The sequence below is a fragment of the Pseudoflavonifractor phocaeensis genome (genome assembly GCF_021531815.1).
Taxonomy (GTDB): domain Bacteria; phylum Bacillota; class Clostridia; order Oscillospirales; family Oscillospiraceae; genus Lawsonibacter; species Lawsonibacter phocaeensis_A.
The window spans coordinates 1-56,375 of record NZ_JADYUM010000016.1; the positions used below are offsets into that span (position 1 = coordinate 1).

A 56,375-nucleotide genomic window follows, 5' to 3' on the forward strand; every position below is an offset into this window, starting at 1 on the left:
ACCCCGCTGATCCTGAGAATCCCGCTGATCCTGAGAATCCCGCTGATCCTGAGAATCCCGCTGATCCTGAGAATCCCGCTGATTCTGAGAATCCCGCCGATCCTGTGGACCCCGCGGAGCTCCCTGAGCCCCCTGTGGTGGACCCCATTCCCGGCGCGCCCAGCCTGCCCGAGATCATTCCGCCCTGTGAACTCTGTGGAAAGGTCCACACCGGCGAGTGCCCCAATCCTCCCGCCGCGGAATTTGACGCCGAAGCGGCCTACGAATACATGCAGTCCCTGAACGACGAGGGCCGCAGCGACGAGGCCGCCGAATACTTCAACAGCCTGACCGAAGAACAGCAGGCGGCTTTGCAGCAGTATATTCTGGAGAAGCAGTCCGCGCCTTCTGTCCCCAAATGCACCTGCGGCGCCGCCGAGGGCGAGGCCCACGCCGTGGACTGCCCACTGTACGAAAAACCCGCTGTCCCCGTGGTCCCTGCTGTTTTCGATCTGGACGCCTTCTTTGAGCAGGTGATGAGCACCGGGACCACCGATGAGATCAATGATCTGTTTGCCGCCCTGAGCGACGAACAGTTGGAACTGGTAGAGGCCGACGAGCGGTATGAGGCCGTCTGGGTCTATTTTGGGGAGTTGGCCGCCGCCCAGGCCGAGGCCGTGAGCGACTTTATCCCCCCCGTGGACGTCACCGACGCGGCCCCCTTCCGGCCCCCTGTGACCGGGTCCGCCGACACTCCCATGGTGTTCAGTGCCCGCACTTTGATGGCCAGCGCCGCCGCCGCCTCCTACGGCTTCATGCCCCTGGACGTGGGGGATGACGACTCCGGCCTGAAGGACAATCCTGGCATCGTGACCAAGAAAGGAGCTGTCATGAACGACGACGGCACCGAGGCCACCATCACCCTGGAGGCTTTCGTCACCGGCAGCAAAACCACCAGCACGGTCTCCACGGAGGTCCCCACGGACATCGTCCTGGTTCTGGACCAATCGGGGTCCATGTCAAATTGTATTGTATGCGGCGAAGAAATGTACGGCAATAATGACTACCATACCGTATACACATATTCACCAACCTATAACGTCCAAAATAACGGAACATATTACTACCTGAGGGACGGCCAGTATAAGCGGGCTTATTATTGCAATGGAAGTTTCCGTTGTCAAGGTGGATGGTACACGCAAGAGCACGGCTGGGGATCACATGGTGGGAATCGACTCACTCCAAAAACCTCTGCTAAGAGCGAAGGTTACCAGTTTTATACCGCTACTACCACAAGAGAAGCCTGCACCTCCCGCCTTACCGCTTTGACCAACGCGGTGACTGGGTTCGCCAATGCAGTGGAAACAAAGGCCAAGGGTAAAGATGGTATATTAGGGACTGACGATGACATTAATCACCGAATTGCCGTTGTAGGTTACGCAAGCCGGGCAGACTCTAACAATCCATGGATTAATACGGAAGTATTTATTGGTGCTGACCAATATAATTACAATGTCGATGCCAGCGATTATTATGGTTCCGCATTCCAAGACATGGATACCGTAGATGGTCCCCAAACGATTGCCGCTTCAATTAGCGAGTTGAATGCCAATGGTGCTACCTACACAAATTACGGATTAGAGATGGCAAATGGTATTCTTGATGCCTACCCTATTCCCAGCGGCGAAAAGAGAAATCGTGTCATCATTTTGTTCTCAGATGGCTATCCGGGTAGAAATGCGGACGACTTTAACGCCACCGCAGCGAATACCGCTTTGGCGCAGGCTACTACCGCCAAAAATGCTGGCGTATCTGTATATTCTGTCGGTATTTTTTCTGGCGCCGATGCAACCAGTGCCGGTAACCAGAATGGCAGTAACACTGAGGCCGCCAACTGGTTTATGCAGAATGTATCCAGCAACAACGGTACTCCTCAGACCCCAAGTTATTATCTTTCCGCCTCCGATTCCGCTGCTTTAAACAACATTTTCCAGCAAATTTCTGACCAGATCGAATCCGGCAGTTCCAGTGTCACGCTGGATTCCAGCACAGTGGTCACCGACGTGCTGTCCCAGTATTTTGAACTCCCTGACGGCTTTGACGCAAGCAGCGTCACGGTCCAGACCGCGGAGTATAAGGGCGGCGACTATGACGAGGAGTCTTCCTGGGAAAGCGCAGAGGATTTTAATGCCATGGTCACGGTCGATCCCGCTGGCGCTGTCAGCGTAAGCGGCTTCGATTTCTCCGCAAACTATGTGGCCACAGATGACACGACTCACGTATCTCAGGGCAAAAAGCTCATCATTACGTTCACCGCAGTGCCCAAAGAAGCGTTCTGGGGCGGCAACGGCGTTCCCACCAACTCCCAGGCCGTTTCCGGCGTCTTCGACGGCGATGGGAACCTGATGGAAAACTTCGAAGCTCCGGCTGTGGATGTCCCGGTCAAGGAACCCGTGGTAAGCGTTGATAACAAGAACGTGTACATCGGCAACAGCCTCTCTGTCTCGGAACTGAATGCGGACGCGACGGTCACCATTGCCGGGCATACACTGCGCCTTGACCATTGGGAGGAAGACCTGGCAGCTGTCCCTGACTGGGTCAAGGAATTTGTCACCGTTACGCACCCCGATCCCGCCGATCTCACCAGCATCGGCGTTGACACCTCTTATTCCATCACCTGCGTGATCAGCGCTGACGATGATCCGGTCGAAGAACATGCGGAGAGCTGGGAAAACAAGTCTTCGGCCAGCGGTACCGGGCAGGTGAGCGTGTTTGTCCCCGTCGTCTCCGTGAATGACAGCACCATCTATCTGGGCCAAGTCCCCGGTGCGGATTACTCCGAGAATATGCAAAATATTGCCGAATGGACCTGGGTCGACAGGACAACGGGAACGGTTGATTCCACAACGGTCACCATGACCGGCTCCAAGCCCAGCCCGGATACCTTCACCTTCTATTACTCCGTGGATGGTTCGGCCGCCGCCAGCTTCACCGACTGCCAGGAAGACATTCGGTGCTATACCACCGAGGTCAACGGCGTCGCCTACCAGAGCAACGAGGACACCTTCACCGTCCATGTGCTCAAGCCTACTGTGACTTGGAGCGATACCGAGGAGTATTACGGCAATAACATTTCCACCACTGGCTTCGCCCCCACCGGAGCAGTCACGTGGTCGGACACTAAGGCCGCGGACGCGACCCATACTCCTTCCAGCGAGGCGGCTGTCAGCGAGGCAAACAAGGCCGGCAAGCCTGCGTTGACCTTTACCTACGGGATCGGAGGCAACCTGACGGTCATGCCTGACGAGGATGTCAACGTCACTGTGACCGCCACGATCAACGGCACCGACGTCACAAGCTACGTTACCTTCGGCTGGATCAAAAACGGCTCCGTCTGCGGCAGCGGCTGCACAGCCGCTCCTGACGGTGCCCAGTTCCGCATCCACCCCCAATTCTGCACCCTGACCATCACCAAGAGAGGCGCTGCGGACATTGATGAGAACCAGTCCTTTATCTTCACTGTGGCGCGTACTGGCGGAAATCCGGTGACGAAAACCATCGGGACCACCGTGACCATTCAGGGCAACAACAGCGTTACCATTACCGGCCTGCCCGTGGGCAGCTATACCGTAACGGAAGACGACGGATGGTCCTGGCGCTATGAGGCCGCCGACGGCAGCGTGAAGGCGGTAACTTTGCAGCCCTCGACTTCTCCGGAAAGCGTGACGGTGATCAACGAGCGCAAGGAGATCTATTGGTTGGACGGCAATTCCTGGGCCATCAACAATTGGGCGGCTACCGGTGATAACCGGAAGAAACAGTCTCCCAAAACATGAAAGGAGGACTAAGCCATGAAACGCGGAAAACGTGAACTTCCCCGGAAATGGAATCAGAAGGGCTTTACAGCCCTGGCGGCAGTGGCTCTGATCCTCTGCTGCACTGTGGGCGGCACCTTGGCTTGGTTGGCTACCAGTACAGAAGAAGTCAAAAATACCTTTGCACCTGCGTCCGTTACCAGCTTCGTAGACGAGTCCTTTGACGGTACGACCAAGAGCAACGTCAGAATCCAAAATACCGGCGATGTGGACGCCTATATCCGCGCCGCCATTGTGGTAAATTGGGCCGACGCGACTGGCAACGTCTACGGCGTGGCCCCGGTCCCCGGTCAAGATTATCAGTTGAATCTGGACCTCGGAAACGGCTGGAAACAGGACGGGACTTATTACTACTACACCAAACCTGTTTCGCCCAACGGCTACACGGCATATTTGATCAACAGCTGCACACAGCTCAAGAATGCTCCCGCCAGCGGCTACTCCCTCCAGGTCACCATCCTGGCCGACGCCATTCAGGCCGACGGCGTCAAAGGCAGCACCAAGGCTGTGGTGGACGCCTGGGGCGTAGACCCTGAACTGCTGTAAGGAGGTGGACAGAATGAAAAAACGCATGAGAAAGTTCCTGTCCGCCCTGCTGACCCTCACCATGATCTTCTCCCTGGCCAACTTCACCGTGGCCGCCGGGGACGACGACCCCACTGTGGTCTACAATGTCAGCACCCAGCAGTTCTCCTTCCGGAATGTGACGGTCTATGAGCACACCGAGAAGGATGCCCACGCCCATCCCCAGAATGTGGACCTATTCCGGAACATGAAGGACCTCATGCCCGGCGACTCCATCACCCAGCACATCAAGCTGAAGGTGGAAAACCTGGGCAGCGACACCGTCACCATGTACCTCAGGGCTGAGAACCCCAACGCGGACTACACCACCCTCACCGGAGAGTCCATCGCCCCCAAGCCCCCTGAGACGGGCGACAGCTCCTCCGATGAGACGGTAGCCCCGGAACGCAGCGCCGCCGTGCAGGCGGAGGGCGGCGGGTCTGCCGTTGCGACGCCTCTCCAGGCCGCCGCAGTCACCGCCAAGCTGGAGGTCCAGTACGGCGGCAAGGTCTACGGCGGCACCCTGGGCGGCGGCATCCAACTGGCCGAGTTCTCCGGCAATGACGACGAGCGGGAGATCGACGTCACCCTGGTCATCCCCAAGGAGGCTGGAAATGACCTCCAGGGCCTGATCGCCGAGATCGACTGGGTCTTTACCGTCGAGGTCACGCCCGGCGGCGGCGGCGAAACGCCCGGAAGCGGCGGCGAAGAAGGTGGAGGAGGCGACGACGGCACCTACTACACCGTTACCGTCAACTACCTGGACAAAGACACCGGCGAGGAGATCGCCCTCAGCTACGAGGAGCGGCTGCCCGCAGGGTCCCGGTATGATGTCTCTGACAAGGACGCCATCCAAATCCCGGGCTATACCTACGACAGTACCACAGGCGATCCCCTGTCCGGCACACTGGACGGCAACAAGGTCATCCATGTCTACTACACCAAGGACGCGGACCTCCCCGACGTGCCCACCCCCGGCGATCCCGGCCCCGAGGAACCGCCCACCGACATCGACGAGCCCAAGGTACCTCTGGTGCCCAAGACGGGCGACAGCTCCATGCTCTGGCTGATGCTGTCCGCCGCCTCCGGCATCGGACTGGTCCTCCTGTTCCTGACCGCACCCAAGAAGAAAGAAGAATCCTAAAACCCTTTTTCATAGACAAATGAATCAGGAGGCTGCGGCAGCTGCCGCAGCCTCCTGATTTCTTATTGTCCGCCAGCCTCACAGCGCTTCCGCCACTTTCCCGCTCTCCTCCAGGGCGAAGCTGCAAAAAGCCTCGGCCTGGGGCGACAGCACCCGGTTTCTGCTGGTGACCAGATAAAAAGTGCGGAAGGCCTCCCGGTCTTCCAGGGGAAGCAGACGGACGCCGCAGGCGGCCAGCTGTTCATTCTGGGGCAGGACAGAGACGCCGAACCGCTGCCCCACCAGGTTCGCGATGGCGTAGTCCTCGCCCATGCGCAGCACCACATTGAGGGACAGGCCCTTGCCCCGGAACAGGTCCTCTGTAAAATGAGTCTTGTCTGTGGACAGGATCATGGGGTAGCGGCTGACCTCCGCCAACGTTGTGGACGCCTTTTGGGCCAGGGGATGCCCCAGCGGCACCACCGCGCACAGGGGACGGCGCAGGATCGGCTGAAATTGAATATCTGCCTGGTCCTCCAGGTAGGCGCAGAAGCCGATCTCGCTGACGCCGCCGCGCACCTCCTCCAGCACCTGGGGCGTATTGCCCTGGCTGAACTGGAAGAAATAGCGCTCCACGGCGTGGCGGTCCAGGTACCGCCGGGTCAAAGCGGGCAGGTACCCCACCGACAGATAGTAGCTGACCGAGATCATGATGTTCATCCGGGAGGGGTCCGCCAGCTCCCGCACGCACCGCTCCCCGGTCTCCACTTCGCGCATGGCCTGGGTGATATGTCTGGCGAACACGCTGCCGTATTTGGTCAGGACCACGTTCCTGCCCCGGCGCTCAAACAGCGGGACGGACAACTCGTCCTCCAAGGCGCGGATGGTCCGGCTCAGGGAGGGCTGGCTCACGCCCAGTTCCTCCGCGGTCCGCTGGTAATGCAGGGTATGGGAAAGATGCGCAAAGGCGCGCAGTTGGTTCAGATTCATAGCCGCTTTTCCTCTCATAACAGTTTTGGTATCAATAATCTCAGAAAAAGAGATTGTTTCTCTTACCGGTTCCCGCTATGATGAGCATACATCAAGCGGAGCTTTTCCGCAAGTATTGAATCAAAAAACAGGCTACAAACTGGTTTTGTCTCCATTTTTGGTTGAAAAGTATCATTCGGCTATTGTTATGAAAGGAAGCCATCCTTATGTGCAAAACTGTTATGAAACGTCTCTGCCCCAACTGCGGCGCCGAGCTGGAGCTCGCCGTCAAGTCTTACCCCATGGGCAGCGCCCTGCTGAAAGAGCGTTTTCACGCCGACGTCTACTGCTGCCCCAACTGCCAGAAGATCGAGCTGTTCGCCAGTGAACAGAAGGACATGGTCGTCTGCCCGGTGTGCGGCAGTTCCCACCCCGCCCACGAAAAGTGCGTCACCTGCGCCCTCAACTCCGCCTTCGACGGCTCCCACACCAACTAAACAGCCGCCGTCCCACCTCCGCTTCCTTCTACCTTCTTCTATATATGGCGCGGGAAGGCCGCCTCGTTACCGAGGCGGCCTTCCCGCATTTTGATCTATATTCCATCTGCCGGTCCCGTCCGGTCACAGGTCCTTCAGCAGGCCGGTGGCGTCGTTGAAGGCGCAGATCAGCTGGTCCAGCTCCGCAGCCTGGGCGTGGACGGCGTCCCAGGTCCCCTCAGTGTCGTACCAGAGGGCGTCCAGCTCCTGGGCGGTGCGGCCCTGCTGCTCCACCCAGGTGTAGTATTTCAGGTTGTGGACCCGCTTCCGGTCCTGGTAGTTCAGCTCCATCATGTGGTCCGTCTTCAGTCCCAGTAGGTGCACGCCGTGCTCCAGCGCCGCCTGGCAGACGGTGTAGGCTCCCAGGCGCTGGTTGAGCTCGTCGATGCGGGACTGGTACATCACGGCGGAATCGGTGAGGACGGTGGCCACCACGTCCCGCTCCGTCAGCTCGTAATACTTGGCCATCTTGATGCAGCACAGCACGTTAGCGATGCCGCTGATTCCCAGCCAGGTCAGCTTCTCCAGCAGCTCCTCCTTCAGGCCCAGTTCCTCCCGCAGGTACTGCCGGCCCTGGGGGGTGTTGAACAGCCGCAGCAGCCGCTGGGAGTCCTCGTCGTCGATGTCGATGACCATGTCGGTGTTCTTCACGTTGTGGATCCAGGGGATGTGCTTGTCCCCGATGCCCTCGATCCGGTGGCCGCCGAAGCCGTTGTTCAGGATGGTGGGGCACTGGAGGGCCTCCCCCACCCCCAGCTTCAGGCCGGGATAGCGCTCCTTCAGCAAGTCGCCAGCGGACAGGGTCCCGGCGGAGCCGGAGGTGAAGCAGGCGCCGGCAAAGCGGTCGCCCGGGCCCTTGACGGCCTCGAACAGGTCGGCCAGGGCATAGCCGGTGACGTTGTAGTGCCACAGGGGGTTGCCCATCTCCTCGAACTGGTTGAAGATCATGTACCGGGGGTCGGCCTTCAGCTCGTTGGTCTTGTCGAAGATCTCCTTCACGTTGGACTCGCAGCCGGGGGTGGCGATGACCTCCGCGCCGATCTCATGGAGCCAATCAAACCGCTCCCGGCTCATCTCGGCGGGCAGGATGGCCACGCCCTGGGCCCCCAGCAGCCGGGAATTGAAGGCGCCGCCCCGGCAGTAGTTCCCGGTGGAGGGCCAGACCGCCTTGTGCCGGGTCACGTCGAACTGGCCGGTGACCAGCCGGGGGGCCAGACAGCCGAAGGAGGCCCCCACCTTGTGGCAGCCGGTGGGGAACCACTTGCCCGCCATGGCCACGATGCGGCAGGGGACGCCGGTGAGGGCGGTGGGCAGCTCCACATAGTTGGGGACGGCCTGGTAGCCGCCGCCGGACTCCTCGGCCTCGTTCTTCCAGGTGATGCGGAACAGGTTCAGCGGGTCCACATCCCACAGGCCCACCTTTTTCAACCGGTCCTGGATGGACTGGGGAATGGTCTCCGGATGCCGCATCTGTTCGATGGTGGGGATGATAATGCCCAGTTCCCGGGCCTTGGCGATGTTATGGGACAGGCCCTCGGGACAGAGGGTCAGATCGATCTTACCCATGGTATCTCCTCCTGATCTACAGTGTTTCGTCCATCAGCACCAGGGCCGACTGGACCAGAACCGCGGCGCCCCGCCACAGGACGCCCTCGTCCAGGCGGAACTTGGCGTGGTGGTGGGGATAGACCGTCCCGTCCCCGTCCCGCGCCATGCTGGACAGGAACAGGAAGCAGCCCGGAACCCGTTCAAAGTAGTAGGCGGCGTCCTCGCTGCCGCCGTTGGACTCCTTCATCCAGTGCACCTCTCCCGGGAACAGGCGGCTGGCCGCCCGCTCCACCCGCAGGGCGGTGTCCCGGTCGTTGATCATGGCGGGGGCCCCGTCCATCCGAGAGAACTCCGCCTGGCAGCGCATGGAGGCGGCGGTCTGCCGGACCACCTCCTCCGCCCGCCGGACCAGATACTCCCTGGTCTCCGGGTCCACGGTGCGGATGCCCCCCAGCAGCAGGACCTGGTCCGGGATCACATTATAGGTCTCCGCCCCGGCCCGGACATGGGTGATGCTCACCACGGCGGGGGTGTTGGGGGACACCTCCCGGCTGACCAGGGTCTGGAGGGCCTCGATGACCCGGGCGGCGGCCACCACCGGGTCCACGCTCAGATGGGGGGAGGCGGCGTGGCCGCCCCGGCCCCTGATGACGATATGGATGTTGTCGCTGGAGCGGAAGGCCACCCCCTGGGACAGGACGATATGCCCCGCCGGAGCCTCCCCGCCCAGTCCCCCCACGTGGAGGGCCAGGATGCGGTCCACCGCCGGGTCCTCTAGGGCTCCGTTGGCGATCATATGCCGGGCGCCCTGGAGGGTCTCCTCCGCCGTCTGAAACAGCAGCTTGACCCGGCCGGGCAGCGTATCCTCATGGGCCTTGAGCCAGCGGGCCGCTGTGAGCAGAATGGCGGTGTGGGCGTCGTGGCCGCAGGCGTGCATACACCCGTTTTCCGAGGCATAGGGCAGCCCCGTCTCCTCCCGCACCTCCAGGGCGTCCATGTCCGCCCGGATGGCGATGACCGGCCCCGGGCCTTGTCCCACAGCCGCGACGATCCCCGTGGAGCCGGGGAGGACCCGGTGTTCCACGCCCATGGCGGCCAGCTGCCCGCTGACATAGGCCACCGTCCGGGGCAGCTCCAGCTCCAGTTCCGGGTTCCGGTGCAGGTGATGGTACCAGGTCAGCAGTTCGGGCTCCATGCCCCTGATTTCATTACGCAAATCCATGTGCCGTCCCTCGCTTATTCTTCCGGGTCAGAGCAGGGAGATCAGCTGGGTATAGAAGCGGCAGGCCTCCTTGATCTGCTCCACCGCGCAGCGCTCGTCCCGCATGTGGGCCAGCTTGTACTCCCCGGCGCCGAAGCCGATGGTGGGGACTCCCATGGAGACTGGGACCACCGCGTTGGTGCCGAAGTCCCAGAAGTCGTACTTCTCCGGGGCCTTGCCGAAGACCGCCTCATAGGCCTCATTGCACTTGAGGGTCAGAGGATCCTGCTCGCCGATCTTCCAGGGGTCGTGGGCGGGCTCATAGACCAGCTCCGCCCCGTTCCAGCTGGTGTGGTACAGGGTGCCCGGCTCCCAGGTGGCCCGCTTGCCGGCGATGAGCTCCTCCAGTTCCCCCTTCACCTTGTCCACCGTCTCCCCCATCCGAAGGCGGCGGTCCAGGTAGATCTCACACTCGCTGGGCACCGCGTTCAGGGAGGCGGAGACGCAGGAGATATCAGACAGCACGATGGTGCCGCAGCCCGGGGTGGCCTGGAGCCGCTTGTTCAGCTGGTCCACCCGGGTGATGATCTCCGCCATCTCGTAGACGGCGTTGACCCCCTTTTCCGGGGCGGAGCCGTGGGCGGAGACCCCGTGGGTCTTGATTCTGGCCTGGACCTTGCCGGTGTGGCCCAGGGTGATCACATTGTTGGAGGGCTCGCAGATGACGCAGCAGTCGGGGCGGATGCCGGAGTCCCGGTAAAAGTGCTCCAGGCAGACGCCGTCGCAGTACTCCTCACACACCGAGCCGGTGACATAAACCGTCTTTCCCTCCAGCAGGCCGGACTTTTTGGCCAGAGCCGCGGCGTAGACGGAGGCGCCTAGGCTGGACTTCATGTCCACCGACCCCCGGCCGTAGAGCATCCCGTCCACGATCTCGCCGCCGAAGGGCGGGCTGACCCACTGGTCCCCGTCGTTGACCTGAACGGTATCCATATGGGAGTCGAAGTGGATAATCCGGGGGCCGCTGCCCACCCGGCCCACCACGTTGCCCGCCGGGTCGATCCGCACCTCGTCAAATCCCAGTTCCTTCATCTTCGCCTCGATCAGGCGGGCGTAATTGCCCTCCTCGTCGGAGTAGCTGCGGGTCTGGACACTCTTTTGGACAAACGCCACCAGCTCCTCCCCATAGGCCTCATCCCATGTAAACGCCAAGCTCATACCGGCACCTCCATACAAAAATTCAATCGGAATTGGTCAATTATCATTATATTGATTTTTATGCCGAATAATACCATAATAGAGGCGGATAATATAACTGGATTGAGGTGTCTCCACATGCAGGTACTGGACATCCCCATCAATCAAAACCAGATGGAAACCACCAGCCATGGTTCCTTTTCCTTCCCTTTGGCCGTTTATGAGTCTGTTTTGAGCAAAAATGTTCTGGGATTCATCAACTGGCACTGGCACAAGGAAATACAGTTTTGTTTTGTGACCGCGGGCGCCATTCTCTTTTTTGTCAACGGGCAGCAATACCTCCTCCATCCAGGGGAGGGCATTTTTGTCAACAGCGGCTACCTCCACATGGCCCGGCCCGCGGGGGGACCGGACAGCGCCTACCTATGCCTGGATGTCCATCCCAGGCTGCTGTCCTCCTTTCCCGGCAGCGTCTTTGACCGGGTCTATGTCTCCCCCTATTTGAAGGACCCGACCTTGGCCCATCTCCCCCTCAGCCCTGGGGTCCCCTGGCAGAACGACCTTCTCTCCGCCATTCCCCAGGTCTACCGGCTGTACGAGGAGAAAGCCTTCGGATATGAGTGGGAGGCCGCCGCCCTGCTGGGCCGCATGTGGCGCACCCTGCTGGAACACCGCGCCGGCGGCGCCCAGGGCGGCCGGCAGGTCCAGAGCAACGCCGCCGTCCAGGCCATCCTCACCTACCTGCACCAGCACTACGGGGAGCGCATCACCCTGGACCAGATCGCCAGGGCGGTCCTGTTCAGTCCCAGCGAATGCTGCCGCCTGTTCAAAAGGGTGACGGGCGAGACCATTTTTTCCTATCTCCAGTCCTACCGCCTGGCCCAGAGCGCCCACCTGCTGCGTCACAGCGCCCTGTCCGTCAGCCAGATTGCCTACGACACCGGCTTCTGCGGCACCAGCTATTTCATTGAGGTGTTCAAGGCCAAATTCGGCGTGACGCCCCACCGCTTCCGCAAAACGGCGGAGTAGGCCGCAGGGGGCTTGCCTTGTCTTACCCTTGATGGACAACGTCCGGGCAAGAACGGCCTCCCGCCTGTGGGCGGGAGGCCGTTTTCAAACATAATATTCCGTTACCGCTTCTGGGCGGCGATCTCGTTGAGTTTGTCGGCGATGGCGCCGTAACCGCTGTAGAAGCTGCACAGCAGCGGGGTCTTTACGTCCTTCAGGTCGGGGAGCAGGGCACGCATGGATACCTGGGCCATGACGATGGCGTCATAGCCCATCTTGTCCAGCTCCCGGATGCTCTCCATGAGGATGCGGTTGTGCTCCTCGGGATGGCCGGCCTGGAGGGCGTCCCAGGCGGGGTTCTGGAGGTACTGGGTGCACTCCATCTTCTTGCCCTGCTCTGCGCCCACCTTCTCAATGAGCCGCTGGCTGGGGCCCAGGGTGGTCTCCAGGGTGGCGATGAGGGCGATCTTGGTGCCCAGGGAGACGGCCTCCTTGGCCATGGGCAGGTCGATCTTCATCACGGGAATGTTGACTTCCTTGGCGTAGATGTCGGCCACTTCGCCCACGGTGGAGCAGGAGTTGACGATCAGGTCGGCGCCGGAGATCTCAGCGGCCTTGGCATACAGGGTCATCCGGTCGATAACGGCCTGGGTGGGGCCACCGTTGGCACGGACGTCGGAGAGCAGGGTGCTGTCGGTGATAAACTCCACCCGCACACCGGGGACTTTTTCCTTCAAAAAGGCCACGGTGTCCTCGCGCTTGGCGAAGCTGGTCTGCAAAATACATACATGGGGAGCTGCCATTGTGTTTCATCCTTTCAAAATAAAATCTAACGGGGGATAGGGTATGTTTACCGAGAGGCGGAGCGCAAAAAGCGGCAGGTATCCGCCGCCTCCCGCGGAAAGCTCTCCCGGCTCTCCGGGAAGCCCTCCATACTGATCCCGCTGCAGTAGCCGAGGGCTTTCAGCGCGTCAAAATAGGTCTGATAGTAGGGGTCCTCCTCCATAGAGGCGGGGAAGCCCCGCTGGGCAAATCGGGCAAAGTGGGTGTGGACCAGGTAGTCCTTGCCGTACTCCAGCAGGCTGTCCACGGTGTCACTTTCCGCGCGCAGGTGGTAATAGTCCTGGAGGCAGCGGATGTTGGGATGGTCCGCGGCTTTGGCCAGGGCCACCACGTCCGCAAAGGTGTTGATCATATTGGTCTCCCCGCGGTTGTTAGGTTCCAACGCGATCACAACACCCCGCTTGCGGGCCTCGTCCCCGATCTCACAGCACCACTGTGCCAATTGATCGAACGCCCTGTCCCGGGAAAATCCTTCCGGGCAGGATTTGGACCAGGGACTGCCGAACACCACATACCGGGCGCCGAGACAAGCGGCCCGCTCCAGGGCGCGCTGGTAAAAGGCGCGCACCGCCCCGGCGTCCACCTGCTCTCCCACCAGCTTGATGTCCGCGGTAAAGAAGTTGTTGCAGGCGTACACAGGGAGGGACACCTCCTTCAAATAGGAGCGCATCTCCTCAATTCCACATTGCTCTGGCCCGCCACCTGTCCGATGGGCAGTTTCAGGTAATCATAGCCGGCGGCCTTGATCTCCGGGGCATACCAGGCTCCGGCGTCGCTGCTCTCCTTGGGGAGCATGTTGACGCAGCATCCAATCAGCATAACGTTCCTTTTCTCCCTTGACGCCCCTCCTCAGGGGGCCAGCTGTTCGGTCTTGACCGCCTTGCAGCGGATGCGTACATAGTCGGAATACCAGGTCCCGTCCCGGTACAGCCGCTCCCGAAGCCGGGCGACGGCATCCCGTAGGATGGCTTCCTGTTCCCCCGCCTCCAGTCCGGCAAACGGTGTCTGAATAAACATCCGCAGCCAGTCGTACAGGCCCTCCTCCCCTTGCAGAGGAGTGGGCCGGTCGAACAGGGTGGCGTACACCACCCGGAAGCCCGCCCGCTCCAGGCGGGGGGCGTACTGGCCGATGCTGGGGAAGTAGAAGGGCATCCGGTAGACCAGTCCCCGGGCCCGGAAGGCCTCCTCCAGGGCGGCGTGGATCAGGACATTGTTGCCCTGCCCGCCGAACTCAAAGACGAACTGGCCTCCCAGCTTTAAAGCCCGGTTGACGCAGCGGAGCATGTTATCCTGTTTCCCATCCTCGATCCAGTGGAACACGGCGTTGGAGAACACCGCGTCGTAGAGGGTGGGGGCCTGGAAGTCCGTGGCGTCGCCCTGGTAAAAGGTGAGCTCGGGGTAGCTGGCCCGGGCCACGGCCAGCAGCTCCGGAGAGGCGTCCAGGCCGTGGACGGTATAACCCGCCTGGGACAGGCGGTGGGTCAGCGCCCCGTTGCCGCAGCCCAGGTTCAACACGGCGCCCTCCTTGGGGTCCAGCAGGTCCAGCAGGCCGCTGCCGTACTCATGGACAAAGGAGAAGTTGCGGGTGTAGCCCTCCGCGTCCCAGTGGATGTTCATGTAAAAGCCCTCCGGATTATTTCTTGGCGACCAGGGCCTTGGCCTTGGCCACGATGGAGTCCACGTCCATGCCGTGGTCCTTGTAGATGAGCTCGGGGTCGCCGGACTCGCCGAAGCGGTCCTGGATGCCCACGATCTCCATGGGGACGGGGCAGTTCTGGACCACCACCTCGGACACCGCGCTGCCCAGACCGCCGAAGATGGTGTGGTCCTCGATGGTCATGATGGCGCCGGTCTCCTTGGCGGCCTTGAGAACGGCCTCCTTGTCCAGGGGCTTGATGGTGGCCATGTCCAGCACCCGGACATTGATCCCCTGCTCCTTCAGAATGGCGGCGGCGTCCACGGCCTTCTTCAGCAGGATGCCAGAGACGATCATGGTCATATCGGAGCCGTTGTCCACCACGGTGTTGGCCTTGCCCCACTCAAACTTGTAGGTCTCGGGGTCGTACAGGTCGGCCACGGGGTTGCGGTGCAGGCGGACATACAGGGGACCCTTGAAGTCCACGGCGGCGTGGGCCAGAGCTTTGGCCGCCACGGCGTCGGCGGGCTGGACCACCGTCATATTGGGGAAGGAGCGCATGATGGCCACGTCCTCAATGGCGGCGTGGGTGGCGCCGTCGCCGCCCACCTGAAGGCCGGCGTGGGTGCCGATGATGGTGACGTTCAGGTTGGGGTAGCACACGAAGGTGCGCACCTGCTCGCAGGCCCGCATGGAGGCGAACACCGCGAAGGTGGCCAGAAACACCTTGTTGCCGCAGGCGGCCAGACCGGCGGAGGCCCCCACCAGGTTCTGCTCGGCGATGCCGAAGGAGAACTCCCGCTCCGGGAAATACTGGCCGAACTTTTCCAGACCACAGGTCTTGGTGTCGGCGTTGCAGACCACGAAGTTCTCATTGGTCTTCGCGATCTCGATCAGTTCATGGCCGAAGGCCATACGGGTTGCCAACGTCTTAGCCATTATACCACACCGCCTTCCTGAATTTCACTAATTGCTTTCACCATTTCTTCGTCGCTGGGGGCGCTGCCGTGCCACTTGGACTCGTCCTCCATGAAGGAGACGCCCTTGCCCTTGACGGTGCGCATCAGAATGGCAGTGGGGTGGCGCATGGTCTTGGCGGTATGCAGGGCGGTGAGCACGTCCTTCATGTTGTGGCCGTTGCACTCCACCACGTTCCAGCCAAAGGAGCGCCACTTGTCGGCCAGGGGCTCCACGGTCATGATGTCGTTGACCCAGCCGTTGATCTGGACGCCATTGCAGTCCACGATGGCCACCAGGTTCTTCAGGTCGTGGTGGTTGGCGGCCATGGCGGCCTCCCAGACCATGCCCTCCTGGATCTCGCCGTCGCCCAGCATCACGTAGGTCATGTAGTCCTGGTGGTGGAGCTTGGCGGACAGGGCCATGCCCACGCCCACGGACAGGCCGTTGCCCAGGGAGCCGGCGGTCATGTCCACGCCGGGGGTCTTGTTCATGTCGGGGTGGCCCTGGAGAATAGAGTGGTACTGGCGCAGGGTCTTGAGATGCTCGGGATCGAAGTAGCCCCGACGGGCCAGACAGGCGTACATGACGGGGCAGGAGTGGCCCTTGGAGAGGATGAACCGGTCCCGGTCAGGCCACTGGGGGTTCTGGGGGTCGATGTTCATCACGTGGAAATACAGGGCGGTGACCATCTCCACCGCGGAGAGGGAGCCGCCGGGGTGTCCTGCCTTGGCGGCGTGGATCATAGAGATGATGTCCTGGCGGATCTGAATGGCCTGGTTCTCCAGGCGCTTCACATCCTTGTCGGTAAAATAGAAATGATTCACCATGTTCAGTCCTTTCTGATGATCGTGATGGGGACGTTTTGCTGCCGTGCCGGAGGGGGCTCAGGCGTGGGCCAGGATGGCGCCGCCCCGGCCGTTGGGAGGACGGTGGAAGCTGGTCCGCATCGTCTTGGGGAGGTCACAGATGCAGCGGCTCAGCCGGGCCCCCAGCTGGCGGGTCATGCGGCGGCGGCTCTCCAGAGCCAGTGCCTCGATGCGCTCGGTTTCCTCAAATCTGCTGATGCGGCGTGTCATGTCCAATGCGCTTCCTTTCTGATACTTCCGGGGTGTCGGGTTTGGTTTCTTGTTGTGACTATAAGATAACGCCGCCCGGGCCAAAAGTCCAATTCTTGTTTGTGAAGTCGGCTATCAGAAAAAATGATAGCAAACCCAGTGGACTTCTTGACAGGGCGGAGGGAACATGGGATACTGAATATAAGAAATTAGGGGCTTTGCAGCACTGAGTTTTTTAGGAGGGAGAGTATGGACCTTTATACCATGCGCTATGTGCTGGCGGTGGCGGAGCACGAAAACTTTTCCCTGGCCGCCCAGGCCTGCCATGTGGGCCAGCCCGCCCTATCCCAGCAGATCTCCAAGCTGGAGAAGGAGCTGGGTGTGGCCCTCTTTTACCGCAACTCCCGGGGCGCGACCCTGACAGAGGCGGGCCGGGAGTTCGTCCACCGGGCCCAGGAGATCATTCAGCGCTCCGAGGCCCTGGAGAGCGAGATGTCCTTTTACGCCGGACTGCGCCGGGGCACCCTGAACCTGGGCATCATCACCAGTCTACAATGTATCGACTTCGGCGGCCTGCTCTCCGCCTTCTGCGGCAGCTACCCGGACATCTCGGTGAACATCGTCCAGGGAGGGACCCACAACCTGGTTCAGCAGCTGGTGGATCGGAAGATCGACGCGGCCTTTCTGAACCGCCCCCCCTCCGGCCTGCCGGGCAGCGTGGAATTTGCCAAGCTGGGGGAGGACACCTACCATCTGGCGGTCCCCGACAACCACCCCCTGGCCAAGCGGGACCGGGTCAGTCTGGCGGAGCTGAAGGACGAACACTTCATCTTCCACCAGACGGGGCAAGTGGCCTCCGAGCTGTGCCTGCGGGCCTGCCGGGAGGCGGGCTTCGAACCCAACATCGTCTGCCGCTCCGGAAGTCCCACCACCGGACTGTACATGGTCCAGGGCGGGCTGGGCATCGCCCTGTTCCCCGCGGAGGAATTCCAGGCCCGGACCTTGGACGGCGTGGTGGAGCTGCAGCTGGAGGAGACCATCCGGAAGGAAGTGGGCGTGGCCTGGCGGAAGGACGCCGCCTCCTCCCTGGTGGACGCCACAGTGCAGTTCTCCCGGGAATGGTGCGACGGCTGAGAAAACAATCAAAGACGGGCCGCCTGGCAAATGCCAGGCGGCCCGTCTGTTTCTGTATCAGGCGGTACGGCGGTCACTGGGCCAGGAAGTCCCGGGCCACCTCCACGATGTGCCCGGCGGACAGGCCGAACTCCCGCAGCAGCTCCCCGCCGGGGCCGGAGTGTCCGAACACGTCGTTGACGCCAATGCGGCGGATGGGGGTGGGGCACTTCTCCCCCAGCAGGGCGCTGACGGCCTCCCCCAGACCGCCGATGACGGAGTGCTCCTCGCAGGTGATGACCCTGCCGCACTCCCGGGCGGCCTGAATGACCAGTTCCTCGTCCAGAGGCTTGATGGAGGCCATATTGACGATCCGGGCGCTGATGCCCAGCTCCTTCAGGGCGCCCCAGGCCTCCACGGCCTCGGCGGTCATCAGGCCGGTGGCGATGATGGCCACGTCGGTGCCCTCCCGGAGCACCTCGCCCTTGCCGATCTGGAAGGAGTAGCCCTCCTCCTGGTGGATGACGGGGACGGCCAGCCGCCCGAAGCGCAGGTACACCGGGCCCTGGTGCTCATAGGCGGCCTTGACGGCGGCCCGGGCCTCCACGTCGTCGGCGGGGCACAGGACCACCATGCCGGGGATGGTGCGCATGAGGGCGAAGTCCTCGCAGCACTGGTGGGACGCCCCGTCCTCCCCCACGGACAGGCCTCCGTGGGTGGCCCCGATCTTCACGTTCAGGTGGGGGTAGCCGATGGAGTTGCGCACCTGCTCATAGGCCCGGCCGGCGGCGAACATGGCGAAGCTGGAGGCGAAAGGCACCAGCCCCATAGCGGCGGCCCCGGCGGCGGCACACATCATGTCCGCCTCGGCGATGCCGCAGTCGAAGTGGCGGTCCGGGAACTCCTTTTTGAACATGCTGGTCTTGGTGGCGGCGGACAGGTCCGCGTCGAAGACCACCAGGTCCGTGTGCTCCCGGCCCAGCTGGACCAGGGCGGCGCCGTAGCTGTCCCGGGTGGCGATTTTCTTCACTTCTGCCATGTTACATCCCCTCCAATTCCGCCAGACGGGCCTTCAGCTCCGCCATGGCCTGCTCATATTCCTGGTCGTTGGGGGCCTTGCCGTGCCAGCCGGCCAGGTCCTCCATAAAGGAGACTCCCTTGCCCTTGGTGGTGGACATGATGATGGCAAAGGGGACCCCCTTTGTCTCCCGGGCCTGGGCAAAGGCCGCCTCCATTTGGCCGAAGTCGTGGCCGTCGATCTCCGCCACTTCAAATCCAAAGGAGCGCAGCTTCTCCGGGATGGGGTAGGGACTCATGACCTCCTCCACCGGGCCGTCGATCTGCAGATGGTTGTTGTCGATGATGACGCACAGGTTGTCCAGCTTATAGTGGTGGGCGAACATGAAGGCCTCCCAGGGCTGGCCCTCCTGGATCTCGCCGTCCCCCAGCAGGGTATAGACCCGGCAGGGGTTGCCCAGGTGCTTGGCGGCCAGGGCCATGCCGCAGGCGGCGGAGACCCCCTGGCCCAGTGAGCCGGTGGACATGTCCACGCCGGGGGTGGTGTTCATGTTGGGGTGGCCCTGGAGGTGGCTGCCGACGTGCCGCAGGGTGAGCAGGTCCTCCTGGGGGAAGAAGCCCCGGAGGGCCAGGGCGGCGTACAGGCCGGGGGCGGTGTGGCCCTTGGACAGGACGAAGCGGTCCCGGTCCTCCTGTTTGGGATCGGCGGGGTCCACATTCAGCTCTTTAAAATAGAGGTAGGTGAACAGGTCGGCGGCGGACAGGCTCCCGCCGGGGTTGCCGGAGCGGGCGGCGTGGGTGGCCGTCAGGATGCCCATGCGCACCTTGCAGGCGGTGATGGCGAGAGTTTTCTTCTGGGCGTCTGTCATAGGATCTCCTTCTTCCTGAAACTAGATTTGTCTCTACCATATCCCCAAGCGGGCGCAATGTCCAATTCTTTTCTGTGAACCTCGTTATCACAAAAAATGATAGCGCAAGCGGTCGTATCATCATTTTTTCTGATAATAGCCTTCACAAATGAGAATTGGACTTTTGTGTGGCCGGGTAGTATGGTAATGCCATAAGGGACGGACCCCAGGCATCCAGTGCATACGCGGCAGGGGACCGTTACATCCAAAAATGAAAAACGGAGGAAAACGATCATGAGCGAGAAACTTGTTTCCGACCTGCTGGTCGACTACCTGGAGCGCCGCGGCGTCACCAAACTGTTTGGCCTGTGCGGTCACACGGTCATTGGTATGCTGGACGCCCTGTCCCGCAGCAAAAAGATCGAGTACATCGGCACCCGCCACGAGGCCATCGCCTCCACCGCCGCCGACGGCTACGCCCGCATCACCCACAAGGCTGCGGTGGTCATGTGCCACCTGGGCCCCGGTCTGACCAACGTCATCACCGGCGTGGCCAACGCCTCTCTGGACTCCATCCCCATGGTGGTCATCGCCGGCGACGTGCCCAGCTACTACTTCGGCAAGCATCCCCACCAGGAGGTCAATATGCACGGCGACGCCACCCAGTACCGCCTGCTGGAGCCCGTCTGCAAGCGGGTCTGGCGCGTGGATGATGTGGAGGCTCTGCCTGAGATCCTGGACAAGGCCTTCCGTCTGGCCGAGTCCGGCCGCCCCGGTCCCGTGGCCATCGACGTGCCCATGGACATGTTCTCCCGCACCATGGAGGAGGACCTGTGGGCCCGCACCTATAAGGACAGCCCCGTGACCGTCCGGCCCGGCCTGGCCCCCGCCGCCGCCAAGGCCATCGCCGAGAAGCTGGTCAACGCCAAGAATCCGGTTCTCCACGCCGGCGGCGGCATCCTGCTCTCCCAGGCCTCCGCGGAGCTGGCCGCGCTGGCTGAGTTCCTGGACATCCCCGTGTCCCGCACCCTGGCCGGCCAGGGCTGCCTGTCCGACCTGCATCCCCTGATGGTGGGCCAGACCGGTTTCTGGGGCCTGGAGTTCACCCACTCCCTGACCACCAACGCCGACGTGATCCTGGGTCTGGGCACCCGCTTCGGCGAGGCCGACAGCTCCAGCTGGTATCAGGGCGTCACCTTCGATCCCGACAAGACCTCCTTCCTCCAGATCGACATCGATCCCAGCGAGATCGGCCGCAACTACCCCGTTGAGATCGGCGCCGTGGGCGACCTGAAGGTGGGTCTGGCCCAGATTTTGGAGGAGGTCAAGAAGATCTGCCCCAAGGGCAAGAGCAACCCCGAGCTGCGGGCCCAGATCGCCAAGGCCAAGGCCGAGTTCAAGAAGTCCAACGAGGCCATCTCCAACGACAGCCGCTTCCCCATGACCCCCCAGCGCATCCTTAAGGACGTGAAGGAAGTCATCCCCGAGGACGCCATCATCTTCACCGACGTGGGCTGGAACAAGAACGGCGTGGCCCAGGAGTTTGACATCACCATGCCCGGCTCCATCCATCACTCCTCCGGTCTGGCCACCATGGGCTTCGGTCCCGCCGCCGTCCTGGGCGGCAAGATGGCCGCTCCCGACCGCATCGTGCTGAACCTGACCGGCGACGGCGGCTTCGGCATCAACCCCTCCGTCCTGGCCGCCGCCGTGGAGCACGGCATCGCCTGCACCTGGGTGGTCATGAACAACTCCGCCTTCGGCACCATCGCCGGCCTGGAGAACGCCAACTATCAGACCAAATTCGGCACCGTCTTCTATGACTCCAAGGGCAACCGCTACACTCCCCACTGGGCTGAGGTGGCCAAGGCCTACGGCGTGGATTCCATCTGCATCTCCTCCGCCGACGAGTTCAAGCCCGCCCTGGAGAAGGCCATTGAGGCCAACAAGGAAGGCCGCCCCTTCCTGGTGGAGGCCCCAATGGAGAACATCGTGGTGCCCACCCCCGGCTGCTGGAACATCAACGACATCTACAGCCCCAACGAGCTGGTCAAGGAAGGCAAGCTGGTCAAGAAAGAGAACGGCCGCTATGTCGCCCCCAGCCACGCCAAGTCCCACAACGCCTGATAAAACCTTTTTGCTCCTTCCGGCAAAAGGGCTGCCCACTCCACTGGGCAGCCCTTTTGCCAAACCGCGGGAACAGAAACGATTTTACGGAGAGGAGTGCCCACCATGGCAAGGAAGTTTTCGTTGGCCTATCTGACCATTCCCGGGACCGATCCCGTGGAACAGATCCGCATCGCCCGGTCCTGCGGGTATGACAGCGTCAGTCTGCGGACCATCCCCATGCACCTGCCCGGCGAGCCGGAATTCCTGCTGCACCAGGACGCGGACCTGTTCCGCGCGGTACAGGAAGCCCTGGAGGAGTACGGCATGCCGCTGCTGGACATTGAACTGGCCCGGGTACGGCCCGACCTGGATATTGAGGAGTACGAGCCCGCCTTCGAGGCGGCGGCCCGCCTGGGGGCCACCGATGTGCTGGGCAGCGTCTGGACCCGGGACCGCTCCTACTACACCCAGCAGGTGGGGCGGATCGCGGAGATGGCCGGGCAGTACGGCCTGAGCTATAACGTGGAGCCCCTGCCCTGGGCCGGGGTGCGCAATCTTCAGGAAGGGGTCACCCTGGTGGACGCGGTGGGCGCGGACAACCTCTACGTCATGGTGGACACCCTCCACATCGGCCGGGCCGGCGTGACGGCGGAGGAACTGGCCCGCACGGATGGGAAGTATTTCCACTTCATCCACCTGGCCGACGGCCCCGCCGGACCGGACGGCGACCCGGTGCTGGACAACATCCGGGACGAACTGATGGTCCACACCGCCCGGGAGGGCCGCCTCTACCCCGGCGAGGGCGTGATGGACATCGCCGGATTCATCGGGGCCATGCCCCGGGAACTGCCCGTCTCCATCGAGCTGCCCAACCTGAAACGGCTGGAGGAGCTGGGGGCCGAGGGCCACGCCCGCCGCTGCCTGGAGACTGCCAAAGCGTATTTCCAGCGCCACAGCCTCTGAATGTTTCTGTCCGCCGCCGCGCCCCGAACGTTTTCCTGAAAAAGACGTGCCCAGCGGCATGCCCGTCTTCTCTATATCCCCCGCGTCCGTCTTCCTGTGCGCCATAAAAACGGTCTGAAATCTCACGATTTCAGACCGTTTTTCATGCATATTCCATGTTCCGCAGCTTCGCTGCGTCCCCGGTCACACGGAGGCCAGAAACTGCTCCACCAGGGTGATAGCCGCGCCCAGCTTCGCCGATTTGCTCCCCGTCCGGCTGATATGGAAGGCAAAGTCCGGCGTCTCGAAGGCGCACTGCTCCTTCACATATTTGGTCAGCAGCTCAATATCGGCTTCATTCATGAACTGGATCAGAAAGCCGCCGAGAATAAAATCCACATCAGCGATCATACGAATATTATCGACGGCGATGGCCAGATGGCGCAGATAATTGCGCCACAGCTTGTTGCACCGGGGATCTCCCCCGTGGACCCGCTCGAAAAATTCCGGCAGCTCCATATGGGCGGCATTTTTCAGACTGTCGGCGGAACAGTAGGTCTCAATGCACCCCTGTTTGCCGCAGTAGCAGGTGGGGCCGTCGGGAGAGAGGCACATGTGCTCGATGATTCCGCCGCTCAGCTCCCGGCCCCTTAAAATATGGTTGTTCAAGATCAGAACGCCGCCAAAATTCCGATTTAGCGCCAGATACACCGCGTTCTCGATCCCGGAGTTGTACCAGATCTCCGCCAGGGCCGCGGCCTCGGTGTCATGGATCAGATGGCATGGCAGCTCGATGTGCCGCTGGTACGTTTCCCGCTTGGCTCCGGTACAGTGGAGGATCTCGGAAAAGGTGATGGTCTCCCCGTCGGAGGACACAAGACCCTGGATGGTGATACAGACGCCCAAAATGTTTTCCGTGGGGTAGTTCAGGGCATGCGTGAAGGCGTTGATCCAATTTCCCAGCTGCTGGTAGTAGGGCTCTGTGTTGGAAAACCGGAGGGCCAGCTCATCCTCCTTCAACACCGTGCCGTAGAGGTCCAGGGCGGCGATCTGGACGGACTCCTTTAAAATCTCCACGCCGATGGAGATACGCGCCAGCGCGTTGCAGCGAATGATTTGGGGCTTGCGCCCCCCTGTGGATTCATACTCCCCCCGCTTTTCCACCAGACCGGCGTCAATGAAATCCGAAAGATGCTGCGTCACGGTGGGCAGGCTCAGTTCCAGCGCTTTGGAGATGGCCACCTTGGAGGTGAGCTTCGTCTCATAGATATAGTCGTAAACCTTTTTGTGATTGATTTTTTTCAACTCGATGGGCGTCAGCCTGTCACGGCCGGAAAGGATCGTCTCCTGCTTTGTGTCACCTCTCATACCGCACCCCCTATCTTCCGCTTATTTCCAAAAGCGGATCGCTTTCTTTATTATACCAGGGGATTCCAAATGTAAAAATTGGAAATATGCACAAAAAAATAATATATTTTTGACCATAATGGATATTGAAAATCCAATAAAACCGTGATAATATAAAAGCAACTTTTGGAAAGTAACTTTCCCAAAGTTGCTTTATAAAAAATGAAAAGGAGAATGGAATGATGAAAAACGCCAAGAAATTCTTAGCTATGGCACTGGCTCTGTCCATGGTCCTGTCCCTTGCGGCCTGCGGCGGCGGCAGCACCAACAGCGGTACCCCCGCGGCCAGCGCCGCCGGAAGCGTCGCAGCCTCCTCGGGCGACACCAGCTCCGCTTATCCCAACGATACGATTTCCTTCGTGGTCCCCTACGCCGCCGGCGACGGTCTGGACCTGTCCTGCCGCGCCATGCTGGAGAACATCGACCTGCCCGTCAACACCTTGGTGGAAAACATCAGCGGCGGCTCCGGCACCATCGGCCTGCAAGACGCCTTCGGCCGCGAGGCTGACGGCTACACCGTGGCCATCCTCTCCAACGGTCCCACCATCGCCCAGCCCCTGCTGAACGACACCCTTACTTACACCCTGGAGGACTGGGAAGTGCTGACTTTCATCACCGCCCCCGTTCTGGCGGTCCTGGGCTGCAACAAGTCCCTGGGCATCACCAACAGCGATGAGATGCGCCAGTTCCTGGAGTCCGGCAAGACCTTCACCGTGGGCGTCCCCTCCATGAGCGGATTCGGCTATGTGGCCGCCGCAGCCATGTTCGGCCAGATGGGCATTATGGACAACGTCACCTGGGTCTCCTATGACGGCGCGCCAGCCCTGTATCAGGCTTACCTGTCCGGCGAGATCGACTTTGCCACCTTCGACGACAACTTCGCCGCCCAGTACGCCGCCGCCGGCGACGACGTCACCGTCGGCGTGGTCATGAACGACACCCGCAGCCAGTACTTCCCCGACGTGGCCGCCGCCGGCGAGTGGGGCGTGGAAGGTCTGGGCGCCAACATCGGCTTCAAGGCCGCCGCCGTCAAGAAGGGCACCCCCGCCGACGTCTGCGCGTACCTGACCGAGAAGATCAACGAGGCCGTTGTGTCCGAGGGGTATCAGAACTGGTGCCGGGACAACTACTTCGGCGTCCTCAGCGAGAAAGACATCTACACCGGCGAGGAAGCCTTCAACATGCTGGTGGAGCTGCGTGAGACGAACCGTACGGTTCTGACCGCCGCTGGCCTGCTGTGATCAGCCCTCTGACCGTCCAACGTAAACATGACCGCTTCCGCCGCCGCCCAGCGGCGGGAGCGTTTCTTTTCCTGACCCGGAGGTTTTGTTTATGGAAGCTAAAAAAGCCCGCGGCGACATCATTTTGTACGCGGTACTTGCCGTTGCCGGCATCGTTTTTTATAAATGGATCATCCCCACCCAGATCTTTATCTCCAAGACAGCCAGCGCGGAGGCCTTTTCCCCGGACACCTTCCCCAACGCGGTCACGCTCCTGTTCATCGCCGCCTCCCTGGCCGGTCTGCTCCTGGCGGTGTTCCGGTACCGCAAGGCGGTCCAGGCGGAGGGGAAACCCCAGCGGGACACCACGCCGAAAACCAGAAGGGAGATCGTGGGGATCTTTATCCCCTTCATCGTTTTCTCCCTAGTGCTGGCCTACGCCATCATGTTCAAATATGTGGGATTCATCCCCGCCACCGTCGTCATCCCCCCTGTAATCTTGTTCGTGATCGGATGCAGGAAGTGGTACTACTACCCCATCTATTACGCGTTTGCCGCCGCCATGTATCTGTTATTCCGCTACGTTCTACTGGTCCCCATTCGTTAGCTGGAGGTTGTTATGGAAGTTCTGCAAAGTATTTTTACGGTCAATAACCTCCTGATGATGAACGTCGGCGTAGCGGTGGGCATCATCATCGGCGCGATGCCCGGCCTGAGCGTGGCCTTCGCCGTCACCGTCCTGATGACGATGACCTTTCATATGGAATCCCTACCCGCCATGTACCTGCTGCTGGGCGCCTATTGCGGCGGGCTGTACGGCGGCTCCATCACCGCCACGCTGATCAATACCCCGGGCACCGCCAACGCCGTGTGCACCGCCCTGGAGGGGTACCCCCTGGCCCGAAAGGGCCGCGCGGGCGACGCGCTGAAATGCGCCCTGGTGGCCTCCACCATCGGCGGTCTGGTCAGCTGCTTCGGCCTGAGCTTTTTCGCCCCCCAGCTGGCCAAGATCATTCTGAAGATCGCCTCCCCGGAGTATTTCGCCCTGTGCACCTTCGGCATCGCCGCCGCCATCGGTCTGGAGGGGAACAGCCTCAACAACGTGATCAAAGGTGTGCTGTCCGCCGCCTTCGGTCTGATCCTGTCCTGCGTGGGCGCCGACCCCGTATTCGGTACCAACCGCTTCTCCTTCGGCAGCTACTACATGCTGTCCGGCATCCAGGTGGTTAGCTCCATGCTGGGTGCGTACGCTCTGTGTCAGGTGCTGGTCAACTGCCGGGACGTCTATGTCAAGGGCGACGAGTCCCTGAAGGTTCCCCCGGTGACCAAGGCCACTCTCCGCCTGCGGGACATTCTGAAGCACTGGAAGCTGATCCTGAAGTCCTCCCTGATCGGTGCCATCGTGGGCGCTGTCCCCGGCACTGGCGGAGCCGAGTCCGCCATGATCGCCTACAACGAGGCCAAGCGCACCTCCAAGCACCCCGAGGAGTTCGGCAACGGCTCCATTGAGGGCATCCTGGCCGCGGAATCTGCCAACAACGCCACCTCCGGCGGCGCCATGATTCCCATGCTGACCCTCAGCATCCCCGGCGACACCGTCATGGCCATCCTGCTCAGCGCCCTGACCATGCAGGGCATCACCCCCGGCGCCAACCTGTTTTCCAGCGGGAGTTTCTGGGTCTACGCCATTATGGGCGGCCTGTTCGTGGTCAATATCTTCATGTTCCTCCAGGGCAGCCTCTGCATCAACCTCTTTGCCCGGGTGTCCAAGATCCCCCAGTCCATCATGACCCCCTGCATCGTGGTCATGTGCGTGATGGGGTCCTACGCCATCAACAACAATATCTTCGAGTGCTTTGTCATGATTGCCTTCGGCCTGATCGGCTTCTTTATGAAGAAGTTCGGCTTCCCTGTCACCCCCCTGTGCATCTCCCTGGTCTTGGGCAAGATGTTTGAGACCAACCTGCGCCGCTCTCTGATTCTGTCCAAGGGGAATCCCTTCGTCTTCTTTACCCGCCCCATCTCCTGCGGCATCCTGATCCTGGCCGCTTTCATGCTGTTCTTCCCCATCATCAGCAACACGCTGGCCGCCAGCCGGAAAGGCAAAGCCGCCGGCAAACAGAATTGACTCTCTCAGTCAGAAAGGACTTGGTTTTATGATTCTTTCCACGGAAAACGGCGCGCTGCGCGCCCTGGTGGGCGAACGCAGGGCCATTGAGATCCTGGCCCGCGCCGGCTTCGACGCCATCGACTACACCTTTACTCCCTGGATGGAGCGGGGCGAAATGCCCTGGAACGGGAACGAGTACACGGCCTACGCCAAAGAAGTGAACCAGATAGCCAAGGACAACGGCGTTTTCTTCAACCAGGCCCACGCCCCCTTCATTTTCCACACCAGCTACCTGCCCGACTGGAACCGGGAGATCCTGCCGCTGCAGATCCGCTGCATGGAGGCCTGCGCCCTGCTGGGCATCCCCCACATGGTGGTCCATCCCGTCCACCACCTGCCCTACAACCGACAGGGCAAAGCCGGCGAGACCAACGCAGACATCATCTGGAAGCTGAACCAGGAGTATTACCACCTGCTCCAGCCCTACGCCAAGCAGTTCGGAGTGAAGATGTGCCTGGAAAACATGTTTGGCGAGGACCCCCGACGGGGCTGCCTGGTGCCGGACATGTTCTCCGACCCCCATGAGTACGCCCAGTTCTTCGACAGTCTGGAGGACTCCGACAACTTCACCTGCTGCGTGGACACCGGCCACTCCGGCATCGTGGGCCAGGACGCAGGAGACACCATCCGGGTCCTGGGCAGCCGGGTGAAGGCGCTGCACATCAATGACAACGACTACCGCAGCGACGGCCACCTCATCCCCTTCCAGGGCAAGATCGACTGGGACGACGTGATGAAGGCCCTGGCCCAGGTCCATTACAGCGGCGACTTCACCTTTGAAGCCCTGCACCTCTATGAGGGTACGGACGATAGCTTCTACCCCGTGGCCGCCAAATACCTGCACGATGTGGGCCGCTATCTGATCGGCAAGTTTGAAGCATATTCCGCCCGGTTATGACCGCACAGCGCGGCCCGTTCCCCCGCGGCGGCTCATAAGGAGGCGCAGATCGCCATGAAAATTATCGCGGACACCCATACACACACCATCGTGAGCGGCGACGCCCACAGCACCCTGCTGGAGAACCTCCAGGCGGCCAAAGCCCGGGGGCTGCAATTTCTGTGCGTGACAGAGCACGTCAGCTCCATCCCCAGAGCGGCTCCCCCCGCCTATTTCAAAAGCATGTGCTCCATCCCCAGGAGCTACGACGGGGTCCAGATCGCCCGGGGCGTCGAGGCCAACATTCTGGACTATACGGGAAAACTGGACATGCCGGACGACATTCTGGACTGGCTGGACTGGGTCATCGCCTCCCTCCACGACCTGGTGATCGCCCCCGCCACCAAGGCGGAACACACCGCCTGCTGGCTGGCTATCTCGGAAAACCCCCTGGTGGACGTCATCGGCCACTGCGGCGACCCCCGCTACGCCTTCGATCTGGATGAGGTCATGGGGGCCTTCCACAGGCACGGCAAGATCGTGGAGATCAACAGCCACTCCTTCACCGGCCGCGCCGGCTCGCGGGATGGTTGCCGCCAGGTGGCCCTGGCCTGCATGAAGTATGACGTCCCCATCGTGGTCAGCTCGGACGCCCACTTTGTGGACCATGTGGGCTATTTTAAAGAGGCGCTGGACATGCTGGAGGACATCCGCTTCCCGGAGGACCTGATCCTGAACGCGGACGCGCGGCGGTTTGAGGCCTGCCTGCGCGGCAAACGTACCCAGCCATAAAAGGAGAGGACCGCAGTCATGTTTGACGTTGTGACATTAGGTGAACTACTGATCGACTTTACGCCCGCCGGCACGTCGGACCAGGGGGCGGCGCTGTTCGCCCGGAACGCCGGCGGCGCGCCCGCCAATGTGCTGGCGATGCTGTCCATTCTGGGCAAAAAGACCGCCTTCATCGGCAAGGTGGGCCGGGACAGCTTCGGCCGGTTTCTGAAACAGACGGTGGCGGACCGGGGGATCGACGTCTCCCACCTGATCGAGAGCCCCCAGGAGCCTACCACGCTGGCCTTTGTTCAGCTGGACGAGACAGGGGACCGCTCCTTCGAATTTTACCGCCGCCAGAGCGCCGACGTGATGCTGCGGCCGGAGGAGGTGTCCCGGCAGCTGCTGGAGCAATGCCGCCTGTTTCATTTCGGCTCCGTGTCCATGACGGCGGAGCCCGCCCGCTCCGCCACTCTGTTTGCCGCCCGGGAGGCCAGGCGGCTGGGAAAGCTGGTCAGCTACGACCCCAACTTCCGTCCCGCCCTCTGGTCGGCTCCGGAAGACGCCGTTTCCGTCATGGCCTCCGGCATTGATTACGCCGACATCGTGAAGGTATCGGACGACGAGGTGGCCCTTTTGACCGGGGAGACGGACTTTCTCCGGGGTGCCCGCGTCCTGGTACAGCGGGGTGCCAAGCTGGCTCTGGTCACGGCTGGCCCCCAGGGGACCTGGTACGCCTCCGCCTCCGGTTGCGGTGGCCATGTGCCCTCCTTCCACGTCCCGACCATCGACACCACCGGCGCCGGAGACACCTTCCTGGGGACGCTGCTCAGCCAGATTCTGGACCAAGCGTTCCCCCCGGAGGCGCTGTCCGACTCCCAGCTGCGCAGCATCATCCGGTACGCCAACGCGGCGGGCGCGCTCTCCACCACGGGCATGGGTGCCATCGCTTCCATGCCCACCAGACAGCAAATTGAAAAATGCTTAAAAAGTGAGGAACAGGAATGAAGGGAACTTTTTTTCTGGGCAATCAAACCTTTGAGACCCGCGCGCTTCCCGAGCATGATCTCGCCGCGGACGAGGTACTGGTACGGGTGGCGGCCTGTGGCGTCTGCGGCACCGACGTACATATCTACCACGGGGACAAAGGCTCCGCCGACGTGCAGCCTCCTGTCATTCTGGGGCATGAGTTCTCCGGCGTGGTGGAGAAGACCGGGGCCGGGGTGACCAAGGTGGCGGTGGGGGACCACGTCACTGTGGACCCCAACATCTACTGCGGGGAGTGTCACTACTGCCGCATGGGCAAAAAGCAGCTGTGCGCCGCCCTGCGCGCCATCGGCGTCAACCGGAACGGCGGCTTTGCCGAATACTGCTATGTCCCCCAGTCCCAGTGCTACCAGCTGTCAAAGGAGGTCCCCCTGGCCCACGGCGCCATGGCGGAGCCCCTGGCCTGCTGTATCCACGGCATTGACCGCGCCCAGATCCGCCCCGGCAGCACCGTGTGCGTGATCGGCGGCGGCGCCATCGGGCTGCTCATGGTGCAGCTGGCCCGCCTCTCCGGTGCCTCCCGGGTCATCCTCAGCGAGCCCGTCCCCCTGCGCCGGGAAATCGGCCTCCAGGTAGGGGCGGACCACGTCATCGACCCGGTCAACGAGCCGCTGAAAGAGCGGCTGGCCCAACTTCTTGGGGTGGACGGCGCCGACGTGGTGATCGAATGTGTGGGGAACACCGCGGCCACCGCCCAGGCCTTCCAGGTGGCCAAGCGGGGCACGACAGTCCTGCTGTTCAGCGTCCCCAAGGCGGGTACCACCCACCCCCTCAGCCTGGAGGACGTCTACCAGAAGGAGCTGACCATTGTGGGCTCCATGATCAACCCGGACACCCACCTGCGGGCCGTGGAGCTGATCAACAGCGGCCGCATCCAGCTGGCGCCCCTGATCACCCACCACTATCCGGTGGAACAGGTCAAGGAGGCCATCCTGATGCAGATGAGCAGCCAGTCCATCAAGGTCATGGTGGGAAACGGATAAGGAGAGGACACTATGTTACAGCAGGTCATGACCAAACCGGGAGAGGTCACATTCCGGGAGACCGAGACCCCTGTTCCCCAGGCGGGCCAGGTGCTGGTCCGGATGATGCGGCTGGGGATCTGCGGCTCTGATATTCACGTGTATCACGGGACGCATCCCTTCACCGCCTATCCCGTCACCCAGGGGCACGAGGTCTCCGGCATCATTGAAGCGGTGGGTCCGGGCGTACAGGGCCTGTCCGCCGGGCAGAAGGTCACCGTTCAGCCCCAGATCGTCTGTGGCCAATGCTATCCCTGCCGCCACGGGAAATACAACCTGTGCGAGCATCTGAAGGTCATGGGCTTCCAGTCCACCGGCATGGCCTCGGAGTATTTCGCCGTTGACGCGGAAAAGGTTTTGGCGCTGCCGGAGGACATGAGCTTTGATGACGGAGCCATGCTGGAGCCTCTGGCGGTGGCCGTCCACGCCATCCGGCGCTTCGGCGACGTGTCCGGCAAGGACGTGGCGGTCCTGGGCGCGGGGCCCATCGGCAACCTGGTGGCCCAGACCGCCAAGGGCCTCGGTGCCCGGTCTGTGCTGATTTCCGACATCAGCGGCCACCGGCTGGCGCTGGCTCGGAGATGCGGGATCGACCACTGCGTCAATACCGGGAGCACCGACTTCGGCGACGCCATGGTCCGGGCCTTCGGCCCGGACAAGGCCGACGTGATTTACGACTGCGCCGCCAACGACACCACCATGGGCCAGGCTATCCGCTGCGCCCGCAAGGGCAGCACCATCATCCTGGTGGGCGTCTACGCCGGCATGGCCCATGTGGACCTGGCCGTTCTGAACGACCATGAATTGGATCTGAACACCACCATGATGTACCGCCGGGAGGACTTTCTCACCGCCATCCAGCTACTGCAAGAGAAAAAGGTCCGGCTGTCACCTCTGGTCAGCCGCCACTTCCCCTTCCGGGAATTTGCCGAGGCCTACCGCTACATCGACGCCAACCGCGAGGAGGCCATGAAGGTCCTGATCGACATTTCTGATCAATAGTTTTGCCGCAAAAGAGGGTCCCGCGGGAGGGAAACCGATGGTTTCCCTCCCGCGGGACCTTTTTGTCATTTCTTTTTCAGCTTCCGGCGGGTGCCGTCGGGGTACTGGATATAGGTGTTGTCCAGATGGGCGGCGAGGATCTGCTTATGAGCGTCGATATACTCCCGGCGCAGGGCGTCCCGCTCCGCCGTCTCCTCCGGCGTCAGTCCCTCCGGGCTTTTGGCCTTGCGGGCCAGCTCGTTGATACGGTCGATCTTGGCTTGTTCCATGTCGTCTCTCCTATGCTCCTTTGCTCATACATACCGCTCCAGCACCAGCATGGTGCGGCCTTTTTTGGACTGGCCGGGGACCTCTTTGACCACGCACTTGCCCAGGCCCCGGCAGGTTAGCACGTCCCCCTCCTCCACCTGCTTGTCCCCCTTCAGGCAGTCCCGGTGGTTGACGGCCACCTTCCCGGCGGCGATATAGGCCGCCGCCTTGGAGCGGGACAGGGAGAAGCCCGCAGCCAGCACCGCGTCCAGACGGGGGGTGGCCACCGTGTCCCGGACGGTCTTGACCTGGGCGGGCTTGGGCGCCAGCTGGGACAGGGGGATCTCTTTCAGGGACACCTTCCAGCGCCCCGCGCTCTCCCACTGGGAGAGGAGGATAGGGGCCGCCTCCCGGAGGACCACCACCTGGCACCGCCCCGGCTCGGGCAGCAGGATGTCCCCCAGCTTCTCCCGGGTCAGGCCCAGGCCCATAAGCGCCCCCAGAATATCCCGGTGTCCCGGCTGGGCGTCCCGGGGGAACACGCCCTCCACGGCGGTGAGCGGCCCCTCCGGGTCGGTCAGAACGTTCTCTTCCTCCTGCCAGTCGGGGAGAAACACGCAGATGGTCCGCTCCGCCCCCTCATAGCCGCCCCAGAACAGGTGCCGGGGACGACCCCAGGCGTTGAGCAGTTCGCTTACCGAGGCCCCTTCCCCCGGGGACAGGAAGGGCGTGTGGGCGGGGACGCCCCGGCTCTGGGCCAGCTCCAGCTTGTCCAGCGCCCGGGCCAGCAGCACCCGCTCCTCCCCGCTGTGGGCGCAGCGGTCCAGCAGTTCCTTTTTGTTCACGGCCTCGTCCTCCTTTTCCGCTCTCCAGTATAGGTTGCCCGGCAGGGCTTTGTCAATGAAAAGGGCGGCAAACCGAAATTAGGCGTGGGCAAAAAAGCCGCCCTTGACAATTTTCTTCCGGGGTGATATATTGTCAGGCGTAAAAATCAGCGCCGACGGAGAAGAAACCGTGGGAACCGCCCAGAGAGGGACGCGCTTGGTGGAAGCGTCCCGCGGGAAACACGGCCGTACCACTCCTGAGCCGCCCGGGATGACCGGGACGGGGCCCTCCCGTTACAGGGGGACACGAGCGACGGGCCTTGGCCCGTAAGCAGGGTGGAACCGTGGAATACGTTGATCGTATCCCACCCCTGATCTCATCAGGGGTGGGATTTTTTCATCTCGCCCCTCAATACAAGGAGGAATTGTTATGTCCGAAGAAAACAACCAGTTTACCTTTGAAAATCCCGAATACCGCCGCACCTACTGGCACACCTGCTCCCACATCCTGGCTCAGGCCGTCAAGCGCCTGTTCCCCGAGGTGAAGCTGGCCATCGGCCCCTCCATCGAGGAGGGCTTCTACTATGACATGGACTCCCCCTTCCCCTTCACCCCCGAGATCCTGGAGCAGATCGAGGGCGAGATGCGGAAGATCTGCAAGGAGAAGCTGAAGTTGGAGCGGTTCGAGCTGCCCCGGGCCGAGGCTCTGAAGTTCATGGAGGAGAAGGGCGAGCCCTACAAGGTGGAGCTCATCAACGACCTGCCCGAGGACGCCCACATCTCCTTCTACAAGCAGGGCGAGTTCACCGACCTGTGCGCCGGTCCCCACCTGGACTCCACCGGCCGGGTCAAGGGCAACGGCATCAAGCTCACCGCCTGCAACGCCGCCTACTGGCGGGGCGACTCCAACCGGGAGACCCTCCAGCGCATCTACGGCATCGCCTTCCCCAAGAAGGACGAGCTGGACGCCTACCTGCAGCGCATTGAGGAGGCCAAGAAGCGGGACCACCGCAAGCTGGGCAAGGAGCTGGGCCTGTTTGCCTTCCGGGACGAGGCCCCCGGCTTCCCCTTCTACCTCCCCAAGGGCATGGTGCTGAAAAACACCCTGATCGACTACTGGCGCCAGGTCCATAAGAAGTGGGACTATCTGGAGATCTCCACCCCCCAGATCATGAAGCGCACCCTGTGGGAGACCTCCGGCCACTGGGACCACTACAAGGAGAACATGTACACCACCGTCATCGACGACGAGGACTTCGCCATCAAGCCCATGAACTGCCCCGGCAGCATCCTGGTCTATGACCTGGAGCCCCACTCCTACCGGGACCTGCCCCTGCGCTACGGCGAGCTGGGCCTGGTCCACCGCCATGAGCTGTCCGGCGCCCTCCACGGCATGTTCCGGGTCCGCTGCTTCACCCAGGACGACGCCCACATCCTGCTGGCCAAGGACCAGATCAAGGACGAGGTCATCCGCATCGCCCGGCTCTTCGACGAGGTCTACTCCCTCTTCGGCCTGCCTTACAAGATCGAGCTGTCCACCATGCCCGACGACCACATCGGCTCCGTGGAGGATTGGGACATCGCCACCGGCGCCTTGGCCGACGCCATCACCAGCATCGGCAAGACCTACGAGGTCAACCCCGGTGACGGCGCCTTCTACGGTCCCAAGCTGGACTTCCACATTCAGGACTCCCTGGGCCGTACCTGGCAGTGCGGCACCATCCAGCTGGACTACCAGCTCCCCGGCCGCTTCAATCTGGAGTACACCGGCACCGACGGCGAGAAGCACTGCCCCGTCATGATCCACCGGGTGGTCTTCGGCTCCATCGAGCGGTTCATCGGCATCATCACCGAGCACTTCGCCGGGGCCTTCCCCACCTGGTTGGCTCCCGTCCAGGTGAAGGTGCTGCCTGTCACTGACCGGGCCGCCGACTACGCCAACCAGGTCTCCGCCCAGCTGGAGGCCCAGGGCTTCCGGGTGGAGGTAGACCACCGCAACGAGAAGATCGGCAAGAAGATCCGCGAGGCCCAGCTCCAGAAGATCCCCTATATGCTGGTGGTGGGTGACCGGGACATGGAGAACCAGACCGTCTCCGTCCGGCACCGCTCCGGCGAGGACATGGGCGCTATGTCCATGGACCAGTTCTCCGCCGCGCTCCACGAAGTGGTGGACTCCAAGGTCAACAAGTGATACGGTCTTAAAGCGCACAAAACGAGGACGGCCCACATGGGCCGCCCTCGTTTCCGTTTTCATAATGATGTACTATGTCCGCTCCTTCTGGTCCCGGAACCATGTCACCAGCTCCGCCTCCGGCATGGGCCTGGCGTAATAGAATCCCTGGAGCCGGTCCGCCCCGCAGCGCAGGGCCAGCTCCGCCTGCTGGCGGCTCTCGATGCCCTCGGCCACCACGGTCTCTCCCAGCTTGTGGAAAAAGGGGATGATAGTGTCTGCCATCATCCGGGCCTTGGGATTGTCCGTCAATCCCACCATCAGGCTGCGGTCCAGCTTGATGGCCTCAAAGGGCAGGTCCAGAACGGAGGAAAAGTTGGAATAACCCGTTCCGAAATCGTCCAGATAAAAGTTCAGCTTCCGGCGGCGCAGCTCCGCCATGCTCTCCCGCACATAGGCGGTATTGTCCAGCAGCACCCGCTCGGTGATCTCCAGCTTCAGCCGCTCCGGCGCCACGCCGTACCGCTCCAACGCTTCTTCGAGCCTCTGGCCCAGATCCTTCCGCAAAAACTGCTGCATAGACAAGTTGATGGACACCGATTTCAGCTCCGGGACCGTCCCGCTGCCAAGGAAGCGGCAGACTCCGTCCAGCACGATCCAGCTCAGGGCGTCGATCATCCCCGTCTCCTCAGCCAGGGGAATAAATTCTCCCGGCGGGATGGACCTGCCCTGGTCGTCGGACAGCCGGAGCAGCGCCTCCGCCGAATGGAAGCTCCCGGTGTCCCGGTGGTAGACGGGCTGGTACCACACCTGGAACCCACCGTCCCGGATGGCTTGCTGCAGGGTGCGGATCAGGTACTCCCGGCGCTGATGCCGCCGTGCGGTCTCCCCGTCAAAGTGGACCAGCTCCCGGTTCTCCTCCTTGGCCAGCCGGATAGAATACTCCAAATAGCCGATGAGCTGTTCCGGCGTCCAGTCCTGTCCCCGATAGGTCAGCTCCGCCACGCAGGCGGGCACGGATACACGGTCCTCCCCCAGCATCCAATCCTCCCGGAAGCGGCGGCAGACTTTCTCCAACTGCGTCTCCTCCCGGCCGGGCAGCAGCAAGGCAAATTCCACACTGCTGAAACGGAACACCCGTCCCCCGCCGGCCGCACTCCGCAAAAAGGAGGCGATCTGAAACAGAACGGCGTCTCCCCCGCCGTGGCCGTAGCCCTGATTGACCCGTGAAAACTGCTTCAGCGCCACCAGAATGACCTGGTATTCCTGGCGTCCGGCGGTGCGCAGGGTCAATTCCTCCAGGAAACTTTTCCGGTTGTATACGCCGGTCAGGCCGTCCCGCTCGATGCGGCTGCTCTGGAAGCTGATGAAAATGATCAGGTCCGCCAAGGCGCTGATGGCCCCGTTGAGCAGCTGCTCCGGATAGGCCAGCTGGTAAGCCACCAGCAGCACCACGACGGTGGGCACCGTACACATGATCCGGACCATAGCCCTGCCCACGCTCCTCCGGTTGCGGACATAACAGGTGATCAGCATGACCAGCTCCACCGCCGGAACAGCGAAGCCCACTTTGTTCAGCGGCCCCCGGCAGTAATTCCCCGCCTGGTCAAAGTAGAACAGCACGCCGCTGTTCAGATTCCACAGGGTCAACAGCAGATAGACCAACGTCACCGCCGTCAGCCCCACCGCCGCCCGGCGGAGGCACCGCTTGTCATAGACATATTCCAGCATCCGCTGAAACAGGTAAAAGGCAATGACGGAACACATAAGTACGCTGACGATAAAGTAGGCGCTGTTCAGCAGCATATTGACCCACAGGGGGAAGCGGTGGAAATTTTCAATGGTGTAGACGCTGGTGATGTTCAGGAGGATCGACGCCACCGACAGACACAGGCAGCACCAGTAGAGCCGCCTGCGGAAAGAGTGGACCTGCCGCTTATCATAGAAAAACAGCATGATGATGATAATGAGGATCAGCGCGAAATATTCCGACAACAGCGGCCAACGGATCATGTTCCTCACCTCGACACCAGCGGGAATCCGGCAGCCGGACCGGATGGCTCCTCCCGCGGCTTGGTCTTAGTTTCCAGTTTCATTGTAAGTCACGTCTCCTTAAAAATCAAACAAATATCTAAATTTCTTGTAATTTTTTGCATGCCAGCTTTCTTTGCCTCTCTGACTGGTCCTGTTTTTCCGAAATGCTTAAAAATTTTTGGCCGGTGTCTCGCTCCATGCTTTGTTTTCCCTGTAACGAGAATAATTCCTGTTTTTCTCTGGATTTTTACAGACTTCTGTGGTATGCTGAACCTATCAGAATTTCGCCCGGACCGGCCGGCAATCTCATAACCACATCATTTAAGGAGGCTCACCATGAAAGACCCCAAAGCCATGTACGCCCTGAGCTATGGCCTGTTCGTCCTCACCGCCCGCCAGGGGGAGAAGGACAACGGCTGCATCATCAATACCGGCATGCAGGTGACCACAGACCCCAACCGCATCATTATCACCGTCAACAAGAAGAATTACACCCACGACATGGTGCTGGCCACCGGGAAATTTGCCCTGTCCGTCCTGTCGGAACAGGCGGATTTCAGCCTGTTCCAGCGCTTCGGCTTCCAGTCCGGACGGGATACCGACAAGTTCGCCGGCTTTGAGGACAATGTCCGCCGGGGCGAGGACGGCCTGTATTATGTGACCCAGGGGACCAGCGCCCGGCTGTCCTGCCAGGTGGTGTCCACCCTGGACCTGGGCACCCACACCCTGTTCCTGGCCGACGTGGTGGAGGGCGAAGTGCTGTCCCGCGCTCCCAGCGCCACCTACGCCTACTACCAGGCCAACATCAAGCCCAAGCCCCAGGCCGCCGGGGCCGCCCCCGCCTCCAAGAAGCGCTGGGTATGCACCGTCTGCGGCTACGTCTATGAGGGCGACTTCCTGCCCGCCGACTTTATCTGCCCCCTGTGCAAGCATCCCGCTTCCGACTTTGAACCCCTGGCGTAACCATATTGAAATAGCTGAAAAACACGGCCGGAGGGCGCAACCTCCGGCCGTGTTTTTCGTCTTGAGCAATAGAGCGTCTTCTTGCCTTTCCCGGGGCGGGACAGTACAATAATAGAAAAGGTATGTCACCGCCCCAGCCACTGGGCATAGCTCTGGGCGCTCCCCACCCGGCCCACAGCGGACAGGGAGGCCCGGTCCATTTGGAATATCTCCCCCGCCAGGTCCCGCAGCTGTTCCCGGGTGACGGCGTCGTAGAGGCCCAGGATCTCCTCCGTCTCCCGGACCTTGCCGTACAGCAGGGCGGAGGAGCCCAGATGGCTCATCCGGGTCTGCACCGACTCGGCCCCCATGAGGAGGTTGGCCTTGGCCTGTTCCCGCACCCGGTCCAGCTCCTCCTGGGTGGGACCGTGGTCGGCCAGGTCGGACACCACCTCCCGGACGGTGGTCAGGGCCTGTCCCTCCTGCTCCCGGCTGACGGCGGTGTACACCCCCAAAAAGCCGGTGTCCGCCTGGTCGGAGGCGTAAGAGTATACCGTGTAGCACAGGCCCCGCTTCTCCCGCACCTCCTGGAACAGCCGGGAGGAGCACCCGCCCCCCAGCAGGGAGTTGAGCAGCAGCAGCTGGGGCCGCCGCTCGTCCAGGTAGGACAGGGCGGGAAAGGCCAGGATCAGGTGGTTCTGCTCGATGGCCTTTTTCCGGGCGGTGACGGCGGGCCGGTAGGAGACGGATTTCTGCTCCGGCACCGCTCCGGGCTCCAGCGCGGACAGGCAGTCCTTCAGGGCGTCCACCTGCCGCTGGGAAAAGCTGCCCGCCAGGGCGGCCACCAGTACCCCGGGGCGGTAGTGCTCCTTCTGCCACCGGGCCAGCCACTCCCCGGTCATCCCCTCCAAGGTGGCCTGGGTACCCAGGATGGGGCGGCCCAGGGAAGTACCTTTATAGACGGCGGCGGACAGCCGCTCGGCCACCAGGTCCTCCGGGGTGTCCTCGTACATGCCGATCTCCTCCAGCACCACCCCCCGCTCGGTCTCCACGTCCTCCTGGGCAAACCGGGAGTGGAACAGCATGTCGCTGAGAATGTCCAGACTCCGGTCCAGGTGGGCGTCCAGGCTCCGGGCGTAGAAGCAGGTGTGCTCCTTGGTGGTGTAGGCGTTGACCTGGCCGCCGATGGCGTCCATGTCCCGGGCCAGCTGGGCGGTGGAGCGGCGCCCGGTGCCCTTGAACAGCATGTGCTCGATAAAATGGGCGGCGCCGTTCTCTCCGGCCTGCTCATGCCGGGAACCCACCCCCACAAAAAAGCCCAGGGCGGCGGACCGCGCGCCGGGGATCTCCTCCGTCAGCAGGCGGGCGCCGTTGGGCAGCTTGATCTCCTGATACATGGTTCTGGACCTCCTGTCCAAATGAAGTCCCCAGCAGTATACCACAGAATACCCATTCCGTCCACAGAAAGGAGTCCCCATGGAAGACCACAAGATCATCGAACTATACTGGGCCCGGTCCCAGCAGGCCATCCAGGAGAGCGAGGACAAGTACGGACCCTACTGCCGCTCCATTGCCCGGGGCATCCTGGACCGGGAGGAGGACGCGGAGGAGTGCGTCAACGACACCTGGTTCCGGGCCTGGAACGCCATGCCGCCCCAGCGGCCCAACATCCTGTCCGCCTTCTTCGGCAAGCTGACCCGGAACCTGTCTCTGGACCGCTGGCGGAAGAACCGGGCGGCCAAGCGCGGGGGCAGCCAGGTGGAGGTGGCCCTCCAGGAGCTGGAGCACTGCCTGCCCGACCACCGCCGCCCCGACGAGGAGCTGGAGGCCGGTGAGACCGCGGCCCTCATCTCTGATTTTCTTTGGAAGCAGCCGGAGCTGGACCGTCGGCTGTTCGTGCGGCGGTATTTCCACCTGGAATCCATTGACACCCTGGCCCGGCGCTTCGGACTGACAGAGAGCCAGGCCAAATCCCGGCTCCACCGCACCCGGCAGAAGCTGAAAGCGGCACTGGAAAAGGAGGGGATCGCGGTATGACAGCGGAATACTTATTGGAGGCCATGGGCCTCATCGACGACGGCCTGATCCAGGACGCGGAGGTCCGGCCCGCCGCCCGGCCCGTTTCCAACTGGCGGCAGCAGTGGGGCGCTCTGGCCGCCTGTCTGGCGGTGGTGATCGCCCTGGGCTACGGGGTGACCCACCTGCCCATGGGCGGCAGTTCCAGCGCGTCCACCGCCTCCAGCGCCGCCTGCGGCGCTGCCGATATGGAAAGCGGAGAGGTCAACAGCCCCGCCGCCGGAACCGGAGAGGCCGCCGCCGTTGCGGACGCCTCCATCTTTACGGACCAAGGAGAGTACCGCCTGACCGGGGAGGTTACCGAACTCCTGCCCGAGGGCGCGCGGGAGCTGGAGCCCTTGTCCGGGCTCTACCCCGACGCTCCCTTCCCCGCCACCGACACGGAGGAATATGTGGGCTGCGCCCTGTTTGTATCCTCCGACGGCACCTTGTACCTCCAGCTGCCCGAGGGCGGTTACGCCGCGGCGGAGTTGGTGGAGCCTTAAGGGGTGGAATCCGCGGGGCCCAGATCCCTCCGCCCTGCCGCATCCCGACGGGCCCGGCGCCCTCACCGGGCCGTCCCCCGGCGGCGAGGGGCAAGCCCCCGCCCTACCTAATCACAAAAAACAGGTCCCGCGCCCATGGGCGCGGGACCTGTTGGCTTACATTCCCTTGCTTTCTTCTTCCATGACCCGGACCCGGATCTCCAGCACACGGCGGTGCTCCACCTTGGTGACGGTGACGTCCAGCCCCTCGGCCTGGAAGTGGTCGCCTACCTCCGGGACCCGTCCCACCTGCTCCATGACCCAGCCCGAGACGGTGGCGGCGTCACAGCTGCCCTTCACCTGAAACAGGTCGTACATGTCGTCCAGGTCGGCGGAGCAGGCGATGAAATAGCTGCCGTCAGGCTGCTTCCGGAAGGTTTCAATGACCTCGTCGTGCTCATCCCAGATCTCGCCCACCAGCTCCTCCACGATGTCCTCCAGGGTGGCGATGCCCTCGGTGCCGCCGTACTCATCTACCACCACGGCCATGTGGGCCTTGTTCTTCTGGAGGATGCGCAGCAGCTCGGAGATCTTGGTGTTGCCCGTGGTGTAGAACACCGGGGACTTGATGTTGGACACCATGGTCTCCCCCCGGTAGCGGGCAGCGTAGAAGTCCTTCTCGTGGACCACGCCCACGATGTTGTCGATGGTGTCGTGGTAGATGGGGATGCGGGAGTAGCCGCTCTCCGCGAAGAGGGCGCCCACCTCCTCCATGGTGCTGTTCTCCCCGGCGGCCACCAGGTCCACCCGGGGGGTGAGGATCTCGGACACCTCCAGGTCGTTGAACTCGATGGCGTTGCGGATCAGGTCGCTCTCGTGCTCATCCAGTCCGCCCTCGTTCTCCGCCTGGTCCACCATGCCCACCAGCTCCTCCTCGGTGATGCCGTCCTCCCCCTTCTTCCGGAACACCCGGCCCAGCAGGCGTTTCCACTGGGTGAACAGGAAGTTGAGCGGGGTGAACACCACCATGAGCAGCTTCAGCAGGGGGTAGGAGACCATGGCCCAGCTCTCCGGATTCTCCTTGGCCAGGCTCTTGGGGCTGATCTCCCCAAAGATGAGGATGATGACGGTGAGAGCCACCGTGGACACCGTGGGGCCGTACTGGCGGAACCACTTGGTGCACAGCACCGTAGCCACGGTGGTGGCGGTGATGTTGACGATGTTGTTGCCGATGAGGATGGTGGATAAAAGCTTGTCGTACTCCTCCGCCAGCTCCAGGGTCTTGGCGGCCCGGAGGCTGCCGTTGTCGGCCCGGGTCCGCAGGCGGATGCGGTTCAGGGAGGTGAAGGCGGTCTCAGTGGCGGAAAAATAGGCGGACAGGGCCACCAGGACCACAAGGGCGACGAGCATACTGATACTGCTGCTGTCCATTTGGGACGGATCAACTCTGCTTTCTTCAAAAATTTTGTTCCATAAATATGTATTTTGCTTGGAGTATAGCATACCGGACCGAGGAATGCAACGGATTTTCCGGGAACTTTGGGGGCTGTCCCCCTGTTTTTGTCTGTTTTCCCCCTGTATCCCACGGAATTTTTACAAAAAAATATCAAAAACCACTTGACGGCTCCAGGGCTTCTGTGATATAGTTTCTCTACCTGTGAAAGGGGCTTTTTTTCGTGCGCATTTTTACGGTGTATGACGCAGGAACCCCTTCCTTCGCCTGTGCGGACACAGGGAGGCAATTTGCCGGATCCCACCGTAGCGCCGACGCTGTTACCGCGTCTTTTTGCCGCTGGATCCGGTTTGATGAGCCGGATCCGGCGTTTTGCTTTTTTGGCGGCGTCCGCAAATGGCTCAAGCAACACAGCTTTTCCCCGGAAAAGCTGCCACATTAAAAGGAGGTGCCGAACAAATGGCAAGCAAGGCCGGCGCGCGCATCAAGATCACCCTGCGGTGCTCTGAGTGCAAGCAGAGAAACTACAACACCATGAAGAACAAGAAGAATACCCCTGACCGCCTGGAGCTGAACAAGTACTGCCCCTTCTGCAGAAAGCACACTGTCCACAATGAGACCAAGTAATGGTGTCTCTCAGGCTGAAAGGAAAGAAGGGTAACAATGGCTGAGAACGAAAAGCTGGAGCAGACCGCCCAGGCCGGCTCCGACAAGGCCGATAAGGCCAAAAAGGACAAGAAGAACGCCAAGCCCGGTTTCTTCGCCCGCATCGGCAAATGGCTCAAGGAAATGAAGAGCGAGCTGAAGAAGGTCCAGTGGCCCACCCGCAAGCAGACTGTCAACAACACCCTTATCGTCATCGCCTGCGTCATCGTGGTCGGCGTTTTTATCTGGGTCTTTGACTTTATCGCCAACAGCGCTATCGACGTCCTCCTCACTCTCCTGAGGTAAGCGAAATGGCGGACAATGCGAATTGGTATGTGGTCCACACCTATTCCGGCTATGAGAACACGGTGAAGGCCACCATCGAAAAGTATGTCGAAAACCGCAACATGCGGGACCTGATCCACGAGATCAGCATCCCCCTGGAGACCGTCACCGAGATCACGGACAACGGCCCCAAGGAAGTGGAGCGCAAGGTATTCCCCGGCTACGTCCTGGTCAAGATGGTCATGAACGACGAGACCTGGCACGTGGTCCGGAACATCCGCGGTGTCACCGGCTTCCTGGGCGAGGGCAACAAGCCCATCCCCCTGTCCGACGCCGACGTGGCCTCTCTGGGCGTGGAGAAGCGTGAGGTCGTGGTCAGCTACCAGGAGGGCGACACCGTCCGGATCACCGACGGCGCGCTGGAGTCCTTCCTGGGCACCGTGGAGGAGATCGATCTGGAGCGCAGCAAGGTCCGGGTGGTGGTGTCCATGTTCGGACGCGAGACCCCCGTGGAGCTGGAGCTGGACCAGGTGGAACCCGCCAACGAATAAGAAGCGTCCGAGCCGTTGTGAGCAGCGAGCCTGGACCGGAGCGAGGGCGAGAACCCAGGAAACGCAAGTTTCCGGTTCGAGTCCGAGTGGAAGGGAAGGGGAGCGCCGCGAACAGGCGAGGCGTGACAACAACAAGCGTCCGAGCCGCCGTGAGCAGCGGCACATCAGGGCGCATCATCCACAAACAACAGCCCGCGGCACAGCCGCGTGAACGTGGGAGGAGCCGCAGAGGCTCCGCCAAACGACCACATTTTTCTAATGGAGGTGCTCTTTCGTGGCACAGAAAGTAACTGGATATGTAAAACTTCAGATCCCCGCCGGCAAGGCGACTCCCGCCCCCCCTGTTGGTCCCGCTCTGGGCCAGCACGGCGTGAACATTGCCGCTTTCACCAAGGAGTTCAATGAGCGCACCAAGAACGACGTGGGCATGATCATCCCCGTCATCATCACCGTGTACTCCGACCGCTCCTTCACCTTCGTGACCAAGACCCCCCCTGCCGCCGTCCTCATCAAGAAGGCCTGCAACATCGAGTCCGGCTCCGGCGTGCCCAACAAGACCAAGGTGGCCACCATCAGCAAGGAAGATGTCCGCAAGATCGCCGAGACCAAGATGCCCGACCTGAACGCCGCCAGCGTCGAGGCCGCCATGAGCATGATCGCCGGTACTGCCCGCTCCATGGGCGTCGTCGTGGGCGAGTAAGGAGGGTGCAAAATGTTTAGAGGTAAGAAGTATCAGGAGAGCGCCAAGAAGATCGACCGGAACACCCTGTACGATACTGCTGACGCTATGAAGCTGGTGGTGGAGACCGCCACCGCCAAGTTCGACGAGACCGTCGAGCTCCACGTGAAGCTGGGCGTTGACTCCCGTCACGCCGACCAGCAGGTCCGCGGCGCCATCGTGCTGCCCCACGGCACCGGCAAGACCCAGCGCGTGCTGGTCTTCGCCAAGGCCGCCAAGGCTGACGAGGCCCGTGCCGCCGGCGCCGACTTCGTAGGCGATATGGACCTGGTGGAGAAGATCCAGAAGGAAAACTGGTTCGACTTCGACGTGGTCGTGGCTACCCCCGACATGATGGGCGTTGTGGGCCGTCTCGGTAAGGTCCTGGGCCCCAAGGGCCTGATGCCCTCCCCCAAGGCCGGCACCGTCACCATGGACGTGACCAAGGCCGTCAACGAGATCAAAGCCGGTAAGGTCGAGTACCGTCTGGACAAGACCAACATCATCCACTGCCCCATCGGCAAGGCTTCCTTCGGCGCTGAGAAGCTGACTGAGAACTTCAACGCCATCATGGGCGCCATCATCAAGGCCAAGCCCGCCGCCGCCAAGGGCCAGTATATCAAGAGCTGCACCGTGGTTTCCACCATGGGCCCCGGCATCAAGATCAACGGCGCGAAGCTGGCCTAAGCGTCCGAGCCGTCGCGAACAGTGAGCCTGGACCGGAGCGAGGAGTACAAACCAAGAACCGCGCAGCGGGTCTGTTTGTGCCCCGAGTCGAAGGACAGGCGAGCGTCGTGAGCAGGCGAGGCGTGATAAAAGCGCCTCAACCTGAATTTGTTTATCTTTCCCGGACAGGTTTTGCTTGACAAAGCCTGTCCGGGGTGATAAAATACCGCTTGCGTTCAAAGACAGCAGGTATCCGGTTTGCCGGATGTAAGTCCTGCCGAGAGTGCTTTCAAAAGAATACCTTTTGATCGTACTGTCCTCCTGTCTGTTGACGCGGAGGATTTTTTGTTGCGCATCAGCAGTAAAACCCAATCTTTTCTGGAGGTGAATCCAAAATGCCTAACGCAAAGGTTCTTTCCGAGAAGCAGGCCATCGTTGCCGCTCTGACTGAGCAGCTGCAGAACGCTGCCAGCGGCGTGCTGGTGGACTACAAGGGCATCACCGTGGCCGAGGACACCGCTCTGCGTGTCGAGCTGCGTCAGAACGACGTCCAGTACGGCGTTGTGAAGAACACCCTGGTCCGCTTCGCCATGAACAACGTGGGTCTGAACGAGCTGGACGACGTGCTGAACGGCACCACTTCTCTGGCCACCAGCGCCGGCGATCCCATCGCCCCCATGCGTGTGGTCAACAAGTACGCCAAGCAGCTGAACGGTAAGTTCACCATCAAGGGCGGCTTTATGGACGGCAAGGTCCTCTCCCTGGAGGAGATCAACGCCCTGGCCGAGCTGCCCAGCAAGGAAGTGCTCCAGGCTCAGGCTCTGGGCATGATGCTGGCTCCCATTACCAGCCTGGCTATCGTCCTGAAGGCCATCGCCGAGAAGAACGGCGAACCCGCTCCCGCCGAGGAGGCCCCCGCCGCCGAATAAGGTTCGGCATCTTTCCCCGCTCCCGTGGGGAGCAAACAACATTAAAATTTAAAAACCATTATTTAGGAGGTATATCACCATGGCTAGTGAGAAGATTACCGCTCTCATCGAGGAAGTGAAGGCTCTGACTGTTCTGGAGCTGTCCGAGCTGGTTAAGGCTCTGGAGGAGGAGTTCGGCGTGTCCGCCGCCGCTATGGCCGCTCCCGCCGCCGGCGCTGGCGCCGCTGCTGAGGCCGTCGAGGAGAAGACCGAGTTTGACGTGGTCCTGGCTGGCTTCGACGCCGCTGCCAAGATCAAGGTCATCAAGGCTGTCCGTGAGATCACCGGTCAGGGTCTGGCTGAGGCCAAGGCCACTGTCGAGGGCGCTCCCAAGACCCTGAAGGAGGCCGTGTCCAAGGACGAGGCCGAGGAGCTGAAGAAGAAGCTGGAAGAGGCCGGCGCCAAGGTCGAGCTGAAGTAAGTTTCCTGAAATTCAGTCTGAAAAGACCCGCAGCAGTTCGTAAAGAACCGCTGCGGGTCTTTTTATATGTTCGGCATTCTGGTCAGATTTACAAATCTTTTTATTCTTCAGTTCGCTAATTCAGTAATATACTCCATTGTGAAATCGCCGCTTCTTCTCTATAATTAGGACCAACATCAGCGGTGATGTGTCAGCAAGGAAGCTCCCGGGAGGGAGCTTCCACTTTATCTGCTGTATATAGTTTATATTTTCCAGGAATCCCGCGCTGGTGTGGCCCGCCGGCAATTTGGGGCCGATTTCCCCGGCCCCTACGTTTTGAGGAGTGATCACATTGAAGGTACTGAAACAGCCTGAGAAGAAGACCTATGAGCGGGACGCCCAGCTGACCCATACCGTGCTGGACATCATTGACAACGTCCGCGCCAGAGGGGACGAGGCGCTGATCGAGTACGCCGCCAAATTCGACAAGATGGAGATCCAAACCGTCAAGGTGGACCCGGAGACCGTCAAAGCCGCCTACAGCAAAGTGGACCCCGAAACCATCGAGGCCATCCGTTTCTCCGCCGGACAGATCCGCTTCTTCGCCGAGAAGCAGCGTGAGTGCCTGAAGGACCTGGACATCCAGAGCCGTGTGGCCGGACTGGAGATCGGCCACCGGATGATCCCGGTGGAGCGCTGCGGCTGCTATGTGCCCGCCGGACGCCACCCCCTGCCCAGCTCCGCCCTGATGGGCATCGTCACCGCCAAGGTGGCCGGGGTCAAGCACGTGGCCGCCTGTTCCCCCGCCTTCCAGGGTTGCGGCACCATCCACCCCGCCGTGCTGGTGGCCATGGACATCGCCGGCGCGGACGAGATCTACTGCATGGGCGGCGCCCAGGCCATCGCCGCCTTCGCCTACGGCACCCAGACCATCGAGAAGGTGGACCTGATCGTGGGGCCCGGCAACCGCTTCGTCACCGAGGCCAAGCGCCAGGTGCTGGGAGACGTGGGCATCGACAGCCTGGCCGGTCCCAGCGAGGTGCTGATCATAGCCGACGAGACGGCCAATCCCACCTTCGTGGCCATCGACCTGCTGGGCCAGGCGGAGCACGACCCCAACGCCAAGCCCATCCTGGTGTGTACCAGCCAGGAGGTCATCGACCGGTCCATGGAGGAGCTGGCGCGGCTGCTGCCCACCCTGGAGACCCGGGAGGTGGCCGCCCAGTCCTGGCAGGACAACGGCGCGGTATACCTGGCCGACTCCATGGACGAAGCCATTGACATCTCCAACCGCATCGCCCCCGAGCACCTGGAGGTCCAGGTGGCCGACGAGCGGGAGGTGGCCAAGCGCCTGCTGCACTATGGCTCCATGTTCGTGGGGCACTACGCCCCCGTAGCCTTCGGAGATTTCGTCTCCGGACCCAACCACACCCTTCCCACCATGGGTACCGCCCGTTACTCCAACGGCGTGTGGGTGGGCACCTTCATCAAGACCCCCTTCCACCAGTTCGTCTCCAAGGAAGGCTGCGCCAATCTGGCCCAGCCCTGCATGAAATTCGCCCAGGTGGAGGGGCTCCAGGCCCACCGGGATTCCGTCCGCCTGCGGGTGGAGGCATAACTGCCCGGAGACATGTCAAAAGGGAGGGACCGGAATGACAAGCGCTCAGACAGTTCAGGACAAGGACATCGCCCTGGAACTGCGGCATATCACAAAGCTATATTCGGGCACGGTGGCGCTGGATGACGTGAGCCTGACCGTCCGCCGGGGGGAGGTACACGGCCTGATCGGCAAAAACGGTGCGGGCAAGTCCACGCTGGTTGGCGTCATCTCCGGCATCGTCACCCCCAGCAGCGGCGAGATCCTGGTCAACGGACACACCTTTTCGTCCCTGTCCCCCATCTCCGCCAAGCACCAGCATATTTCCATCATCACCCAGGAGCCTCAGGTCATTGAGGAGAGCACCGTAGCGGAAAACTTCTTCATGCCCCTCTACGCCGGGAAACAGGTCATCGATTGGCGGGAGATGGCCCGGCGGGCCTCCGCCATCCTGGAGGAGGCCGGGTTCCCGCTGGACGTGTCCACCCGGATGCGGGACCTGTCCATCAGCGAGCGGCAGCTGCTCCTGGTCATCAAAGCCTGCTATGTGGAAAACGCCGACATCATCATCATGGACGAGGTGTCCGCCTCCCTGAGCCAGAAGGACCAGGCCATCCTGTACCGGATCATTCAGCAGCTCATCGCCCAGAACAAGACGGTCATCTTCATCTCCCACCACACCGGGGAGCTGCTCCAGGTCTGCGACCGGGTTACCGTCATCCGGGACGGCCACAACGTGGGCAGCGTGGACCGGAAGGACCTGAACATGAAGAAGCTGGCCTCCCTGATCGTGGGCAGCACCAACTATGACGAGCTGGTGATGGACGACCTGTCCTCCATGATCCGGGACGAAGAAGTATTCGCCCTGAAGGACTTCACCAGCTACGGCAAGTTTCAGGACATCAGCCTCTCCCTGCGGCGGGGCGAGATCGTGGGGCTGGCCGGCCTGCGGGGCAGCGGCCGGACCGAGCTGTTCAAGAGCATCGTGGGCATCGACCCCCACGACAAGGGGACGCTGCTCCTCCAGGGCAAGGAGAAGCGGTACGCCTCCCCCGCCGCCGCCTGCGGCGACGGCGTGCTATACCTGGCGGAGGAGCGCGAGGCCGAGGGGCTGGTCCCCATCGCCTCCATCAAAAAGAACATCACCATCAGCATCCTGCCCAAGCTGAGCCGCTGGGGCATCATCCAGAAGAACACGGAGGACCAATGCGCCGACGCCCTCATCCGGACGCTGGACATCAAAGCCGTCTCCCGCAACCAGGAGATCAGCCAGCTCAGCGGCGGCAACAAGCAGAAAGTCCTGGTGGCCAAGATCATGGCCCACACCCCCCTGGTCTGCCTCCTGGACGAGCCCACCCGGGGCGTGGACATCGAGGCGAAAGAGAGCATTCTGGACACCATCAACCGGGAGCTGCGCAAGGAGTCCTGCGTTTTGATCAGCTCCCCCGGCGTGGAGGACCTGATCAAGATCTGTGACCGCATCCTGATCCTGTACGAGGGACGGATCATCGACCAGTTCTACCGGGGCCAGTTCTCCGAGCAGGCGATCTACCGGGCCATGCAGGGCGAGATCATTCATCATACCGACGAGGTGAGCAAACTATGAGACTGCGCACAAAAATTCAGCTGACCCTGCTGGATAATCTGGTCTGGGTCCTCCTGGCCGTCTTTTTCCTGGTCAACGCCATCTTTACCCCCAATTTCTTCACGGGAAAGAATCAGCTGAACATCCTGTACCAGTCCGCCACCCTGGGACTGCTGGTGCTGGGCCAGGGCATCGTGATGATGGTGGGCGAGCTGGACCTGTCCATGGAGGCCACCCTGGCCTTCGCCCCCGGCGTGACCATCCTGGCCGCCCGGCAGCTGGGGCTGGGCCCGGTGGTGAGCATCCTGCTCACCCTGGCGGTGGGTCTGGCCATCGGTTGGTTCAACGGCTTCTGCGTGGCAAAGCTGCAAACCAACTCCTTCCTGCTTACCATGTCTACCCAGATCGTCATGCGGGGCCTGGTGCTGTTTCTGGTCCCCTTCTCCCTGGCGGGACTGGACAGCGTCTACACCTTCCTGGGCCGGGGCCGCGTCGGCACCATCCAGGTGGCCATCCCGGCGCTGCTGGTCATCTACCTGATTTTTGAGTTTATCTTCCGCAAGACCATCTTCGGTCGCCGCTTCACCCTCACCGGCGGCAACCGGCGGGCCTCCTACATCTCCGGCATCAATACCGACCGGGTGATGATCATGGCCTTTGTGCTGGCGGGCCTGCTGTCCGCCCTGGCCGGCCTCATTACCGCCGGACGGCAGAACGCCGTATCCAACAGCATGGGCGAGAACATGGTCATGATGGCCTTCGCCGGCGCGATTTTGGGAGGCTGCAGCTTCAACGGCGGCATGGGTAAGCCCATCGGCATGCTGGGCGGCACCCTGCTGCTGGGCATGATCGACAACGCGCTGACGCTGAACGGCGTGGACGTGAACCTGGTGAGCGCCACTAAGGGCGCCCTGATCTTCGTGGCCATTCTTCTGGACCGGGTCCGGTTCAAGCTGACGGCCCGGATCATGCACCAGGAGAACATGCGCAAACTGCTGGCCGCCCAGGAGGCCCAACTTTCAAATGGACCCGACGCGGCCTGAGCCGCTGCGGTTTCAGAATCTCTGGATCTGTGTTATGAAATGGAGGAGAAATGATATGAAAAGAATACTTAGCCTGCTGCTCACCGCCGCTCTCATGACCAGCCTGCTGGCCGGCTGCGGAGGAAAGTCCGGCAGCAGTTCCGCCGCCGGGACCTCTTCCGGCTCCGCCGCCCCTTCCGCCGGGAGCGCTTCCGCCTCTCAGGAGACCAAGACCATCGGCATGGTGGTGAAGAACACCTCCGCCGAGTACATCCAGGCCTTCCTGATCGGCGCCCAGGACACCTGCGACAAGTACGGCATCGAGCTGAAGACCGTGGACGCCCAGGGCGACAGCCTGAAGATCATGGACGCCATCGACAACTATATCGTCCAGGGCATCGACGGCTTTATCCTGGCCGGTGCGGTGGACCTGGTCACCCTGGTCCCCGGCATCGAAAAGCTCAACGAGGAGGGCATCCCCGTATTCGCCCTGGACACCTGCCCCGAGGGCGGACACGTGGACATGTTCATCACCAACGACCTGGTGGACTCCTCCAAAAAGGCCGCGGAACAGATGGTCCAGGGCATCAAGGAGGCCAACAACGGCGAAGTGCCCGAAGGCGTCATCATTGAGATCACCGGCGCCCTGGTGGACATGTACACCACCGAGTGCCACGAGGGCTTCTCCTCCGTCATGGAGCAGTATCCCCAGCTCACCGTGGTCCAGGGCGAAGGCAACTGGAACAATGACGACTCCTACGCCCGCACCAGCGACCTGCTGACCCGTTACGGCGACGACGTGGTGGGCATCTACGTCCACACCCCCGACATCATGGGCTCCGGCGCCGTGGCCGCGGTGGAGGCCGCCGGTCTGGACCCCGCCGACTACTTCATCTCCGGCATCTGCATCGGCAAGGAGGGCATCGAGCTGCTGAAGCAGGGCAAGCTGTACGCCGTGGTGGAGCAGCCCGCTCTGGACAGCGCCATGATGGCGGTGGAGTATCTGAACAAGATCTTCAACGGCGAGGAAATCCCCCAGGTGGGCGACACCATCACCGAGGAGGGCGCCCTCTGGTCCCCCGCCTATGTGATCGAAAACGAATTTGCTGACAGCGGCGCCACCATGATCCTCCAGGGCCCCCTGGTCCCCCAGGACTGCGATCCCAACGACAGCCTGCTCTGGGAGAACCGGATCGGCTGATGAATGACAGCCGCCGGGCAGTCTGAGGGCACAGTAGGATAGAGCCGGTGCGTGGCTGGCCCTATCCTACTGCCTTATTCCGGGAAAAGACGCCGCGGGCGCCTGTGTACAGAAGGAGACAGCTATGAGTTTGATGAATGGAAAAAACCTGTTTGACGTGTCCGGCAAGGTGGTCCTCATCACCGGGGCCGGCTCCGGTCTGGGGGAGGGCTACGCCCTGGCCTTTGGGGAGGCCGGCTCCACCGTCATCTGCGCCGGACGGAATCAGAGCCGCCTGGACAACACGGTGCGGCAGATCCGGGAAAACGGCGGCGCCGCCAAGGCGTACACGGTAGACGTCACCGACCTGGACTCCATCCAGGCGATGGTGGCCGCCGTCGCGGCGGACCACGGGCGGATCGACGTGCTGGTCAACAACGCCGGCTATGAGCACATCCAGCCCTTCTTGGAAGTGACCCCCCAGGTCTACGACGACATCATGAACGTGAACATGAAGGGGGTCTTCTTTGTGGCCCAGGAGGTGGCCAAGGTCATGAAGGAGCACGGGGGCGGCAAGATCATCAATATCGGCTCCCTGGGCAGCTTCATCGGTCTGGCCGAGTCCAGCGTCTACTGCTCCACCAAGGGCGGCGTGATCCAGCTGAGCAAGACCATGGCCATCGAGCTTGGTCCCTTCAACATCCAGGTCAACTGTCTGGCCCCCGGCTACTTCATCACCCCCATGACCCAGCCCTTCTACGACGACCCCCAGCACCGCCAGTGGATTGAGAGCCGCATCCCCCTGCACCAGTGGGGCACCACCCTGGACCTGGCCGGCCCCGCCCTGTTCCTGGCCTCCGCCGCCAGCAACTATGTCACCGGCGAGACCATCAAGGTGGACGGCGGCTGGCTGGCCAGCTGACGTCACGCCGGGAAAGGAGAATCATCCATGGAAGCCATCCAATACTACGGCCCGGGCGACGTGCGCTGCGTCCAGGTGGAGCGTCCCTCCTTCGGTCCCCGGGAGGTGCTCATCAAGGTCTCCTACGCCGGGATCTGCGGCTCGGACCTCCACATCTACCGCAAAGGCATGTTCATTCAAAACATCCCCGAGACCATGGGGCATGAATTCACCGGCGTCGTCCAGGAGGTGGGCAGCCAAGTCACGGGTTTGGCTCCCGGCGACGTGGTCATCGCTGACCCCATGGTCCCCTGCATGGCCTGCGGCAGCTGCCGGCGGGGCAGCTACAACACCTGCGAGGCCCTGGGCTTCATCGGTGAGGTCCGCCCGGGCTGTTTCGCGGAGTATATCGCTCTGGATCAGGACGTGGTCCTGAAGGTCCCGGCGGCGGGAGATCAAAAGCTGCTGGCCCTGTCCGAGCCCCTGGCCGTGGCGCTGAACATCTGCCGGCGGGCCCGCTTTCAGCCGGAGGACCGGGTGGCCCTGATCGGCGCGGGCCCCATCGGCCTGCTGACCGTCCTTGCCGCCAAGGCGCTCTGCGGCGTCACCCACATCACGGTGGCGGACCTCTCCCAAGCCCGTCTGGCCCTGGCCCGGCGGGTGGGGGCCTCCTCCGTCTGCCAGCGTCTCCCGGAGGGGCAGAAATTCTCCAAGGTCATCGACGCCGCCGGCCAGTCCGCCACCCTCAACGCCGCCGTCAGCCACACGGAGGCCAACGGCTTCACCTATGTGGTCAGCATCTTTGAGGACGGCGTTTCTCTGGACATCAACGCCCTGGTGTCCGCCCAGATCACACTGGTGGGATGCAACGTGTACACCAGGGAGGACCTGGCCCGGGCGGCGCAGGTCATCTCCGACGGCACCGTGGACGTGGAGCCGCTGATCTCCCAGGTCCTGCCCCTCTCCCAGGGAGCGGAGGCCTTCCGCATTCTGGCCTCCAGGGAAAAAGGAGCCGCCAAGATCCTCCTGCGCACCTGAGCCGGGCTATTTTCCTGTGTCCGCCCGGCCCACCGGATTCCACAACGTCCCCCTGGCTGGAACAATACGAAAACCGGGGTTTTCCGCAGCCGCCCCGCAAAAGGACAAAGGCGTCCGGCACTTTCGCGCCGGACGCCTTGTTTTTTCTCTCGGCTGAAAAGCCGCTTCTTTTTACAGCAGACAGACCATCAGGGGGATAGTGACCACACACAGTAGGCTGGACAGGCACACAGTCCGGGCCGCCAGCTGAGTACAGCCGCCATATTGCTCCCCCAAAACCACCGTTGCCACCGCGCTGGGCATGGACATAATGACCAGCGTCACCCCCACCACCATGGGGTTGGCGATGGGCAGCAGGGACAACACGCCCCACGTGGCCAGGGGCAGGAGGACCAGGCGGGTCAGGGAGGCGGTGATGGCGTCCCGGTCCCGGACCACATCGGCCACACGGTTGGCCGCCAGATTCATCCCCGTGATGAACATGGACAAGGGGGTGGTCACATTGGCCAGATGCTGGAGGGGCGTTTTGACTACCTCGGACACGGACACCTGGAAGCAGTAGAGGACCAGACCCACCACGATGGCCAGATTGATCATACTGAAGATCACCTTTTTCCAGGAGACCCGGGTCTCTCCCGCTCCGGAGCCGTCCAGAGAGACCATCTTCGCGCCCAGCGTATAGAGCAGCAAATTGAAGGGCACCCCCAGCATCACCGCCAGAGCCAGCCCCTCCTCCCCGAAGATGGCGTATGCCACGGGGTAGCCCATAAAGCCATTGTTGCAGAAGGCACAGCAGGTGTTCCACATTCCCCGCCGCCCCTGGGGCACCCGGAACAGCCGGGCCAGCAGCCAGCTGATCCCAATGTAGCTCAGGTGGAAGACAAAACCTATGGCGAAGAGCACCAGAGCGTCCCGCAAAAAGCTGGGATCAAAGGGCCGCAGCATGGATAAGACGATGGTGGCGGGCAGGGTGATCTTCATCAGAAGCGCCGTCAAAGGGGCCGACGCCGAGGCGGACAGCACCTTGGTCCGTACCGCCAGAAAGCCCACGCCAATAAGCAGGAACAGGCCCACCAAGCTGGAAAGCAGCACCGTAACAGACATTTTTCTCGTTGCACCTCATTTCAAGCCGGAGGTCCCCGCGTGTTCTGTCATCCCGGCGCCAAGCGCTATTGTGAAGGACCAGGAACATTATACCAAAAAGTTCTTCACCTGTCATCACCCGGCGCAAGAAAAACAAAGCGCACCCGGTTCCGCTCCTCCTTCGTGTTTTCCGCATTGATTTTCTCCGCCTTTATCCCGGTGGAGCCGGAGGAAGCTCCGGGGCTGACAACGGCCATGGTCATCTGTTCCGCAAAAAATCCTCCTGCCGGACGGCAGGAGGATTTTAGGGGAGATTCAGCGGTTTTTGAAGGACGTGATCTTCTCCTTGTTCACGAAGGCCTTCATGGCGTCCTTCTGGTCCTCAGTGGCGAAGCACAGGCCGAAGGCCTCGCTCTCATAAGCCGTGCCGGTGGCCATGTCGGTCTGGAGGCCCCGGCGGATGGCGGCCTTGGACTGGCGGACGGCCACCTGGGCGTTGGCGGCGATGGCGTTGGCCAGCTCCAGGGCCTTGTCCATCAGTTCCTCGGGGGCGTAGACGTGGCTCACCAGGCCCATCTCCTTGGCCTGGGCGGCGTTGATGGTCTTGGCCGTCAGGATCAGCTCCATGGCGTTGGCCGCCCCTACGATCCGGGGCAGGCGCTGGGTGCCGCCAAAGCCGGGGGTGATGCCCAGACCTACCTCGGGCTGGCCGAACTTGGCCTTTTCGCTGGCGATCCGGATGTCGCAGGCCATGGACAGCTCACAGCCGCCCCCCAGAGCGAAGCCGTTGACCGCGGCGATGGTGGGCTTGGACAGGTTCTCCAGCTTCAGGAAGATCCTGTTGCCCAGGATCCCGAATTTCTTCGCCTCCACGGCGGTCAGGGTGGACATCTGGCCGATGTCGGCTCCGGCCACGAAGGACCGGCCCGCGCCGGTGACCACCGCCACCAGGATCTCCTCGTTCTCCTCCACCTGGTCCAGGACCTGGTCCAGATCCTGGAGCACCTGGTCGTTGAGGGCGTTCAGCGCCTCGGGACGGTTCATGGTGATGACCCCTACGGGGCCTTTCTGTTCCAGTGTTACGAAAGCCATTGGTAACTCCTCCTCAATATTTTAGGTACCTTCTTGGGATAGATCCCCTTCTCGCCTCTTATTATAATGCGTACGGAACAAAGCCGCAAGCCTTGAAAGCCCCGGCTTTTCAGGTTCATTGGCTTTGTTCGGGTGCAAAGCGGTTTGTTCAGCAGACATTATTATACCGCCTGCGGCGCAAAACCGCAAGCCCGGAACGCCGGTCCCTTTCTTTCTCTTTCAGGCATGAACCCCTCGCCCCGGGAATAGAGTACCCCGAAGGGGGAGATGGCTTTGGGCAAACAGACGCTGTCCGCCGGGAAGGACGTCCTGCTCCTGACGGGACTGGGGGCTCTTTCCCAGGTGCTGGGGTTCGGATACCGGGTGGCCCTGTCCCGGATGGTGGGGGCCGAG

At 62.0% G+C, this 56,375-nt stretch carries 55 protein-coding genes (1 of these 55 running past the window's edge); 34 read left to right on the forward strand and 21 right to left on the reverse strand.

All coding sequences use genetic code 11. From position 1 onward, the window contains the following. From I6E42_RS09905 to I6E42_RS09915, 3 genes are all read left to right on the forward strand, one after another. Positions 1-3,815, forward strand: a 3,815-nt coding sequence (locus tag I6E42_RS09905; protein ID WP_235371776.1) for a DUF5979 domain-containing protein, incomplete at its 5' end; no start/stop codon positions are given. 15 nt (positions 3,816-3,830) lie between these two features. Next, positions 3,831-4,400: a hypothetical protein gene (locus I6E42_RS09910; protein ID WP_235371777.1), complete on the forward strand. Its 570-nt coding sequence runs from the start codon at positions 3,831-3,833 to the stop codon at positions 4,398-4,400. A gap of 13 nt (positions 4,401-4,413) precedes the next feature. Then, positions 4,414-5,562: a MucBP domain-containing protein gene (locus I6E42_RS09915; protein ID WP_235371778.1), complete on the forward strand. Its 1,149-nt coding sequence runs from the start codon at positions 4,414-4,416 to the stop codon at positions 5,560-5,562. Between the two features lie 78 nt (positions 5,563-5,640). Here the strand turns inward: I6E42_RS09915 and I6E42_RS09920 are convergent, their stop codons facing one another. Then, complete coding sequence (locus I6E42_RS09920; protein WP_235371779.1) at positions 5,641-6,531, reverse strand: LysR family transcriptional regulator; 891 nt, start codon at positions 6,529-6,531, stop codon at positions 5,641-5,643. Positions 6,532-6,737: 206 nt separating this feature from the next. On the opposite strand from I6E42_RS09920, the gene I6E42_RS09925 reads away from it, so the two are divergent. Next, entirely contained in the window at positions 6,738-7,007 is a 270-nt protein-coding gene (locus I6E42_RS09925) for a hypothetical protein (protein WP_235371780.1), read from the forward strand. 123 nt (positions 7,008-7,130) lie between these two features. Here I6E42_RS09925 and I6E42_RS09930 read toward each other — a convergent pair whose 3' ends face one another. The 3 genes from I6E42_RS09930 to I6E42_RS09940 are packed head-to-tail and all read right to left on the reverse strand — an operon-like array spanning position 7,131 to position 11,013. Then, entirely contained in the window at positions 7,131-8,612 is a 1,482-nt protein-coding gene (locus I6E42_RS09930) for a pyridoxal-phosphate dependent enzyme (protein WP_235371781.1), read from the reverse strand. 16 nt (positions 8,613-8,628) lie between these two features. Then, positions 8,629-9,816, reverse strand: coding sequence for a M20 metallopeptidase family protein (locus I6E42_RS09935; RefSeq protein ID WP_235371782.1), 1,188 nt, complete (start codon positions 9,814-9,816; stop codon positions 8,629-8,631). A gap of 27 nt (positions 9,817-9,843) precedes the next feature. Beyond that, positions 9,844-11,013 (reverse strand): YgeY family selenium metabolism-linked hydrolase, encoded by a 1,170-nt coding sequence (locus I6E42_RS09940; protein WP_235371783.1) that lies wholly within the window; start codon positions 11,011-11,013, stop codon positions 9,844-9,846. Positions 11,014-11,130: 117 nt separating this feature from the next. On the opposite strand from I6E42_RS09940, the gene I6E42_RS09945 reads away from it, so the two are divergent. Beyond that, positions 11,131-12,021, forward strand: coding sequence for an AraC family transcriptional regulator (locus tag I6E42_RS09945; protein ID WP_235371784.1), 891 nt, complete (start codon positions 11,131-11,133; stop codon positions 12,019-12,021). Between the two features lie 101 nt (positions 12,022-12,122). Here I6E42_RS09945 and I6E42_RS09950 read toward each other — a convergent pair whose 3' ends face one another. Genes I6E42_RS09950 through I6E42_RS09980 form a run of 7 tightly spaced genes read right to left on the reverse strand, consistent with a single transcriptional unit; the run spans position 12,123 to position 16,515 of the window. After that, positions 12,123-12,803 (reverse strand): aspartate/glutamate racemase family protein, encoded by a 681-nt coding sequence (locus I6E42_RS09950; RefSeq protein WP_235371785.1) that lies wholly within the window; start codon positions 12,801-12,803, stop codon positions 12,123-12,125. Between the two features lie 47 nt (positions 12,804-12,850). Continuing rightward, positions 12,851-13,513, reverse strand: coding sequence for a sugar phosphate isomerase/epimerase family protein (locus tag I6E42_RS09955; RefSeq protein WP_235371786.1), 663 nt, complete (start codon positions 13,511-13,513; stop codon positions 12,851-12,853). Then, positions 13,498-13,662, reverse strand: a complete 165-nt coding sequence (locus tag I6E42_RS09960; RefSeq protein WP_235371787.1) for a hypothetical protein — start codon at positions 13,660-13,662, stop codon at positions 13,498-13,500. Before I6E42_RS09960 ends, I6E42_RS09955 begins: the two co-directional genes overlap by 16 nt. 30 nt (positions 13,663-13,692) lie before the next feature. After that, entirely contained in the window at positions 13,693-14,460 is a 768-nt protein-coding gene (locus I6E42_RS09965; protein WP_235371788.1) for a class I SAM-dependent methyltransferase, read from the reverse strand. A gap of 16 nt (positions 14,461-14,476) precedes the next feature. Further along, positions 14,477-15,418, reverse strand: a complete 942-nt coding sequence (locus tag I6E42_RS09970; protein ID WP_235371789.1) for a transketolase family protein — start codon at positions 15,416-15,418, stop codon at positions 14,477-14,479. Then, positions 15,418-16,266: a transketolase gene (locus tag I6E42_RS09975; RefSeq protein ID WP_235371790.1), complete on the reverse strand. Its 849-nt coding sequence runs from the start codon at positions 16,264-16,266 to the stop codon at positions 15,418-15,420. Before I6E42_RS09975 ends, I6E42_RS09970 begins: the two co-directional genes overlap by 1 nt. A 57-nt stretch (positions 16,267-16,323) precedes the next feature. Then, positions 16,324-16,515: a hypothetical protein gene (locus I6E42_RS09980; protein ID WP_235371791.1), complete on the reverse strand. Its 192-nt coding sequence runs from the start codon at positions 16,513-16,515 to the stop codon at positions 16,324-16,326. Positions 16,516-16,743: 228 nt separating this feature from the next. Here I6E42_RS09980 and I6E42_RS09985 point away from each other — a divergent pair, with 228 nt between their 5' ends. After that, complete coding sequence (locus I6E42_RS09985; RefSeq protein ID WP_235371792.1) at positions 16,744-17,628, forward strand: LysR family transcriptional regulator; 885 nt, start codon at positions 16,744-16,746, stop codon at positions 17,626-17,628. 73 nt (positions 17,629-17,701) lie between these two features. Here the strand turns inward: I6E42_RS09985 and I6E42_RS09990 are convergent, their stop codons facing one another. Both I6E42_RS09990 and I6E42_RS09995 read right to left on the reverse strand, forming a co-directional pair. After that, positions 17,702-18,646: a transketolase family protein gene (locus I6E42_RS09990; RefSeq protein WP_235371793.1), complete on the reverse strand. Its 945-nt coding sequence runs from the start codon at positions 18,644-18,646 to the stop codon at positions 17,702-17,704. 1 nt (position 18,647) lies between these two features. Beyond that, positions 18,648-19,493: a transketolase gene (locus I6E42_RS09995; RefSeq protein WP_235371794.1), complete on the reverse strand. Its 846-nt coding sequence runs from the start codon at positions 19,491-19,493 to the stop codon at positions 18,648-18,650. A 273-nt stretch (positions 19,494-19,766) separates the two neighbouring features. On the opposite strand from I6E42_RS09995, the gene I6E42_RS10000 reads away from it, so the two are divergent. Both I6E42_RS10000 and I6E42_RS10005 read left to right on the forward strand, forming a co-directional pair. Then, positions 19,767-21,599, forward strand: coding sequence for a thiamine pyrophosphate-binding protein (locus I6E42_RS10000; protein ID WP_235371795.1), 1,833 nt, complete (start codon positions 19,767-19,769; stop codon positions 21,597-21,599). Between the two features lie 105 nt (positions 21,600-21,704). Further along, positions 21,705-22,544 carry a sugar phosphate isomerase/epimerase family protein gene (locus I6E42_RS10005; RefSeq protein WP_235371796.1) on the forward strand — a complete coding sequence of 280 codons (840 nt, stop codon included), beginning with the start codon at positions 21,705-21,707 and terminating at the stop codon, positions 22,542-22,544. 183 nt (positions 22,545-22,727) lie between these two features. On the opposite strand, the gene I6E42_RS10010 is transcribed toward I6E42_RS10005, so the two are convergent. Beyond that, positions 22,728-23,891 (reverse strand): ROK family transcriptional regulator, encoded by a 1,164-nt coding sequence (locus tag I6E42_RS10010; RefSeq protein WP_235371797.1) that lies wholly within the window; start codon positions 23,889-23,891, stop codon positions 22,728-22,730. Positions 23,892-24,109: 218 nt separating this feature from the next. On the opposite strand from I6E42_RS10010, the gene I6E42_RS10015 reads away from it, so the two are divergent. From I6E42_RS10015 to I6E42_RS10050, 8 genes are all read left to right on the forward strand, one after another. After that, a complete protein-coding gene (locus tag I6E42_RS10015; protein ID WP_235371798.1) occupies positions 24,110-25,171 on the forward strand; it encodes a Bug family tripartite tricarboxylate transporter substrate binding protein in 1,062 nt (353 codons plus the stop codon). Positions 25,172-25,262: 91 nt separating this feature from the next. Continuing rightward, a complete protein-coding gene (locus I6E42_RS10020) occupies positions 25,263-25,757 on the forward strand; it encodes a tripartite tricarboxylate transporter TctB family protein (protein WP_235371799.1) in 495 nt (164 codons plus the stop codon). A gap of 12 nt (positions 25,758-25,769) precedes the next feature. Further along, positions 25,770-27,278 (forward strand): tripartite tricarboxylate transporter permease, encoded by a 1,509-nt coding sequence (locus I6E42_RS10025; RefSeq protein WP_235371800.1) that lies wholly within the window; start codon positions 25,770-25,772, stop codon positions 27,276-27,278. A 28-nt stretch (positions 27,279-27,306) separates the two neighbouring features. Then, positions 27,307-28,218, forward strand: coding sequence for a sugar phosphate isomerase/epimerase family protein (locus I6E42_RS10030; protein ID WP_235371801.1), 912 nt, complete (start codon positions 27,307-27,309; stop codon positions 28,216-28,218). Positions 28,219-28,272: 54 nt separating this feature from the next. Further along, complete coding sequence (locus I6E42_RS10035) at positions 28,273-28,989, forward strand: phosphatase (protein WP_235371802.1); 717 nt, start codon at positions 28,273-28,275, stop codon at positions 28,987-28,989. An 18-nt stretch (positions 28,990-29,007) separates the two neighbouring features. Continuing rightward, the gene (locus tag I6E42_RS10040; protein ID WP_235371803.1) at positions 29,008-29,976 is read left to right on the forward strand and encodes a carbohydrate kinase family protein; all 969 of its coding nucleotides are present in this window, start codon (positions 29,008-29,010) and stop codon (positions 29,974-29,976) included. Further along, positions 29,973-30,998, forward strand: a complete 1,026-nt coding sequence (locus I6E42_RS10045) for a zinc-dependent alcohol dehydrogenase family protein (RefSeq protein WP_235371804.1) — start codon at positions 29,973-29,975, stop codon at positions 30,996-30,998. Before I6E42_RS10040 ends, I6E42_RS10045 begins: the two co-directional genes overlap by 4 nt. Positions 30,999-31,010: 12 nt before the next feature. Next, positions 31,011-32,039, forward strand: a complete 1,029-nt coding sequence (locus I6E42_RS10050) for a zinc-dependent alcohol dehydrogenase (protein ID WP_235371805.1) — start codon at positions 31,011-31,013, stop codon at positions 32,037-32,039. 65 nt (positions 32,040-32,104) lie between these two features. Here the strand turns inward: I6E42_RS10050 and I6E42_RS10055 are convergent, their stop codons facing one another. Then, the gene (locus tag I6E42_RS10055; RefSeq protein WP_235371806.1) at positions 32,105-32,308 is read right to left on the reverse strand and encodes a DUF896 domain-containing protein; all 204 of its coding nucleotides are present in this window, start codon (positions 32,306-32,308) and stop codon (positions 32,105-32,107) included. A gap of 24 nt (positions 32,309-32,332) precedes the next feature. After that, positions 32,333-33,133: a YlmH family RNA-binding protein gene (locus tag I6E42_RS10060; protein ID WP_235371807.1), complete on the reverse strand. Its 801-nt coding sequence runs from the start codon at positions 33,131-33,133 to the stop codon at positions 32,333-32,335. A gap of 409 nt (positions 33,134-33,542) precedes the next feature. On the opposite strand from I6E42_RS10060, the gene thrS reads away from it, so the two are divergent. Further along, positions 33,543-35,303, forward strand: coding sequence for a threonine--tRNA ligase (gene thrS, locus I6E42_RS10065; RefSeq protein ID WP_235371808.1), 1,761 nt, complete (start codon positions 33,543-33,545; stop codon positions 35,301-35,303). A gap of 72 nt (positions 35,304-35,375) precedes the next feature. On the opposite strand, the gene I6E42_RS10070 is transcribed toward thrS, so the two are convergent. Further along, positions 35,376-37,295 carry a putative bifunctional diguanylate cyclase/phosphodiesterase gene (locus tag I6E42_RS10070; protein ID WP_235371809.1) on the reverse strand — a complete coding sequence of 640 codons (1,920 nt, stop codon included), beginning with the start codon at positions 37,293-37,295 and terminating at the stop codon, positions 35,376-35,378. Between the two features lie 357 nt (positions 37,296-37,652). Between I6E42_RS10070 and I6E42_RS10075 the strand changes: the two genes are divergently transcribed. Then, entirely contained in the window at positions 37,653-38,279 is a 627-nt protein-coding gene (locus tag I6E42_RS10075) for a flavin reductase (RefSeq protein WP_235371810.1), read from the forward strand. Between the two features lie 125 nt (positions 38,280-38,404). Here the strand turns inward: I6E42_RS10075 and I6E42_RS10080 are convergent, their stop codons facing one another. Further along, positions 38,405-39,655 (reverse strand): M16 family metallopeptidase, encoded by a 1,251-nt coding sequence (locus tag I6E42_RS10080; RefSeq protein ID WP_235371811.1) that lies wholly within the window; start codon positions 39,653-39,655, stop codon positions 38,405-38,407. 79 nt (positions 39,656-39,734) lie between these two features. Here I6E42_RS10080 and I6E42_RS10085 point away from each other — a divergent pair, with 79 nt between their 5' ends. Next, on the forward strand, positions 39,735-40,295 hold the full coding sequence (locus I6E42_RS10085; RefSeq protein WP_235371812.1) for an RNA polymerase sigma factor: 561 nt from the start codon (positions 39,735-39,737) through the stop codon (positions 40,293-40,295). Next, positions 40,292-40,819, forward strand: coding sequence for a hypothetical protein (locus tag I6E42_RS10090; RefSeq protein ID WP_235371833.1), 528 nt, complete (start codon positions 40,292-40,294; stop codon positions 40,817-40,819). Before I6E42_RS10085 ends, I6E42_RS10090 begins: the two co-directional genes overlap by 4 nt. 156 nt (positions 40,820-40,975) lie before the next feature. On the opposite strand, the gene I6E42_RS10095 is transcribed toward I6E42_RS10090, so the two are convergent. After that, positions 40,976-42,229: an HlyC/CorC family transporter gene (locus I6E42_RS10095; protein ID WP_235371813.1), complete on the reverse strand. Its 1,254-nt coding sequence runs from the start codon at positions 42,227-42,229 to the stop codon at positions 40,976-40,978. A 481-nt stretch (positions 42,230-42,710) separates the two neighbouring features. On the opposite strand from I6E42_RS10095, the gene rpmG reads away from it, so the two are divergent. The 13 genes from rpmG to I6E42_RS10160 all read left to right on the forward strand — a co-directional run bounded on the left by rpmG (position 42,711) and on the right by I6E42_RS10160 (position 53,807). Continuing rightward, a complete protein-coding gene (gene rpmG, locus I6E42_RS10100; protein ID WP_008980220.1) occupies positions 42,711-42,878 on the forward strand; it encodes a 50S ribosomal protein L33 in 168 nt (55 codons plus the stop codon). A 36-nt stretch (positions 42,879-42,914) separates the two neighbouring features. Beyond that, positions 42,915-43,202 carry a preprotein translocase subunit SecE gene (gene secE, locus I6E42_RS10105; protein WP_235371814.1) on the forward strand — a complete coding sequence of 96 codons (288 nt, stop codon included), beginning with the start codon at positions 42,915-42,917 and terminating at the stop codon, positions 43,200-43,202. A 5-nt stretch (positions 43,203-43,207) separates the two neighbouring features. Continuing rightward, entirely contained in the window at positions 43,208-43,732 is a 525-nt protein-coding gene (gene nusG, locus I6E42_RS10110) for a transcription termination/antitermination protein NusG (protein WP_235371815.1), read from the forward strand. 274 nt (positions 43,733-44,006) lie between these two features. Continuing rightward, positions 44,007-44,432, forward strand: coding sequence for a 50S ribosomal protein L11 (rplK, locus tag I6E42_RS10115; protein WP_235371816.1), 426 nt, complete (start codon positions 44,007-44,009; stop codon positions 44,430-44,432). A gap of 12 nt (positions 44,433-44,444) precedes the next feature. Beyond that, positions 44,445-45,137 (forward strand): 50S ribosomal protein L1, encoded by a 693-nt coding sequence (rplA, locus tag I6E42_RS10120; RefSeq protein WP_235371817.1) that lies wholly within the window; start codon positions 44,445-44,447, stop codon positions 45,135-45,137. 374 nt (positions 45,138-45,511) lie between these two features. Further along, positions 45,512-46,045, forward strand: a complete 534-nt coding sequence (gene rplJ, locus I6E42_RS10125) for a 50S ribosomal protein L10 (RefSeq protein WP_235371818.1) — start codon at positions 45,512-45,514, stop codon at positions 46,043-46,045. Positions 46,046-46,124: 79 nt separating this feature from the next. Continuing rightward, positions 46,125-46,505: a 50S ribosomal protein L7/L12 gene (rplL, locus tag I6E42_RS10130; protein ID WP_235371819.1), complete on the forward strand. Its 381-nt coding sequence runs from the start codon at positions 46,125-46,127 to the stop codon at positions 46,503-46,505. 331 nt (positions 46,506-46,836) lie between these two features. Continuing rightward, positions 46,837-48,102 carry a histidinol dehydrogenase gene (hisD, locus tag I6E42_RS10135; protein ID WP_235371820.1) on the forward strand — a complete coding sequence of 422 codons (1,266 nt, stop codon included), beginning with the start codon at positions 46,837-46,839 and terminating at the stop codon, positions 48,100-48,102. Between the two features lie 34 nt (positions 48,103-48,136). Beyond that, positions 48,137-49,687, forward strand: a complete 1,551-nt coding sequence (locus I6E42_RS10140) for a sugar ABC transporter ATP-binding protein (RefSeq protein ID WP_235371821.1) — start codon at positions 48,137-48,139, stop codon at positions 49,685-49,687. Beyond that, positions 49,684-50,709 (forward strand): ABC transporter permease, encoded by a 1,026-nt coding sequence (locus tag I6E42_RS10145; protein ID WP_235371822.1) that lies wholly within the window; start codon positions 49,684-49,686, stop codon positions 50,707-50,709. The genes I6E42_RS10140 and I6E42_RS10145 overlap by 4 nt, the downstream gene beginning before the upstream one ends. A gap of 55 nt (positions 50,710-50,764) precedes the next feature. Then, complete coding sequence (locus I6E42_RS10150; RefSeq protein ID WP_235371823.1) at positions 50,765-51,889, forward strand: sugar ABC transporter substrate-binding protein; 1,125 nt, start codon at positions 50,765-50,767, stop codon at positions 51,887-51,889. Between the two features lie 124 nt (positions 51,890-52,013). Then, entirely contained in the window at positions 52,014-52,790 is a 777-nt protein-coding gene (locus tag I6E42_RS10155) for an SDR family NAD(P)-dependent oxidoreductase (protein WP_235371824.1), read from the forward strand. A gap of 27 nt (positions 52,791-52,817) precedes the next feature. Beyond that, positions 52,818-53,807 carry a zinc-dependent alcohol dehydrogenase gene (locus I6E42_RS10160; protein WP_235371825.1) on the forward strand — a complete coding sequence of 330 codons (990 nt, stop codon included), beginning with the start codon at positions 52,818-52,820 and terminating at the stop codon, positions 53,805-53,807. Positions 53,808-53,978: 171 nt separating this feature from the next. On the opposite strand, the gene I6E42_RS10165 is transcribed toward I6E42_RS10160, so the two are convergent. Then, positions 53,979-54,911, reverse strand: coding sequence for an AEC family transporter (locus I6E42_RS10165; RefSeq protein ID WP_235371826.1), 933 nt, complete (start codon positions 54,909-54,911; stop codon positions 53,979-53,981). Between the two features lie 294 nt (positions 54,912-55,205). Beyond that, entirely contained in the window at positions 55,206-55,982 is a 777-nt protein-coding gene (locus I6E42_RS10170) for an enoyl-CoA hydratase-related protein (RefSeq protein ID WP_235371827.1), read from the reverse strand. A 273-nt stretch (positions 55,983-56,255) separates the two neighbouring features. Here I6E42_RS10170 and I6E42_RS10175 point away from each other — a divergent pair, with 273 nt between their 5' ends. Then, a protein-coding gene (locus I6E42_RS10175) for an oligosaccharide flippase family protein (RefSeq protein WP_235371828.1) crosses the window boundary here: on the forward strand, positions 56,256-56,375 show its 5' portion. The gene runs 1,416 nt beyond the window's last position; only the first 120 of its 1,536 coding nucleotides appear in the window; it begins with the start codon at positions 56,256-56,258; its stop codon lies beyond the right edge, outside the window.

Excerpts from the sequence above, each read along its gene's own strand:
- I6E42_RS09980 (WP_235371791.1), bottom strand. The coding sequence starts at position 16,515 with ATGACACGCCGCATCAGCAGATTTGAGGAAACCGAGCGCATCGAGGCA.
- I6E42_RS10010 (WP_235371797.1), bottom strand. The coding sequence starts at position 23,891 with ATGAGAGGTGACACAAAGCAGGAGACGATCCTTTCCGGCCGTGACAGG.
- I6E42_RS09910 (WP_235371777.1), top strand. The coding sequence starts at position 3,831 with ATGAAACGCGGAAAACGTGAACTTCCCCGGAAATGGAATCAGAAGGGC.
- I6E42_RS09960 (WP_235371787.1), bottom strand. The coding sequence starts at position 13,662 with ATGCTGATTGGATGCTGCGTCAACATGCTCCCCAAGGAGAGCAGCGAC.
- I6E42_RS09965 (WP_235371788.1), bottom strand. The coding sequence starts at position 14,460 with ATGAACATCCACTGGGACGCGGAGGGCTACACCCGCAACTTCTCCTTT.
- I6E42_RS09920 (WP_235371779.1), bottom strand. The coding sequence starts at position 6,531 with ATGAATCTGAACCAACTGCGCGCCTTTGCGCATCTTTCCCATACCCTG.
- I6E42_RS10165 (WP_235371826.1), bottom strand. The coding sequence starts at position 54,911 with ATGTCTGTTACGGTGCTGCTTTCCAGCTTGGTGGGCCTGTTCCTGCTT.
- secE (WP_235371814.1), top strand. The coding sequence starts at position 42,915 with ATGGCTGAGAACGAAAAGCTGGAGCAGACCGCCCAGGCCGGCTCCGAC.
- I6E42_RS10150 (WP_235371823.1), top strand. The coding sequence starts at position 50,765 with ATGAAAAGAATACTTAGCCTGCTGCTCACCGCCGCTCTCATGACCAGC.
- I6E42_RS10025 (WP_235371800.1), top strand. The coding sequence starts at position 25,770 with ATGGAAGTTCTGCAAAGTATTTTTACGGTCAATAACCTCCTGATGATG.
- I6E42_RS10005 (WP_235371796.1), top strand. The coding sequence starts at position 21,705 with ATGGCAAGGAAGTTTTCGTTGGCCTATCTGACCATTCCCGGGACCGAT.
- I6E42_RS10040 (WP_235371803.1), top strand. The coding sequence starts at position 29,008 with ATGTTTGACGTTGTGACATTAGGTGAACTACTGATCGACTTTACGCCC.
- I6E42_RS09950 (WP_235371785.1), bottom strand. The coding sequence starts at position 12,803 with ATGGCAGCTCCCCATGTATGTATTTTGCAGACCAGCTTCGCCAAGCGC.
- rplL (WP_235371819.1), top strand. The coding sequence starts at position 46,125 with ATGGCTAGTGAGAAGATTACCGCTCTCATCGAGGAAGTGAAGGCTCTG.
- I6E42_RS10070 (WP_235371809.1), bottom strand. The coding sequence starts at position 37,295 with ATGATCCGTTGGCCGCTGTTGTCGGAATATTTCGCGCTGATCCTCATT.
- I6E42_RS10090 (WP_235371833.1), top strand. The coding sequence starts at position 40,292 with ATGACAGCGGAATACTTATTGGAGGCCATGGGCCTCATCGACGACGGC.
- I6E42_RS10045 (WP_235371804.1), top strand. The coding sequence starts at position 29,973 with ATGAAGGGAACTTTTTTTCTGGGCAATCAAACCTTTGAGACCCGCGCG.
- I6E42_RS10155 (WP_235371824.1), top strand. The coding sequence starts at position 52,014 with ATGAGTTTGATGAATGGAAAAAACCTGTTTGACGTGTCCGGCAAGGTG.
- I6E42_RS09985 (WP_235371792.1), top strand. The coding sequence starts at position 16,744 with ATGGACCTTTATACCATGCGCTATGTGCTGGCGGTGGCGGAGCACGAA.
- I6E42_RS10170 (WP_235371827.1), bottom strand. The coding sequence starts at position 55,982 with ATGGCTTTCGTAACACTGGAACAGAAAGGCCCCGTAGGGGTCATCACC.
- I6E42_RS10080 (WP_235371811.1), bottom strand. The coding sequence starts at position 39,655 with ATGTATCAGGAGATCAAGCTGCCCAACGGCGCCCGCCTGCTGACGGAG.
- I6E42_RS10075 (WP_235371810.1), top strand. The coding sequence starts at position 37,653 with ATGAAAGACCCCAAAGCCATGTACGCCCTGAGCTATGGCCTGTTCGTC.
- I6E42_RS10085 (WP_235371812.1), top strand. The coding sequence starts at position 39,735 with ATGGAAGACCACAAGATCATCGAACTATACTGGGCCCGGTCCCAGCAG.
- I6E42_RS10050 (WP_235371805.1), top strand. The coding sequence starts at position 31,011 with ATGTTACAGCAGGTCATGACCAAACCGGGAGAGGTCACATTCCGGGAG.
- I6E42_RS10015 (WP_235371798.1), top strand. The coding sequence starts at position 24,110 with ATGATGAAAAACGCCAAGAAATTCTTAGCTATGGCACTGGCTCTGTCC.
- I6E42_RS09925 (WP_235371780.1), top strand. The coding sequence starts at position 6,738 with ATGTGCAAAACTGTTATGAAACGTCTCTGCCCCAACTGCGGCGCCGAG.
- thrS (WP_235371808.1), top strand. The coding sequence starts at position 33,543 with ATGTCCGAAGAAAACAACCAGTTTACCTTTGAAAATCCCGAATACCGC.
- rplA (WP_235371817.1), top strand. The coding sequence starts at position 44,445 with ATGTTTAGAGGTAAGAAGTATCAGGAGAGCGCCAAGAAGATCGACCGG.
- I6E42_RS10145 (WP_235371822.1), top strand. The coding sequence starts at position 49,684 with ATGAGACTGCGCACAAAAATTCAGCTGACCCTGCTGGATAATCTGGTC.
- I6E42_RS10020 (WP_235371799.1), top strand. The coding sequence starts at position 25,263 with ATGGAAGCTAAAAAAGCCCGCGGCGACATCATTTTGTACGCGGTACTT.
- rpmG (WP_008980220.1), top strand. The coding sequence starts at position 42,711 with ATGGCAAGCAAGGCCGGCGCGCGCATCAAGATCACCCTGCGGTGCTCT.
- nusG (WP_235371815.1), top strand. The coding sequence starts at position 43,208 with ATGGCGGACAATGCGAATTGGTATGTGGTCCACACCTATTCCGGCTAT.
- I6E42_RS09945 (WP_235371784.1), top strand. The coding sequence starts at position 11,131 with ATGCAGGTACTGGACATCCCCATCAATCAAAACCAGATGGAAACCACC.
- I6E42_RS09955 (WP_235371786.1), bottom strand. The coding sequence starts at position 13,513 with ATGCGCTCCTATTTGAAGGAGGTGTCCCTCCCTGTGTACGCCTGCAAC.
- I6E42_RS10035 (WP_235371802.1), top strand. The coding sequence starts at position 28,273 with ATGAAAATTATCGCGGACACCCATACACACACCATCGTGAGCGGCGAC.
- I6E42_RS09940 (WP_235371783.1), bottom strand. The coding sequence starts at position 11,013 with ATGAGCTTGGCGTTTACATGGGATGAGGCCTATGGGGAGGAGCTGGTG.
- I6E42_RS10000 (WP_235371795.1), top strand. The coding sequence starts at position 19,767 with ATGAGCGAGAAACTTGTTTCCGACCTGCTGGTCGACTACCTGGAGCGC.
- I6E42_RS09990 (WP_235371793.1), bottom strand. The coding sequence starts at position 18,646 with ATGGCAGAAGTGAAGAAAATCGCCACCCGGGACAGCTACGGCGCCGCC.
- I6E42_RS09915 (WP_235371778.1), top strand. The coding sequence starts at position 4,414 with ATGAAAAAACGCATGAGAAAGTTCCTGTCCGCCCTGCTGACCCTCACC.
- I6E42_RS09970 (WP_235371789.1), bottom strand. The coding sequence starts at position 15,418 with ATGGCTAAGACGTTGGCAACCCGTATGGCCTTCGGCCATGAACTGATC.
- I6E42_RS10055 (WP_235371806.1), bottom strand. The coding sequence starts at position 32,308 with ATGGAACAAGCCAAGATCGACCGTATCAACGAGCTGGCCCGCAAGGCC.
- I6E42_RS09935 (WP_235371782.1), bottom strand. The coding sequence starts at position 9,816 with ATGGATTTGCGTAATGAAATCAGGGGCATGGAGCCCGAACTGCTGACC.
- I6E42_RS10095 (WP_235371813.1), bottom strand. The coding sequence starts at position 42,229 with ATGGACAGCAGCAGTATCAGTATGCTCGTCGCCCTTGTGGTCCTGGTG.
- I6E42_RS09995 (WP_235371794.1), bottom strand. The coding sequence starts at position 19,493 with ATGACAGACGCCCAGAAGAAAACTCTCGCCATCACCGCCTGCAAGGTG.
- I6E42_RS09930 (WP_235371781.1), bottom strand. The coding sequence starts at position 8,612 with ATGGGTAAGATCGATCTGACCCTCTGTCCCGAGGGCCTGTCCCATAAC.
- I6E42_RS10030 (WP_235371801.1), top strand. The coding sequence starts at position 27,307 with ATGATTCTTTCCACGGAAAACGGCGCGCTGCGCGCCCTGGTGGGCGAA.
- I6E42_RS10140 (WP_235371821.1), top strand. The coding sequence starts at position 48,137 with ATGACAAGCGCTCAGACAGTTCAGGACAAGGACATCGCCCTGGAACTG.
- I6E42_RS09975 (WP_235371790.1), bottom strand. The coding sequence starts at position 16,266 with ATGGTGAATCATTTCTATTTTACCGACAAGGATGTGAAGCGCCTGGAG.
- rplJ (WP_235371818.1), top strand. The coding sequence starts at position 45,512 with ATGCCTAACGCAAAGGTTCTTTCCGAGAAGCAGGCCATCGTTGCCGCT.
- I6E42_RS10160 (WP_235371825.1), top strand. The coding sequence starts at position 52,818 with ATGGAAGCCATCCAATACTACGGCCCGGGCGACGTGCGCTGCGTCCAG.